Here is a 56,636-nt window from a genome sequence, read left to right as displayed (position 1 = left end):
TTCTTCCACGATCTGGGTAGCCTCGTGGAACAACGCGTACTGCAGCCGGTTGAGCACGAAACCGGTGGCGTCCTTGACCCTGGCGGTTTCCTTGCCCGTGGCGGCGACGATCCGTTCCACGAAGGGCAGCACCGCCTCGTCCGTGCCCGGATGCGGGATGAGTTCCACGCCCGGGATGAACGGGGCAGGGTTGGAAAAATGGACGCCGAGGAACCGCTCCGGGTGGTCAACGGCCTCGGCCAGGGATGCGATGAGGATGGTCGAGGTGTTCGATCCGATGACGGCGTCCGGCCGCGCCGCGGCGCTGATCCGGCGGAGCGTTGCGTGCTTGATCTCCAGCTTCTCCGGCACGGCCTCCTCGATGAAATCGGCGCCGGCCACGGCTTCCTCGATCGAAGCGGACGGCGAGAGGTGCCGCTCAAGGCGCTCCACGGCGTCGGCGGGGAAAAGTCCGTCGGCGACGAACTGGCGGGCTTCCTCGAGCAGGCGCTCATGGTTCGCCCGCGCCACCTCCTCCGAGATGTCGGCGATGCGTACGGTCGCCCCTGAGAGGGCAAGGACCTGGGCGATGCCGCCGCCCATATATCCGGACCCGACGACGGCGATGATTGGTTCGCTCATGGTGTCTCCTAAGCCTTGGGCAGCAGTGTGCGGATGTACTTCTGGTTGGTGGCGCAGACGCCGAGGCTGTCGCCGCCGTAGTGTTCGGCGAGGATGATGCCGTTGAAGCCGACGGCCACGGCGTCACGGAACACCTGGCGGTAGTTGATCAGGCCCGCTTCCATCGTGGACGGGACCGACGTGGCCCAGCTGCCGTCCGCGGATTCGTCCCTGGTGTAGTTCTTCACGTGCCAGTAGTTGGCGTACGGGAGGGTCTTGTCGTACAGCTCCTGCCAGTCCTCCACGGTGCGGTGCAGGCGGATGAGGTTGGCGACGTCCGGGTTGAGGCCCACGTTGTCGAGTCCGACGTCCTCGATGAACCGGACGGCGCTGTCCGCGGTGCCGAGGTAAGTGTCCTCGTACATTTCCAGGGACATGGTCAGGCCGAGATCGGCGGCGTGCTTGCCGAGTTCGCGGATGCGTCCGACGGCGGTGTCCCATGTCTCGCGGTTGTCCGGGTCCTTGGGCCCCTGGGCCGTCCAGAACCAGAGCGCCTTTCGCTGGGGCTGGCTGAACGGCTGGTGGAGCCCAGTGGAGAAGACCTCCATTCCCCACTCGGCCGCGGCGTCGATGGTGCGGTGCGCGTACGCGAGGTTGCGTTCCTCGTGCCCCGGCATGATGACGCTTTGGCGCTGCAGGTGGACCGAGGGGATACCGACTCCGTGTGCTGCGGCCACGGCGAGGAATTCGTCGCGGCGGGACGGTTCCAGGTCCGCGGGGCGGACGTGGCTGTCGGCGAGTTCCGCGAGGGTGAATCCGACGTCGGCCACCTGGGCGAACATGTCGTCCCACACCTCGGCGGAAGCGTCATGCAAGGCGACGCCGTCCCGGCCAACTGCCCGGAAACCGTGGAGGCAGGTGGCGATGGGCCAGGTCTCGGCTGTGTAGGGGTGCTGCTGCTCGATCGGCATAGTGCTCCGTTGCGCTGTAGATCCTTGGGCTCTGTGATGCTGCCCACAAAAGATCCTATAGGAAATAGAGAATGCGTCAACCGTGGCTTTTGCTGCGCTGCTCGGGGCGCCCGCTCCGTCGCTTAAAACGAAAATTCCCCGCCGCGTGTGGAACGCGACGGGGAATGGTCCGTTTGCCGGACGTCCTCCGGCCGAAAGCGGGGGCTTAGGCTCCGCTGCAGACCTGGCTGAACTTGGCGCCGGCCTGCTGGTATCCATCGGTGAGGTCCTGGAGCTTCTGCTCGTCCGGGCTCTCCTTGGCGTACTCGTCGGTGTACTCCAGGATGGCTTCCAGCGACGGCCGCAGTTCCTCGGAGGCCACGGCCTCGATGGGACGGATGGCGTTGGCGATGCGGTTCATGGACGCCTTGCCGGTCCCGGCCGCGCTGGACACAACAAGGTTGAGGCGCTCGCAGGTTTCCTTCGTGGACAGCTTCGGCGCGGTACAGGCGGAGGCCGAGGCGAGAAGCCCGGCCGCGAGCAGAACAGTGGTGAGTTTTTTCATGGTCCCTCAGTTGTCGGTTTCAAGTTCGATTGTACGCAAGCCGGGCACCGGGACCGGAAGCGGGCATCCACGGGCAACCCCCCTGGCCTAGGCTGGTGCCCATGGCCATCCTCCACATAGCGACCCTGGTTCCCTCGAAACTCGAACTCATCGCGCAGCACCTGCCGAAGCAGCCTTGGTTCATCGCAGGCGACCCAGCCGGGCCCACCATCCTGGGCGCCTACCGCTTTGACGATCCCGACGGCGAGGTGGGCCTCGAAACCCATCTCGTGCTCCACGCGGCCACCGTCTACCACGTCCCGCTGAGCTACCGAGGCGCAGAACTGCCCGGAGCCGGAGAGTGGCTCGTAGGGACCATGGAACACTCGGTCCTGGGCAAGCGCTGGGTCTACGATGCGTGCGCTGACCCGGTTTACGTCGCAGCCCTGGCTACGGCGATCCTTACCGGCCGGCAAGGAGCCCAGCAGTTCGTTGAGGTGGACGGAAAGCTGGAGCCAAGGCCCAGTACGGCAGAAGTCAACGGCAGCGGAACGCCCGACGCCGTGGTCCCGGCTTTGGAGCCGCAGCCTCCCGTTACAGCCGGCGGGGTGACGGTCATTGATGCCGGCGGGCTCCGCCTGCGGATTGCGCGCGTGGTGGACCGAGGCCAGACGATCGACCCAGGCCCGACGCCCGGAGAGCTCACGTTGAGCGGCACGTGGAAGGGCCAGGAAGTCCCGGTCAAGCTGGCCTCCGCTGAGCCGTTGCCCTGATCGTGACCGTCCTTGAGGCTGCCCGCCTCCGCCTGCGGCCCATGACGGACGATGATCTGGGGCAGATGTCCGCCCTGCTGGGCGACTCCCAAGTGATGCGCTACTACCCTGCTCCGAAGACAAGAGTCGAAGCGCAGCGCTGGATCGACTGGAACAAGCGCAACTACGCCGAGCACGGTTTCGGCCTCTGGATCATGGAAGACCACCACGGCAATTTCATCGGCGACTGCGGCCTGACCATCCAACACGTGGACGGCACGGCGGAGGTCGAAGTCGGCTACCACGTCGTCACCGCGCACCAAGGCAAGGGCTACGCCACCGAGGCCGCCCAGGAGTGCCTCCGGTTCGCCGCCGACTCAGGGATCGAACGGGTCATAGCCATCATCGATCCGGCGAACGCTCCCTCACAGCGGGTGGCGGAGAAGGCGGGCCTGCACCTGGAAAAGAAGGCGACCAGGAATGGCCGGGAACAACTGATCTTCGCAATCACACTGTGAGCGAACGCCCTCTGAGGAAGGTCAGTCCCGCGGACGCCAGACCACAACGGCCTGGGACCGCGGGCGGGGACGCTGGCCGCGGGCCAGGCTGACGACGTCGCCGGCTGCTCCCGCGGCGAAGATCCGCGCATCCAGCGGATCCCGGCGCCGTGACAGTTCTTCGGTCAGCTCGCTCACGCGCAGCTGCAGCGCGGCCACCTGGTTCTCCAGCTGCATGATGCGCTTGATCCCCTCAAGCGAAACACCCTCCTGGGAGAGGCGCTGCACCTCGCGCAGGCGGTCGACGTCGCGCTGCGAGTAGCGCCGGGACTTCCCGGGGGCACGGCTGGGCGAGACGATGCCCAGCCGGTCGTACTGCCGCAACGTCTGCGGGTGCATGTCAGCCAGCTCCGCCGCCACGGAAATGACGAAGATCGGCTGGTTGACGTCGATGCCCATGGCCGGTTCCTACAGCCTGGCCTTGGCGGCCAGGTCCTGGCGCGGGTTGGCGTCCGCCGTCGCTGCGGCAAAGGCCTTCACGGCCTCCTCGGCATCCTTCGGCAGGTTTTGGGGAACGACGACGTCGACCGTCACCAGGAGGTCGCCCTCACCCTTGGAGGTGTGGACGCCGCGGCCCTTGACCCGGAGCGTGCGGCCCGAATTGGTGCCGGCCGGGACACGGAGCTTCACGTGGTTGCCGTCGAGCGTCGGAACCTCGATTTCGCCGCCGAGCGCGGCCTCCGGGAAGGTGACCGGGACGTGGACGCGAATGTTGTCGCCGTCGCGGGTGAAGAAATCATGGGGCTTGACGCTCACCGTGATGATGAGGTCGCCGTTGCCCGCCGGGCCGGGGTTGCCTTTGCCGCGCTGGCGCACCTTCTGCCCGTCCTTGATTCCGGCGGGGATCTTGACGTCGATGACGTTGCCGTTGCTTTCGCGCAGGCTCACCGTGGTGCCCTGGATGGAGCCCTTGAACGAAATGCTGGTGGTGGCGGTCCGGTCCGAACCCTTCTGGGGGGCGCGCTGGAATCCGGTCTGGCCACCGAAGCCGCCGCCGAAAAGGTCCGCGAACTCGGGCGGGATGTTTCCGGCACCAGCAGGCTGGCGGGCACCGCCGAACAGGCCGCCGAAGAGGTCCTCGAAGCCGCCGTTCGCAGGGCCCCCGCGCCCGCCGGCGCCGGGAGCGAAGCGGGCGCCGCCCATGGCCCGGATGGCGTCGTACTGCTGGCGGTCCTCAGGGACGGACAGCACCGAGTAGGCCTCGGAGATGTCCTTGAACTTTTTCTCCGCGGCAGCATCACCGGCGTTGGTGTCCGGGTGGTACTGGCGCGCGAGCTTACGGTACGCCTTCTTGATATCGGCGTCGGACGCATCCTTGGCAACTCCAAGGATCGCGTAGAAATCCTTCTCAACCCAGTCCTGGCTTGCCAAGTGTGTGTCCTTTCAAAGTCTGTTGTTGCGTTAGCTGTGGTTGCGGCGCGCTACGCAGAGCATAGACCCCCGCCCCTACGCGTGGGCGGCTCGGTCCTTACGGACCCGAGCCGCCCACGCTCCGGCAGCGGAGATTGGCCTTCCCAATACTCGCAAGCTCGTATTGGGACCCTCGGCCAGCTCCTTAGGGCCACTCCCGGGGTCTATGCTCTGCTTCGCGCTTTGCGGTCGGCTCACCTTAAGCCGGCACAGCCACAATCACCTGGGCCGCGCGCAGGACCCGCTCCTTGGAGCGGTAGCCCGAGCGCAGCACCTGGCTGACCGTGTCCACCTCGATGTCCTGGCCCGGCTGCTGGATGAGGGCCTCGTGGATGGTGGGGTCGAACTCCACGCCGGTGGCGTCGATCCGTTCCAGCCCGTAGGTCTTCAGCGAGTTTTCCAGCTTGGCGGCGATGGCGGCGAAGGGGCCGTCTTCGAGGTCGCCGTGCTGGCGGGCGGCGTCGATGTCGTCCAGCACCGGAAGCAGGGAGTTCAGGACGCCGATGACGGCCATTTCCCCTGCGACGGCGCGGTCGCGCTCAACGCGCTTGCGGTAGTTGACGTACTCGGCCTGCAGGCGGAGGAGGTCGTTGCGCAGTTCCGCGGCTTCGGCCTGGGCCGAGGCGCCGGTGGCCACCGACTCCTCAGCCGGAACCTCGACGCCGTTGAGGATCTCCTCAGCCTGGGACAGCGCATCGCCCTCGGCAGCCGCGCCTTCGGCGCCCTCGGGGGTGCCGGCGTCGTGGGCTGCTTCCTGGTGCGGATGCCGGGCGGCCCCGGTCTCCGGGTCAACCTTGCGGTTGTCCCGGATGACCGGCTTGCCCTGCTCCGAATCCGAGTGCTCTGATTCGTTGCCGTGGTGAGGCATGGTTACTTCTTCTCGTCTTCGTCGATGATCTCGGCGTCGACGATGTCCTCGTCGTCGGCCTTCTTGTCACCGGCCGGAGCTGCACCCTCGGCGCCTTCGGCACCGGCGGCGGAGGCCTGCGAATAGATGGCCTCGCCAAGCTTCGTCTGGGACTGCTGCAGCTTCTCGAACGCCGTCTTGACAGCGGCGTCGTCGGTGCCTTCGAGAGCCTTCTTGAGTTCGTCGACGTCGGCCTTGACCTCGGTCTTGACCTCTTCCGGCAGCTTGTCGTCGTTTTCCGACAGCAGCTTCTCGATCGAGTAGGCGAGCTGCTCGGCGGAGTTGCGGGTGTCGGTGGCTTCGCGGCGGGCCTTGTCCTCGGCAGCGTGTGCCTCGGCGTCGGCGACCATGCGCTCGATGTCTTCCTTGGACAGTGCGGTGCCACCGGTGATGGTCATGGACTGTTCCTTGCCGGTGCCCTTGTCCTTGGCGGAGACGTGCACGATGCCGTTGGCGTCGATGTCGAAGGTGACCTCGATCTGCGGAACGCCACGGGGCGCCGGGGCGATGCCGGTCAGTTCGAAGGTGCCCAGCGGCTTGTTGTCGCGGGTGAACTCGCGCTCGCCCTGGAAGACCTGGATGGCCACGGACGGCTGGTTGTCGTCTGCGGTGGTGAAGGTTTCCGAACGCTTGGTGGGGATGGCCGTGTTGCGCTCGATCAGGTGCGTCATGACGCCGCCCTTGGTTTCGATGCCGAGGGAGAGCGGGGTGACGTCGATCAGGAGCACGTCCTTGCGCTCGCCCTTCAGGACACCGGCCTGCAGCGCTGCACCGACGGCAACAACTTCGTCCGGGTTGACGCCCTTGTTGGGCTCCTTGCCGCCGGCCAGTTCCTTGACTAGTTCGGAGACGGCAGGCATGCGGGTGGAGCCACCGACCAGCACGATGTGGTCGATGTCCGAGACCTTGATGCCGGCTTCGGCGATGACGTCGTGGAACGGCTTCTTGGTGCGGTCCAGCAGGTCCTTGGTGAGGTCCTGGAACTTGGCGCGGGTCAGCTGCTCGTCCAGGTGGACCGGGCCGTCGGGGGTGACGGAGAGGTACTGGAGCGAGATGTTGGTGCTGGTGGAGGAAGAGAGTTCCTTCTTGGCCTGCTCTGCGGCTTCGCGGAGGCGCTGGAGGGCGATCTTGTCCTTGGAGAGGTCGATGCCCTTGATCTTCAGCTGGCTGAGCAGCCACTCCACAACGCGGTTGTCCCAGTCGTCGCCGCCGAGGCGGTTGTCACCGGCGGTGGCGCGGACCTGGATGGTGGAGAAGTCGTCTTCGTCCTTGCCGACTTCCAGCAGGGAGACGTCGAAGGTGCCGCCGCCGAGGTCGAAGACCAGGATGAGTTCGTCTTCCTTGCCCTTGTCCAGGCCGTAGGCGAGGGCGGCCGCGGTGGGCTCGTTGACGATGCGGAGCACGTTCATGCCGGCGATCTCGCCGGCTTCCTTGGTGGCCTGGCGCTCGGCGTCGTTGAAGTAGGCGGGAACGGTAATCACGGCGTCGGTGACCTTTTCGCCGAGGTAGCTCTCGGCGTCGTTCTTCAGCTTCATGAGGATACGCGCGGAGATTTCCTGCGGCGTGTATTTCTTGTCGTCGATGTTGACCGACCAGTCGGTGCCCATGTGGCGCTTGACCGAGGCGATGGTGCGGTCGATGTTGTTGACGGCCTGGCGCTTGGCGATTTCGCCGACCAGGACTTCGCCGGACTTGGAGAAGGCAACGACGGACGGCGTGGTGCGGCCGCCTTCGGCGTTGGCGATAACGGTGGGCTCGCCACCTTCGAGAACCGAGACAACGGAGTTGGTGGTTCCGAGGTCAATACCTACTGCACGTGACATATGTGTTGCTTCCTTTCACTGCTTTCAATCGCCGATGTCCGAGACTGCACCCGGGCACGCTTCCTTAGCGGGGAGTGCCGGTGACCACCCAACATTCGGCTAGTTGAGCGTTCTGCACTCAACTGTACTCAGGCGCCGATTTAAGTCAACTCAAAGTTGAGTGATGTTCGCTCAACCCTGTGTTTGGGCTCGCTTCCGGCCCCGGAATGGCGCGGCTTCGAGGGCGTTTCGCCGTGGGAGAACGTGCCCGACGGCGGCATCCGGCTTGGGTGCCACTTACTGGCCGGGCGCGCGGGCGGATGCGCGGCCGCCGTCGAAATCGCGGGAATGCTGCGGGGTCGCCGGAACTTTCCGGCGACCCCGCAGTTCTCCGGCGACTTCGGCCCCCAACCGTGGTCAAACCGGCGGCAGATCGAAGTCACCACAACCACGCGTAACGCCAACGACATCTGCCGGAACTGGTTCATGGCGGCCAATGGTCCACCCCTTGACCATGGTCACCTGCAGCCTGCACGACATTCTTGATCGCCTGCCTCGATCGAGCATGTCCATCAGGATCGACGGCACGTGGGTGAACGTCACGCTTCGCGAAACCGAGGACGCCTGGCTGGCGGCGGGAAACCACAGCGGTTTCGGCATTGCACTCGTGGCGCAGGGACCAGGCAGCCGGCGCCGGAGGGCGCAGCTCTCGAATCCGTGGCCGACATCGAACCATTGCAGGCCGCCCGCCGGACTTGGCTTCGAAAAGCCCGCGGCGAAGACCAGGGCCGTCGGTGCCACTTGCAGGCCTGATGCGCGGCCGCCCCTGATGCGCGGCCGCCCCTGATGCGCGGCCGCCCCTGATGCGCGGCCGCCGCTGATGCGCGGCCGCCGTCGAAATCGCGGGAATGCTGCGGGGTCGCCGGAATTTTCCGGCGACTCCGCAGGGTTCCGGCGACCCCGCAACTCTCCGGCGAATTCGAAGCAAGGCCGGAGGCGAAGCCTAGGACCCCGCTTGCCGCGTCGCCCCCTCCGCCGCTGGCGCGGGAAGTCGAACACCGTCAGCCTCCGGCGGGACCGGCTTGTACACCCAGGCCACGAGCACCACGGAAATGATCATCAGCAGGAACCAGGACAGCAGCTTGTCCGGGGTCACCAGGTGCCAGCCGTTCACCTGGCTCGGGTAGAGCCAGGCGTGGGACCACGTGGCGATGTTCTCGGCGATCCAGATGAACAGCGCCACCAGCAGGAAGGAAACCAGCAGCGGCATCCGGAAGCCGCGCCGGAATACCCTGAAATGCATCACGCAGCGCCCGAAGACCACCACCACTGCCGCCAACAGCACCCAACGGAAATCGAACATGTAGTGGTGTGAGAAGAAGTTTGCGTAGATGCCGAGGGCCACGATCGCAGTGATCCAGCGCCGGGGATAGCGGGCAAAGCGCAGGTCGAACAGCCGGTAGACGCGCACCATGTAGGACCCCACGGAGGCATACATGAACCCGCTGAACAGCGGCACCGCCCCGACCCGCAGGAACCCTTCGGCCTCGTAGCTCCAAGACCCGACATCGGTCTTGAACAGTTCCATGACCGTGCCGACGAGGTGGAACAGCACGATCACCCGGAGCTCGCGCAGCGTCTCGAGCTTGGTGGCGACCATGACGATCTGGATGACGACGGCAGCGATGGTAAGGAAGTCGTTCCTGGCAAGCGGCGCATCGTCCGGGTACCAAAGCCGCGCCCCGAAGATCACGGCCAGCAGCAGGGCCCCGAAGATGCACGCCCATGCCTGCTTCAGTCCGAACACCAGGAATTCGGCAAGCTTCCAGCGCAGGCCGCCGGCGGGCGCGCGTTCCAGGAAGCGGTGGGCGCGTTCGTCCAGGAACTGCTCGACGGCGGTCAGGCTACGCATGGCTCGCACTCCGGCTCATGCTCCGCACGCTGGACACGTCGATCCGGCCCAGGTAGTAATCCTTCGGCCAGTGCCGGAGACGCCGGGGAAGCCTTGGGTACACTCCGGCAAGAAAGCGCATCACGCCCTCGAAGAGCCGTTGCCGGCGGGGGCTCCATGGCAGTCCGTACGCGGCGCGCAGCGGCTCCGGGAGCAGCCCGGCGGTAAGCAGCCGCGCCACCGGCATCACTGCGCGCAGCCAAACAGGCCCCGCAACTGGATGTAGCAGTGCCTGGGCCACCCGCACCGCGTGGGGACCGGGCGCCAGCCCCGCCAGTCGCTCGTCCCAGTACTCGTCGAAGGCTGCACGGCTGGCAGGCCACAGCTCCGCGGGAAGCTGCAGGGCCGTCCCGATCCGCGCGTACTCACGGTAGATGCGGTCCGCGGTGCCGGCGTCGAGCGTTCCATGCACCTGCTGGTAGACGGTCACGGCGGTGTCGTACAGGGTGGCCACCACCCACAGCTGGGAAGCCGGATCAAAGGCGTTGTACCCGGCGGACGCGGAGTCGGGCTGCCTGCGGACCGGCGCATGGGCACGGTTGACGGCGCGCCGCATCGCAGCCAGCTGGTCCTCGGAGCCGTAGACGACGGCGTAGACGTAGCCCATGGTGGCAGCGAGCCGCTCAAGCGGGCGCCCGGCGAAGGTGCTGTGGTCGGCCACGCCACGCCCTACGGCGGGGTCGGCGATTTGCAGCAGCACGGCGCGTCCGGCCCCGGCGAGCAGCACGGCTTCCGCCCCGATGTCTGCCAAGCCGCGAACCATGCAGCCACCCTACTCCTCAGGCCAGGCCGATGATTCCCGCGAGCAGCCCGAGCTGGTGCGCGAACAGTTCCTCCCGGGCCGCGAAGGTGTCCGCACCATACTGCCCAAACACCTCGAAGCTGACCGCCCCGAACACCGAGGTCCAGATCAGCACCCCGCGGGTGACCAGTTCTTCCGGCACCTCGAGGCCGAGCCCGGACCGGATGGCGGCGAGGTCGCGGGACAGCGTTCCGGGAACGACGACGGCGGGTCCGGCCGGGGCTGCCAGCGCACCGGCGCGGTAGGCGGCGTCGAAGTTGCGGACCATGCGGTACACCACCCGGGTGCCAGGCACGGTGGTTAGCTCCCCGGGCGCCCGGTACCCGGGGACGGGGCTGCCGAACAGGAGGGCGTAGCAGGCCGGTTCGCGCAGCGCCCAGTTCCTGACGGCGTGCCCCAAGGCGTGGAAGCGTCCGGTGAAGTCGCCTTCGGGGAGGACATCGACGGCGGCATCCACCGCATCGCCGAGCTCGTTGTATGCGTCCACCAACAGCAAGGTGAGGAGCTCGTCGCGGTTCTCCACGTAGCGGTACACCGCTGAGGACACGACGCCGAGATCCCGCGCCACGGCCCGCAGCGACAAGGCCGCCGCGCCGTGGAGGGCAAGGTGGCTGCGGCCGATCCTGACGATGTCGGCGATGGTCTGCGCGCGCGCACGCTCCCGGGGCGTGGGGACCTTGGACTCGGGTTTCGCGGCCTGGGGTTTCGCGGTGGACGGCATGCCCCCAGCATGCCACAAAAGAGAGCGGTGTCGACAAAAGAGAGCAGTGCTCTTGACTTTGCCGGTCGGCAAGGTTCATTCTGGGATGGAGAGAGCACTGCTCTCGATACGTCAGCGAAGCCCAAGCCAAGGAGTCCAGCCATGACCACCACGTACGCAGTCACCGGAGCCGGACCCGTCGGCTGGACCGTCGCCAGCCTCCTCGCGGAGCAGGGCCACCGGGTCCGCGTGCTCACCCGCTCCGGCTCCGGCCCCGAGCATCCGCTGATCGAGCACCGCAAGGCCGATGTCTCGGACCCGGCCCAGCTGGCGGACGCCTTCGACGGCGTTTCGGCCGTTTTTCACTGCATCCACGGTTCCGCGTACACCGCGAAGGCCTGGCAGGCCGAACTCCCCCGCGCCGAGCGGACAGTGCTCGACGCGGCGGCGGAAGCGGGCGCCGTCGTCGTCTTCCCGGAGAGCCTCTACTCGTACAGCGAGCCGGACATGCCGATGCGGGAGGACAGTCCGCGCGAAGCGGGCGGCGGCAAGCGGGGCGTGCGCACCGCACTGCTCAAGGCGCGGCGTACGCACCGGGCGGACACGGTGAGCGTGGCGGCCGGCGACTTCTTCGGCCCGCACGTCCGCACCTCCCACGCCGGCGAGCGCATGGTGCCGGCCCTGCTGAAAGGGAAGTCACTGCAGGTGGTCGGCAGCGCGCACCAGCCGCATTCCTTCACCTACGTGCCGGACCTTGCCGCCGCCATGGTCAAGGCCGCCCGGACGCCGGAGCTGTGGAACTCGGTGCTGCACGCCCCCACCGGACCGGCCCTGAGCCAGCAGGAACTCGCGACGGCGTTCACCACCGCGGCGGGACTGCCCGCCGTGAAACTGGGCGCGATTCCGGGCTGGCTGCTGAAGACCCTGGGACTGGCATCCACGGACATGCGGGAGCTCGCCGAGCTGCTCTACCAGTTCGAACGGCCGTTCGTCATGGACTCGGCCGCGAGCCAGGCGAAGCTGGGTATGGCGCCGACCCCGCTGGCCGAGGCCGCCGCGGCCACGGTGGCCTGGTGGCGGAGCCAGGCCTAATCCTCAAACGAATGGATATACCCTGAAAACCCCGTGACTGACGGGCCGTCCCGGGAGTAACCTAAGCACAACCGCTGTACTGGACCACCTTGTCGACTGGGGTGCCACCGTGGGTATTGTGCAAGCTTCGTTGACCGAACTGCTCGGGCTGCTTTCGGACGCCGTGAAACCTGCGCAGGTCCACCACGAGGACGAAGGCGAGCCCTCCCCTCCCGACGCGGCGGTGACCGTCCGCACCGTCGCGCTGAACCGGGTGGGCCGCTCTCGCAGGAAGGGCCCGCTGCTGGACCTGGAACTCAAGGTGGCCATCGAAGCCCGCGGCCCGGAATGCCTGACCCTGATGGAGCAACTGCTGCTGGTCGTGGAACGCCACAGCCAGTACTCCGTTGTTTCCGCCGGGGAATTCGAGCCCGGCGAATACCAGGCAAGCATCCGCGAAGGCCTGGGCTTCCTGGTCCGGGTCCCGGTGTCCCTTCCCTTCGAGGAGCCCTCCGGCCCACCCGTACTCGAACCCCTCATCGCCAGCACCACGGTGGCCCGCCGCATCCACGGCCGCCTGGTGGACATCCACAACAAAGGCATCCCCAACGCCTACATCCGCGCGCATTCGTCCGCCACCGCCGTCGTCAGCGACGCCACCGGCCACTTCGAGGTCCTGGCCTCGGCCGACGAACTCCAGCACTTTGCCGTGGCGGTCCGCGGCACTGAACGTGAAATGTCAGCCAGCACAAGCAGCCTGCCGGTGACCATCCGGTGGGAGTAAAGGGAGCGCACCATGGCGAACTACCAGGCGCCTGGAGTGTACGTACAGGAAGTACCCAGCGGCGCCCGCTCCATCGGGCAGGTGAGCACCAGCATCGCCGGATTCGTGGGGGTCGCCCCGGATCCGCTGGCGCATCTGGATGAGGCGCGGGTCCTGGACAACTGGACCCAGTTCGTGGACCAGTACGTCGGGAAGGCCACGCAGGGAACCCCGCTGTCCAACGCCGTGTTCGGTTTCTTCGCCAACGGCGGCGGACGCTGCTACGTGGTCAACGTGGGAACCGGCGGCAGCCTGACCGGGACGGCCAGGAAACCCACGGGCCTGACCCTCTTCGAAGCGATCGACGACATCTCCATGGTGGCCGCCCCCGGCTACGCCGACGCCGACGCCTACGCGGCCCTGCAGGCCCACGTGGAGCATCCGCTGCGGCAGGACCGGATGGCGATCCTGGACACCGTGGAGAAAGTGGACGACGTCGGGGCCCTCACCCGGGCGGCGACCTCCGGGGTGCCGGACGCCCCCGGGCCGGAGAAACCTGACGCGGCGAAGCCGGACAAACCCGAGAAACCCGAACCCGCCACGGGCGCCACCGGCGAAGACGCGATCGGTGCTCCCCAGTCCCCCGGCGGCTACACGGCCCTGTATTTCCCGTGGATCGTCATGACGGACCCGGTATCCGGCAAGAAGGTGACGCAACCGCCGTCGGGCCACCTGGCCGGGATCTGGGCGCGGGTGGACGGCAGCCGCGGGGTCCACAAGGCCCCGGCCAATGAGCCCATCCAGGGCGCCCTGGACCTGGTGCGGCGCGTCAGCCGCGGCGAGCAGGAGGTCCTCAACCCGGCCGGCGTGAACTGCATCCGCTACTTCCCGGGCGAAGGCATCCGGGTGTGGGGCGCGCGGACCAAGGCGCCCGAAGCCAGCGAGTACCGCTACATCAACGTGCGCCGGCTGACCAACATGATCAAGGAATCCGTGGCCGACGGCACCCGCTGGGTGGTCTTCGAACCCAACGACCACACTCTGTGGAAGTCGATCCGGCGCGACATCGGCGCGTTCCTGACCAACGTCTGGCGGGACGGCGCTCTGCTGGGTACCACCCCGCAACAGGCGTTCTTCGTCAAGTGCGATGAGGAAACCAACCCTCCGGAAGTCCGCGACGCCGGCCAAGTGGTCACCCTGATCGGGATCGCGCCCGTGAAGCCGGCGGAGTTTGTGATCTTCAAGCTCATGCAGTCGGCCGAAGCCACCAGCGAGACAGAAAGCGCAGGAGCCTGAGATGAGCATGCAGCCAAGCACACCCGCCCCGGCCGCGCAGCCGGGCAACGTGGTGGACCCGTACCGCGCCTACAACTTCAAGCTGGTCATCCAGGGCGTGGTGCAGGGGCACTTCACCAAGGTGGAGGGCCTGGGCATGAAGATCGACCGCATCCTGTACCGCTCCGGCGGGGAAAACAGTACGGTGCGGGTCATTCCGGGGCAGGTCGAGTACACACCCGTAACACTCAAGTACGGGCTCACCGATTCCACGGAAATGCTGCAGTGGCTCTTCAAGGCGGCCAACGGCCAGGTGGAGCGGCGGAACGTGTCGATCGCCATGCTCAACGATTCCGGCTCGGCCGAGGTCCGGCGCTGGAACTTGCTGGGCGCCTGGTTGTGCGAGTGGTTCGGCGCGCCGCTGGATGCCCTCGGCAAGGACCTGGCCATCGAGTCCGTGACCATCGCCTACGACCGCCTGGAACTCGATGATGCCCGCGCGCCCGTGGCCTGACGATTCGGCCGGGTCTCACGGTCCGGCGGGTTCTCACGGTCCGGCGGGTTCTCACGGTCCGGCGGGTTCTCACGGTTCGCCCGGTTGGCGGCGGGGGCTGGCCTCACGGCTGCGTGTGCTCGCGGAACGCCTGGACCCCGGGCGTCCCGCGGGGCGAGGCTCTTCGCTGCCTGGCGCGTTGCCAGGCACCTCGCCGGGCACCGGATTAGACGCCGGCGGCCCGACGCCGGCCCGCGGCTTCGACCTCTCCGGCGCACCCGAGCATTGGGTGCGCCTGCTGCACGACGCCGGGCTGGTGCCCGCGGATGCTTCTGCCGACGAAGCGCCAACAGTCGAAGCGCCAACCGTCCGGGGGCACTTTGGGCTGCCTGGGCTGCGGAGGCTCAGGCTGAGGCCAGCAATGGCGCGGATGCCGTCCGCTGTCCCTGAACCAAAGAGCCCCACGACGGCGGCGCCGCGGCAGGAAACGCAGGCACAGGACCCGGGAACCCCTCCCGCAGCCTTCGATGCCCCCGACACTGTGGCTCCCCCACTTGTTGGGACTGCTTTACGTTCTTTCGCACCCTCCAAGGACGTAGAGCGGGCCTCACAACACGGCGGCAAGGCGGTGCCCGTGTTGCGCCTCCGGCCGGACCGCGCGAAGTCAGCGGCTCCGCCGCCAAGCCAGGCCGCTTCCGGGCCCAGGGAAACCGCTCAACGTGCGAGGCCCGCTCTGCGTCCTTTGACCCGCGAAAACGACGTAGAGCAGGCCTCACAACGCAGTGTCAACGGGGTGCCGGCGCTGCGCCTTCGTCCGCAAAGCCTCCGGCAGCAAAGCCTCCGTCCGCAAACTGCAACACCGCCGCGTCCTACAGCCCCGACCCAAACGACCCAAACCGAACACCCCACAAGCGAACACCCCGCAGCAGTCGAAGCTTCCCCCTTTGCGAGGCCCGCTCTGCGTGCTTTGAGTTTTCCAAAGCACGCAGAGCAGGCCCCGCAACGCCCGGAACAGCCAAGAGAGCCGGCAAAACCAGCGCACGGCCCCACGCCAGAGTCCCCGAGCATGCCGGAATCCCAGGGCCACCCGAGCAGCACCGGAGCCCACGTCCCGAAACCCGCTCTCAACGGAGAATGGCCCGTGCTCGCCCCGAAGCCAGGCCCGCCACCACAGGGAAGCCACAGCAGCGAACCCCTCGAGCACGCCCTGGCCCGGGCCGCAAGGCTGAACCAGGAGAGGTCGGCGGTGTGAGATGGAGAGGGTCGCGTTCCTGATCGAAGACACCGGCGAACACCTGGGCTGCCTGCTCAACCCGGAGACCGTGGTGATGCAGCGCAGCGCGGGCGTGGAGCCTCGGAGGAGCGCGGGCGGGAAGCTCACCGGCAGCGGCCTGGCGGATGACCCCCTGCTCTTCACCGGCGGCGGGCACACCGAACTCCGCCTGGATTTGCTGTTCGACGTCGATCTCGCACCGGCGTCGCTCCATGTGCAGGACGTCCGGCAGATGACCCGGCCCATCTGGGCGCTCGCGGAAAACTCGGCGGAGGTGGAACGGCAGCGCCGGCCGCCGTCGGTCCGTTTCGTGTGGGGCCGGGCGTGGAACGTGCCGGGGATCGTCACGGAGGTGGCTGAGCGGTTCGACCGTTTCGCCCCGGACGGTTCGCCCCTGCGTTCCTGGATGCGCCTGGTGTTCGTGCGGGTGGGCCAGAGCGCCGACGAGGAGGGCGGCGAGAACTACGAACTCGCCCAGCGGCTTCCCCCGGTGGACCTGACCGCGCCGCCCGTGGACACCCTCACGGTGACCGGCGACGGCGGCACGGACCGGGACGCGTTGTCCCCCGACGGCGGGGAGCCCCTTCCTGAGGTCCCGCCGGGCGAGCTGGGGCGCCTGAGCCTGCAGGCCTTCGGGACGCCGCTGCTGTGGAAGCTGCTGCTGGAGTACAACAACGTTGACGACCCCGCGCATTTCACGGGCCCGCTGGCCGTGCCGCCGATGGGCGAGACGCCATGAAACGGACCACCCCGGAGAGACAGCCATGAGGCAGCTCCAGGGACTTCCCGAACTGATCGTCACCCTCGGGCGGCGCCGGCTTTCCGCGGCCGATACGGCCGCGATCGTGTCCGTGCAGGTCCTCAGCTCCCTGGCCCGCCCGGCCCAGTGCCTCATCACCTGGCGCCCCGGACCCGGCCAAGGCCAGGGCAGCAGGGGCCAAGGCAACAGGGGCATAGACCCGGCGCCCGGGGATGCGCTCCGGGTGGAGCTGGGCGGCCGGCGCACTCCCCTGTTCGTCGGCGAAGTGACCGTGGTGGAGCGCAGCTACGGCGCCGACCTCTCCCAGGAAATCCGGGTCCGCGCCTACGACGCCCTGCACCGTCTCCGCAAGCGCCAGTTCACCAGGCTACACGGAGGCGAACAGGGGGACGTGGACCTGGCCGGCCTGGCCCGCACGCTCTGCGAGGGCACCGGGCTGCAGGTCACCGGGGGCAGTGCAAAACTGGGGCAGGTGTACCAGTGCGCGCGCTCGGACCTGGCCCTGCTGGTGGAGCAAAGTGCCCGGGTGGGCATGTACCCGGTGGTCGACGGCGACGCCCTCCGCCTCACCACGCTGGCCGGCGAGGGCGATCCCGTGGAGCTGGAACTGGGCAGCAGCCTGCACTCGGCCGAGGTGGAACTCAGCCAGGAGCCCGCGTACCTGGGCGCCCGCACTGCCGGCTGGCACTCCGGCGACGCCGAAGCCCTGGAGGGATCGGCGTCGGGCAGTGACGCGAAGGCGGGCGTGTCCGCGGACCCGGCCCTGGCCAGCGTCGGCGCGGGCGGCGAGCTGCTGCGCGGCAACGAGGCCTTCGCCTCCGGCGCCGCGGCGGACGGACTGGCACAGGCGGAACTGGACGTGCGGATGGCCGGGCAGGTCAGTGCCGTGTTCGTGGCCGACGGCGACCCGCTGCTGCGTGCCGGCGGCCGGGTCCGGGTGCGGGGCCTGGCCTCGTCGCTGGAGGGCACGTACGCCATCGCCTCGGCCGTGCACCGGCTGGACGGCAGCGGCTACGAAACCACCGTCACCACCCGGCCGCCCGAAACCCCGCCGCCCCGGCAGCCGGACGTGTTCACCCTGGGTGTGGTGGCCGACGTCAACGATCCCGAGGAGCGCGGCCGCGTCCGGGTGCGCCTGCCCGCGTATCCGCCCCTGGAGAGCGGCTGGGCGCCCGTGCTAAGCGGGGCCGCCGGACCCGGTAAAGGGCTGGTGCTGCCGCCCGCGCCGGAGGACACCGTCCTGGTGCTGCTGCCGGCCACGGACCCGGCCCAGGCGATCGTGCTCGGCGGGCTGTACGGCCGCGAACGCACCCCCGACGCCGGCGGGAACACCGCCCGGGAAAGCCGCTACACCTTCCGTTCCGCGGACGGCCAACAGATAGTGCTCGACGGCGGCGCACGCACCGTCAGCTTCACGGACGGCCACGGCTCCACGGTGGAACTCGGGCCGGACAAGCTGCGCATCACGGCGGCCACGGACCTGCTGCTTGAGGCACCGGGCAAAGCCATGCGCATCCGCGCCAAGACGGTCGATTTCGAGGAGGCCTGATGCCGGGGTGCAGGCGATGAAAGTCCTGGTCAAGGAAGCCATCCTGCGCTGCGGGCACGACGGCAAGGTGGAGAACGTCCCGTCGCAGGAATGGGTGCGGGTGGCGGGATCGCCCGTGCTGGTCGAAGCCGATCCCGTGGGCCGGGACATCTCGATGTGCCCCAACATCGGCCTGAACATCAAGCCGTGCCAGAAGACCCTCCCCGTGGTGAAGGGGTACTCGGTATTCATCCGGATCGGCGGGAAGCGGATGTGCCTGGACACCGTGGAAGGCTTCACGGACGGCACCCCGCCCGGCGCCGTGAAATACACCGTCCGGCGGCCGGGCCAGGAATTCGTGGCGGCGGGATCATGAGGAGCGCAGTCATGAAAAGCGGCCGGCCATGAGCGCCCCCCGGTACAAGTCGGTGGCCTTCGTCCACCCGGACTTCGACGCCGCCGTCGGGCTCTCCGGCCTCACCCTCACCCCGGACGGCAGGCTGGCCACCGTCACGGACGCCGCCTCCGTGCGGCAGGCCCTGCTGCTGCTCCTGAGCACCCGGCCCGGCGAGCGCATCAACCGCCCCACCTATGGCTGCCACCTCTTCCGGCTCGCCTTCGCCCCTGCGGACGACACCACCGCGGGCCTGGCCATCCACTACGTGGCCCGGGCCGTGGAGCAGTGGGAGCCGCGGATCACGGTGTTGTCCCTGGACGCCTCGCGCTCGCAGGAGAGCCCGGAACTGCTGGAAGTGCGGCTCCGGTACCGGGTGCGGTCCACCCAGCACCAGGACGAACTGGCCATCACCCTGCCCGTTGACTCCGCTATATCCCATGAACGGGGAGGTGCAGCATGAGCATTCCCGTGCCGAACCTGGATGACCGCAGCTTTGCCGAGCTGGTGGCCGGCGCCCGGGAACGCATCCGGCAGGTCGCCCCGGACTGGACGGACCTGTCCGTGCACGACCCCGGCATCACCATCATGGAGGCCTTCGCCTACCTCACGGACACCCTGATGTACCGGCTCAACCGGGTCCCGGAGAAGCTGTACGCCGTGTACCTGAACCTGCTGGGCACCAGCCTGCACCCGCCCGGCAGCGCCGAAACCATGCTGGAGTTCACCAGGCTCGCAGCAGGCGGGGAGGCCCCGGAAATCCGGATCCCGCGCGGCACCCAGGTCAGCTGCCCGCCCGGCGTGCCCGGGGCACCGCAGCCGGTCTTCACGACGACGGCGGCCGCGGTGCTGCCCGCCGGCCAGGCCAGCGTGCTGGTCCCGGCAGCCGATGTCACCTTGTACGACGCCGTCCCGATCGGCACCGGGACGGGACGGCCGGGGCAGAGCTTCGTGGTCCCAAACGCCCCGATCGTCTCCGGGGCGGGGCTGTCCGTCGCCATCGAAGTGCCCGCCGGGACCCGGCTCAGCAGCGGCGAGGCCGTGCTCGTGGACGGGAAACCGTTCCGGTACTGCCGGGAAGTGGAGGCGTTCGCCGACGCCCGCCCCGGCGAGGTGCCGGTGCGAATCGACCGCAGTGCCGGCGTCGTGATGTTCGCCTGGTGGGACGAGGCATTCGTCCCGCAGGGAACCGGCGGGCAGGAGCACCCCGTGGTTCCCGGACCGGGTGCCGAGGTGCGTGCCTGGTACCGCGGAGGCGGCGGGCAGCGCGGGAACGTCGGGGCCGGTCAGCTCACGGTGCTGCGCTCGCCGGTGCCCGGAGTGCGGGTCAGCAACCCGGAACCGGCCACCGGCGGGCGCGACGGCGAAGCCCTGGAAAACGCGCTGCGCCGGGCCCCGCAGGACTTCCAGGCCCGGGACCGGGCCGTGACCGTGCGGGACTACGAGGTGCTGGCCATGCGCCACGGCGGGGTTGCCCGGGCACGGGCATTCACCCGGAAGGAACTGTGGGCGTTCGCGAAGCCCGGCGAGGTGGAGGTGGTGCTGGTGCCGTTCGTGCCGCGCCCCGGTGGCGCGCAAGGCACACCCGTCACGGCCGCCGAACTCGCCGGGCAGGCCCGCGGCGAGGTGCGGGACGACGTCGAACGGTACCTCCGCCGGCGCTCCACGGTGGGCGCCGAACCCGTGGTCCGCTGGGGCCTCTACAAGCAGGTGCTGGTGGACGCCCGGATCGTGGTGCGCCCGGACGAAGACGCGGACGCCGTCAAGGCCCGGATCACCGCCCGGCTCAACGACGGGATCAGTCCGCTCGGCCCGGGCTCCGCTCCCGCCGGGACGGGCACCTACGGTTCGGGTTTCGGCAAACCTTTGCGCGTCTCCAACCTCTACCGGGCCATGGAGGAAGCCGAGCCCGGGGTGCAGTATGTGGACCGGGTGCGGCTGGAGGTGGACAAGGTCCCGGACACGGACGCGATGGGCCTGGTGCAGGCCGAGGGGCAGGACAACACCTGGTTCGTGGCCCAGGACGGGCTGCTGTTCCGCACCACCAACGCCGGCGACGGATGGGAGGCCTGCGCCGAGTTCGGGAGTGTCGATTCAAACGGCGACGCCGCCACGGAAACGGTGCGGTCCATCGCACCGTTCCGCTCCCCCGCTCCGGGACGGTCCGCCGTCGGGCAGCACCCCGGGATGGTCGCGGTCAGCACGGTGGCCGGCACGTCCTCGCGCATCTACATCAGCGAGGACCTGGGCGAATCGTGGCGCCGCGCGGCGGAGCTGGGCTTCGTGGTGGCGGACCTGTGCTGGGTGGACCGGCAGGGGGCGCCGGTGCTGCTGCTCGCCGGCGAGCGCGGCCTCTACGAACTGCCGATGGGCGAGGGCTCCATCCCGGTCCAGAACGTGGTGGACGCCGGGCAGCCGGACCGCGGCTTCTACGCGGTGGACGCCCTGGTGGACGTGCGTGGCCGCACCGGGGTGGCCGTGGCGGCGGAAGCCTCGGCCGGGGTGTGGCTTTCCCCGGATGCCGGCATGGCGGGCAGCTTCAAGCGGGTGAAGGCGGCCGGGGAGGACATCCGCTGCATGACCGTGCAGTACGACGGCGGTGCCAGCTACCTGTGGCTCGGCCGTTCCGTTCCCGAGGGCAGCGGCACCGGATGCCTGCGGCTGAAGATCGACGAACTCGCCCGCACCGACCTCGACACCCTGCAGGCCGCGTGGGAACAGTTCGGCGCGGGCTGGACCGGCGGCAGTTGCTGGGCCGTGCACGTCATGGGCAACGCCGCCTACGCCGCCACCCAGAGCGGCGGGGTGCTGCGCCTGCAGCTCGGCCAGGCCTCCCCGCAATGGAGCACCCCGGATGTGAACTGCGGGCTGCCGCTGCGGGACCGCACCCGTTTCGACCCCGTCCGCGGGGTGTCCGGTACCGTGCGCGACGACGGCACGCAGCTCCTGCTCGCCGCCGGGCCCAAGGGGATCTACCGCAGCACGGACAACACCGCCTCTTGGGCGAACTGCACGCGGCGGGTGGTGGACGACGTCGTGACCTTGCCGGAAACCTGGCTGTTCTGCTCGGGCGGGCACCGCATCGAGGTGGTGCACGGACATGGCTGACTTCGATCTCGGTGACTCCCGGCTGCTGCGGGTCCTGCCCGAGGTGTACCAGGTGGCGGCGGAAAGCAGCCAGCCGCTGCAGGCCTTGCTGGCGGTGGCCGAGGACATGCACGCGCCCGTCCGGGACGTCCTGGACCGCATCCACACCGTCCCGGATCCCGGGCGCTCGCCGTCGTCGCTCATTCCGTTCCTGTCCCGCTGGGTGGACCTGGACTGGCTCACCCTGCCCGGACCGGAGGCCACCGGGACCGCGTCCGCCGGGATCCCGGTGGCCCGGCAGCGGGACCTGATCGCCAGCGCCGCCGGGCTGTCCGCGCGCCGCGGCACCGTGGACGGGCTCACCCGTTTCCTGCACCTGGCCACAGGGGTCCCCGGCTTCGAAGTGGTGTCCGAACCCGGCGCCTTCCACATCACGGTGCGGGTGCCGGCCGCGGCCGCGGGGCAGCTTGAGCTGGTGCGGCGGATCGTCAAGGGCATCAAGCCGGCGCACGTCACCGACCGCGTCGAGGTGATGAAGGAGTGAACAGCGGGAACCGCAAGCCCATCATCGTGGTGGTCGCCTGCGCGGTCGTGGCGGTGCTGGTGCTGGTGTTCGGGGTCAGCTGCGGGGGCGGCAACGACGCCGCAGCGCCGGGGTGGCAGTCCGGTTTCGCCGGGGCCGCGAAGGGCGGAAAGCTCACGACGGCGGACCTGGCCCCGGCTGGCGGCTCCTGTTCGGCGTCGGGCGGCCAACTCGCGGTCGCCGGGAGCTGCACCTTCACCGTCCGGGAGTTCGGCGGGCTGTTCTCCTTCGGTCCGCCCACCAAGCGGGCCCGGCTGCTGCCGCAGCAGGCCGTGGAAGTGACACTCTCCGTGGAAGGCACGCGTACCGAGCAATCCGCCGACCCCGGGGATACCGTGGAGCTGACATTCGGAACCTCGGGCGGGAGCCTCGGCATCCGCTGCCTGGTGCCGGGAGGCTGTGTGCTTCAACTAGTGGAGGCGGGCTGACATGACCGGAATAACCCTGACACTCAGTTCCCCCACCGTGGAGCTCAAGGACGGCAAGGGCTCGCTGACGGCCTCGGTGACCAACAGCTCCGCGGAGGCCGAACGGGTGGTGCTCGGGGCCTTCCCCGGCCAGCCCGGCGCACCGTCCTACACCACCGTGGCCGACCCTTTGCGCACCATCGGCCCGGGAGCCACCGAGCAGTACCTGGTGGCCTTCGACACCACCGGCGCGGCCCCCGGCAGCTACCCGGTGAAGTTGATCGCCTACTCCGCGGACGACGCGCCGGAGGACTACGCGGACCAGGCCCACGTCGTCACGCTGGCGGTGAGCCAGGCACCCGCGCCTGCCAAGCCGCCGTCGAAATTTCCCTGGCTCTGGGTGATCATCGGCGCGGTGGTGCTGCTCCTGGCGATCGGCGGGGTGCTGTGGTTCCTGCTGCGCGGCGGCGGCAACGTCCCGGACGTGCGCGGCAAGCAGCAGAGCGAAGCCGCGCAGATCCTCATCGGCGCCGGCTTCTCGATGGGCTCCACCGAGGTGGTGAGCACGGAACCGCCCGGCACCGTCATCAGCCAGAACCCGGCAGCCGGCAGCCGGGCCGACAAGGGGATCACCGTAAGCGTGGAAATCGCCCGGAAGGCCGACGTTCCGGTACCCAACGTGATCGGGCAGCCAAAGGAGACGGCGGTCCAGACGCTGACCCAGGCCGGGTTCACGGTGTCGGTCAAGGAGACCCCGAGCTTCGCCGCCCCAGGCACGGTGATCACGGTGACTCCGCCGGTTGGGACCCCGCTGCGGCCGGGATCGGCGGTGACCATCGAGGTCGCGACGCTGCTGATCGGACTCGGTCCCACGCTGCCGCCCCTGCCGCTGTCCCCCGGAGGGCTCTGATGGGCACCATCACCATGACGCTCAGTTCGCCGTCGGTGGTCCTGAAGGACGGGAAGGGCTCGCTAACCGCATCCGTCACCAACGGCACAGCAGCGTCCGCCCGGGTGGTGCTCGGTGCATTCCCCGGGGGCCCTGCTTCGAAAACGTACACGGACGTCCCGGACCCGCTGCGGACGATCGCCGCCGGCGCCACGGAACAGTACCTGGTCACCTTCGACACCACGGGCGCGGCGCCCGGCAGCTACCCGGTGAAGCTCATCGCCTATTCCGCGGACGACGCCCCGGAGGACTACGCGGACCAGGCCCGGGTGGTGGCGCTCGAGGTTCCGGCACTCCCGACGCCGGCCCCGGCTCCCGGGTTCCCGTGGCTCTGGGTGATCCTCGGCGCAGTGGCGCTGCTCGCCGTCGTCGGCGGTGTGCTGTGGTTCCTGTTCAAGGACGCCACCGTGCCGCCGGTGGTGGGCAAGCCACAAACCGAAGCGGTGCAGCTCCTCAAGGACGCGGGCTTCGGCACCTCGGTCACCGAGAAAGAGAGCACGGAGCCGGCCGGGACCGTGGTGCGCCAGGATCCCGAGGGTGGACGGACCGTGGGCCGCGGCTCCACGGTGGCCCTGGAGGTGGCGGTGCCGTTGCGGACCACCGTGCCCGCGGTGCTCGGTGCCACTGTCGAATCGGCCAAGTCGCAGTTCGCCGCCGCCAAGATCCAGCTGGATTTCACCGCCGGTTCCACGTGCAACAAATCCCCGGAGCTGAGCCTGCAGCGCTGCGTGGTGCTCGGCGTCAACCCGGATGTGGGTTCCCGGGTGAACCTCAATGCGCTGGTGCTGGTGAGGACGGAGCTGAGGTCGAAGATCTTCATCGACAACAACACGTTCCCGAACATCTGCAAGACCACCGAATGCGTGAAGCTGGGCGGGTGAGGTGCTCTTAGCAGAGGCTGCGGTGCTCCTCGATCAGCTCACGGACGATCCGTAAGTTGCTCGCCGTGCCGGACGCCCCGGGGCCTTCGGCGAGGCCAAGCAGGGCCTTCCAAAGTGCCCACCCACGGCCCCGCGCCCAGCTTGCCTCGTCCATCGCAATCTCGCGGCGGAAGGTGCTCCGGCTCTCGCCGCCGAACAGAGTCCAGGCGATGACCAGGTCGCAGGCCGGGTCTCCCACCCCGCTGGTGCCGAAGTCGATCACGGCCGCCAGCGACCCCTTCTCCTCCAACAGGTTCCCCGCCGCCACGTCACCGTGGAACCAGACCGGCGGCCCGCCCCACCGGGCGTCGAGCGCAGCATCCCACACAGCCTCGGCGCCCTCCGTATCGATCCGCCCGCTGAGCCTGGACAGGCAGCGGCGGGTCTCGTCGTCGTAATGGGCCGGGGATGTTCCGCGGAACCAGCTGTGTTCCCCGGCGTCGGGCGCTCCTGTGGTGCCGCAGGCCTGGAGGGCCAGCAGGAACGCGGCCAGCTCCGCGGCGAACCCTGGAAGGTCGTCCAGTTCCGCCCGGTCCGCCGTCCGGCCCTCGAGCCAGCCCCGCACCGACCAATGGAAGGGAAACCCCTCGCCCGGGACACCCAACCCCAGGATCGGCGGGACAGCCACGGGCAGTTGGGCGGCAAGGCGGGGCAGCCACTCATGCTCCTTCGCGATCGCGGGAGCATATCCTGCAGCGGTGGGAAGGCGCACCGTCATTGTTTCGCCCAAACGATAGGTGCGGTTGTCCCAGCCGTCGAACTCGACCGGAGTCACCGGCAACCCGGCCCACTCCGGGAACTGGGCGGCGAGGAGCCGCTTCACCAGGGCGGCGTCAATGCCCGCCCGTCCATCGATCCCGCGCCCGTCCGGGCCGCCAGCCTGCATGACGGCAAGCTACCGCGAACGCCCGGACGGTGTCACGCTCGGCAGAGCGGGCACCACCGTGAAAAGATCAACCATGCGTCCGATGCAGCACTCCAGCAAACTCCAGAACGTCCGTTACGAGCTCCGCGGCCCGCTCCTCCAGGCGGCCAAGGCCATGGAAGCCGAGGGGCACCGCATCCTGAAGATGAACCTCGGGGACACGGCACCGTTCGGGCTGGAGGCGCCGGAGTCGGTGGTGGTGGACATGATCCACCACCTGCGCGACGCCCAGGGCTACAGCGATTCGAAGGGCATCTTCTCGGCCCGCACCGCGATCTCGCAGTACTACCAGACGCAGAACCTGATGACGATCGGCGTCGAGGACATCTTCATCGGCAACGGCGTCAGCGAGCTCATCTCCATGACCCTGCAGGCCTTCATGGAGAACGGCGACGAGGTGCTGGTGCCCGCCCCGGACTACCCGCTCTGGACCGCCGCCGTCACGCTCACCGGCGGCATACCCGTGCACTACCTGTGCGACGAGGAACAGAACTGGTGGCCGGACATGGCCGACGTGGAAGCCAAGATCACCTCCCGCACCCGGGCGATCGTGATCATCAACCCGAACAACCCCACCGGCGCCGTCTACCCGCGCCACATCCTGGAGCAGTTCGCCGACCTGGCCCGCAAGCACGACCTCGTGCTGTTCTCCGACGAAATCTACGAGAAGATCCGCTACGAAAAAGCCCGGCACATCCACACCGCCTCGGTGGCGGAGGACGTCTGCGTGCTGACCTTCAGCGGTCTCTCCAAGGCGTACCGGATGCCCGGATACCGCGCCGGCTGGGTCGCGATTACGGGACCGCACGCCGCCACCGCCGAGTACCGCGAAGCGCTGGAACTGCTGGCGTCGCTGCGGCTGTGCGCCAACGTCCCGGCGCAGCACGCCATCCAGACCTGCCTGGGTGGTTACCAGAGCATCGAAGAACTCATCAGGCCCGGCGGCCGGCTGCGCGAACAGCGGGACCTGGCCTGGAAGCTGCTGACGGCGATCCCCGGCGTCTCCTGCGTTCCGGCGGCCGGTGCCATGTACCTTTTCCCGCGCCTGGACCCTGAGATCTACCCGATCAAGAATGACGAGAAGTTCGTGCTGGAGCTCCTGCAGGACCAGAAAATCCTGGTCTCGCACGGCACCGCCTTCAACTGGCCGACGCCGGACCACTTCCGTTTCGTGATCCTGCCGGCCGAGCGGGACATCGAGGAAGCCGTGCGCCGGATTTCGACGTTCCTCGCCGCGTACCGGGCAAGGGTTTAGCTTCGCGATTCCAGTGACGGCTTGGGCCTGCCGGTCACGGCAGCGGTCCACCGGTCATGAAGACCGGCGGACCGCGATCCGAGCCATTTCTACTGACGGACCTCCACGGTGGCCGGGGCCGGCGCTTCCTTTTCCAGCAGATCCTTTTGCCAGCCTTCTTGCTGTCCAAGCCGCTTTCGGACTACCGGCCAGAACAGCACCAACGCACCGGCCGCGATCAGGCTCGTCCACACCTGTGTGCGGCCGTCCTCGCTGAACAGCATGATCGTGACAATGCCGATCGCACCCAGGACCAGGATGATGTTCAGCCACGGGAACAGCCACACCTTCAGCTTGAGGTCCGCCCGTTCATCCGAAGTCATCTTGGTCCTCATGCGCCACTGGGTGACGGCTATGAACACGTAGACAAAGAGGGCAACCAGCCCGGTCGAATTCATGATGAAGTCATAGATGCCCGAGCTGGGGGCAATGAAGTTCACCAAGGTTGCGATGAGGCCGCCGACCGTCGATGCAACTACGGCGACAACCGGGACTCCCTTCCTGTTACGCCTGGCGACAACCGCCGGCGCAAGCCTCTGCTCGGCAAGGGCGGCGAACATCCGGGACGCGGAGTATGTTCCGGAGTTGAGGACGGAGATCACGGCCGTGAAGATGACCAGGCCCATGATGACGTCGGCGCCGGGCACGCCGAACAGCGAGAACACGTACGTGAACGGGGCAATGTCGGACGGCTTGGGGAGTTCGCTCCACGGAACGATCGTGGCGATGACGAGGATGGCGCCCACATAGAAAAGCATGACTCGCCAGATGACCGTGTTTGCTGCCTGGCGGATTCCCTTTGCGGGGTTCTCTGATTCCGCGGCGGCCATGACGGCAATCTCGGTGCCGAAGTACGAAAACAGCACCAGTGCGATGCTGGAGAGAACGACGCCGATGCCGTTGGGCATGAATCCGCCGTGGGCCCAGAGGTTGGATACAGAGAAGGAAGCATTCGGCCAGAGCCCGAGCACGTACAGCACGCCCGCACCAAGGAACACCACAATCGCGATCACTTTGATGCTTGCGAGCCAGAACTCCGTCTCCCCGAAGGTCCGCAGGGAAATGAGGTTCGTGCCCACAAAGACCGCCAGCAATGCGAGCGAACCGGCCCACGCGGGAAGCACGGGGAACCAGTTGTGCAGCATTCCGCCGCCCACGACGGCTTCGTAGGCGATCACGCCCACCCAGAAATACCAGTACAGCCAGCCGACGATATACGCCGCCCAGCTTCCAAGGCCCACCCTGGCATATTCCATGAAGGATCCGACGGCAGGCCTGGCCGCTGCCATTTCGCCGAGCATCCGCATTGCGAGGAATACCAAAAGCCCGCCCGCGGCGTAGGAGAGCACCGCTGCGGGACCGGTATTGCGGATGATGTTGGCCGAGCCGACGAACAGGCTCGCACCAATGATTCCGCCCAGCGTGATCATGGTGACGTGCCGGGCGCGGAGCTTCTTGCCCTGTGAATGACCGGCGGATTCCGGCCCGGATGCCAGGGAAGCGCCCTGCGCCGCTGTCAGGTGATGCTTCGAATCGACGTCGTATTCGTTGGTCATGATGAACCTCTTCGCTTGTTGGGAAAAGCGCTGGTTTCTGACAGGAACCCCGTCAGGTTTCTTGCATTCAGGCCGATGGAGGACGCTGCTGGAATTCGTTTGTCACCGGCGCTCGCGTTCGTTGATGGCGTGCCCGATTGCCTGCACGTAGGACACCAGCTCGTCATCGCTGATGATGAACGGAGGGCTGATCTGCAAAGTGTTTCCACGCAGCGGCCGGGAAATGAATCCGAGTTCGATAAGGTCGTCGGCGATCGCTTCGGCGCTGAGGTGGTCGGCCAGGGTGACGCCGCCAAGCAGGCCCGCAGACCGGACCTCGATGACTCCGGAATGCCCGGCATCCAGCCCGGCAAGTTCCCGATGCAGCACCCTTTCGAGGTCCCCGACCCTGGGTATCAGCTGATCGCGTTCGAGAATCTCCAGGTGCGCGAGGGCCACCGCAGAAGCCGTCGCGTGGCCCGCGTAGGTCGCGCCATGGCGGAAAATCGGCGTTGCGGGAGAGTCGACGTAGAAGGGTTCCCAAATCCGGGGGCTTACTAGCACGCCGCCCAGTGGCGCGTAGCCGGAAGTGATGCCTTTGGCGAACGTCAACAGGTCCGGCTGAATCCCGTACCGTTCGGCGGCAAACATCTTGCCGGTCCGGCCGAAGCCGGTAATGACTTCATCCAGGATCAAGAGGATGTCATTCTCCCGGCAGATCCGTTGGATCGCTTCAAGGTATCCCGGCACTGGAGGATTGACGCCTCCGGTACCCTGGATCGGTTCCGTGACGATCGCGGCAATATTTTCTGCCCCGATTTCGTCGACAACCCGGGCAACCTGCCCGGCGTCGTTGAACGAGACCCGGGCGGTTTCGGGGACCAGGGAATCGGTTCCGTAGCCTTCGCGGTTGAATTCGAGGCCGGCGATGCTCGTTCCGTAGGCGTGCAGGCCGTGGTAGGCGAATTCGCGGCTGAGGATGACCTTCTTGGATGAGCGGCCTTCCCGCTGCCAATGGCGGCGGGCGAGCTTGCAAGCCACATCGATGGCATCGGAGCCGCCTGAATTGAGAATCACCTTGGCCCGCTCAAACGGAGCCAGGCCAGCGAGCCGCTCCCCCAGCGCGTGTGCTTTGTCGTTCGTGAACCGGGCAAAGATGTGGTGCGTCTCGAGCCGCATCATCTGCTCGTAGGCGGCCCGGGCCAATTCCGGATGGGAATGGCCGATGTTGGCGTGCCACAGACCGGCGGTGCCATCGAAAAGGCGGCGGCCGTCGGAGGTGAAGACATAAGAGCCCTCGCCCCGTTCGATGATGAGTTGGCGCCCGATGACCGTGGGGACATGTGCCTGGGCGGGCCAAAGGGCGGGCCCGTCCAGCAGCCGCGCCTTGGTCGGCGCCTGAACGGGATCGGTCATTGTCATGGGTTCGCTCCTTCCGGTGAGCGTGAGTCCTGTCTGGGAATCCACCGGCGGAATTTGCGGTGGTGATGACAAAGTACGGACGCAGATACCTAAAGAAAAGCGAATCTTATTGACCAATATCTGTAAGAAAAACTTGCAGGGGCGCACCGGGCCGAGCGCCGTCGTCGTTCCTAGTCCCCCGCCGAGCCGCTGACCCGCAGTGCGTTGATGATCGCCGGGATCGACAGGATCAGCATGATCAGGGCCCAGACCAGCGCCACGATCACGGTGACGAGGGCCCAGAACTGGTCGCCGATGGAGACCAGCGGGCCGGGCAGGAAGCCGTGGATCAGGCCGAGCACCAATTGGAGCAGCACGGACACCACCAGCAGGACCACGAGTCCGGTGACCTTGAGGAACTTGGGCTGGCTCAGGATCAGCAGCACCGCGAACACGGCCTTCAGCAGGAGCAGCAGCCCCAGGATCGCGGCGGCCTGTCCCGTGGGAAAGCTCCCCCACAGCGCCAGGTAGGCGAGGGTCCCGAACGGAGTGGCAACAAACAGCCCGAACATCAGGAACAGCTTGGCCATGGCCAGCATCGCCGCGAAGAACGCCGCCACCACCCACAGGAGCGTGACAATCAGGGTCACGATCCCCTGGATCCGGCCGTAGAGCCGCAGCTCCATCATCAGGCTGAGTCCCAGCATCACCACCGTGAACAGCAGCAGACCGTCCAGGAACGCGAGGAAACCGATCCCGGCACCGGGCGGATCGGCGTCGGCCTTTTGCGTGTTGAGGAAGACGTCCAGCGGGACGCCCAGCTTGCTGGCCTCGCCCGGGGAGACGGGCTCGACGGCGGTCCCGCCCACCAGGAGCGACATGCCGATTTCCGCGAGGACGGCAATGGCGAACACCACGACGGCGGCGATGAAGAACGGTTTGCGGATCGCCTCAGGCGACGGCCCGTCACGGAGTGCGCCGGTACCAGTGATACCCGGCAGGTAGCCCGGACCCCGCCTCCCTGCGGCCATGGCTCAATTGTGGCAGAGGTGGGGTTTTTTGGAAGCGCTTGCGGCGGGGAAACCGGCACTTTCGGAAGCGAGGCAGGACGCCTGCATGACATTCTGCTGGATCACCCTCGCAGTTGTGGTCCCGGAGCCCGCTATCACGAGGATGTCCGAGGTGAACGCGGCGGGTGATCCAGCAGAATGTGAGGGGCGGGCCTGTGAAAACTACTGCTCGTCGGTGCGGAGCCAGGCCCGGCCGTGGCGGTAGCGGACTGCGGTTCCGCTCAAGCCGGCCGGCGCGAGATCGATGGTATCCAGGATGCCTTGCTCGGCGGGTGGGAGGAATTTGGGTTCACTCCAGGCAGGAGTGTCGTGGTCGCTTTGTTTCAGTTCTTCGGCCTTGCTCACGTGGGGATCCAGCGCGTCCATGCCATGTGCGTCGCGCTTCACCGGGATACCGCCGAACGCATACCCTGCAAATGCCAGCAGGCCGGTGGATGACGCGATCGCGTCGTCTTTCGTTTGCGGGACCCGCGAACTCTCGTCCCACAGCCAGGCTGAGCGTGCGGTGGCAAGGAAAGCATCGTGGTGCATGGCGTTGACGGTATCTATGCCATGGACAGCGCAGTAATCGTCAAGGAGTACGTATCCGACGGGGGACTCGTCATATTCCGGGTCACGGCGTTCGGTCTCCTCATCACAGGTGCAGCCAGGCGCATCGCTCTCCTTGGGTTCCAATTTGCCTCCGTACGACGGATCCAGGCCCTGTGCCCAGACGGGACCACTGGGACCGGGAACAATCCACACGAATTGCCTTGCATAGCGGTGCACCCACCACCTGTGAGCGGCCTTCCCGCAGAAAACTGCGAGCAGCAGGGTGGCAGCGAGGGCGAAAACCGACTCATACGGTGCAAACGGGCCTCCGTCGGACGGTGGGGTCTGGCCCCGGGCTATCGTCCAATCCGCAGCAAACCACGCCCACAGCGCGGCCGAAACGCACGCGAGACCAAACGCGACCCACCAGCCCACGGCGAGTTCCCTCCGTTCAGCCGAGAAGGCGTTCTCCCCCACAGCAGTTGTCCTGCCGTCCCTCAGCCTCGCCGAAAGCTTTCGGATTTCCCTGAGCTGACGAGGCGAGGACACGAGTTCCGCGGCGGCCAGGGTGGCCGAAAGAACCGCACCCGCCGCCCATGCCGTCGCTGATGCTGCGCCCGCACTGGCATGGGCAACGGCGCACGCACCCAGCAGAGCAGCTGAGGAGACGGGCAAGTACCTTCCCAGTGCCCAACCAGCCAGCACCATGAGCAAAGCAGTCTGCGTGACCGCGAAGCCGAACACGTTGATCGTCAGCAGGGATTCTTCCCATGACAACGGTGCTTCTTCCCAGCCGCGGTCGGCCACGAACGCTCCGCCCACGGTCAGCAAACCGAGCAGCCACGCCATCAACGCCACACGGGCCCCGGACCGCCGACGGGGCAGGGACGCCCACTCTTCTTTGCTCGGCCGGATCAGCTCGCGAACGTTGTGCATTGCACCATCCTGCGGGATCAACGCAATCCGGCCCAAAAAACCAAAACTGACTCGCAGTTGATGTCGTTATGCGGGCTCAAAACGACATTAACTGCGAGTCAGTTGGATGAGAGAACCGCTACCCGAACGTCAGTTTCGGCGGCGCCTGGCGGAAGCCCTTGGTGCGGAAGGCCAGGAAGACAACGCCGGCCGCCATCCAGCACAGGCCCACGATGAACGAGTTCGGGGCCAGCGAGGTCCACAGCCAGATGGTCAGCGCAAACCCGATAAAAGGCATCAGCAGATAGTTCAGCACGCCTGCGGCACCGCGGAGCTTGCCGTCCCAGAAGAAGTGCTTGATGACCGAAAGGTTCACCATCGAAAAGGCGAACAGGGCGCCGAAGCTGATCATGGTGGCGGCCATCTCGAGGCTGAGCACCAGGGCCAGGAGAGACACGGCCGAAACCGTGACGGCGGCCAGCACCGGGGTGCCGAAGCGCGGGTGGAGTTTGCCGAAGGGACGGGGCAGCAGGCCGTCGCGGCCCATGGCGTAGATGATGCGGCTGACGCTTACCTGGCTGGTCATGGCCGAGCCAATGCAGCCGGTAACGAACATCGCGATGAAGAAGGCGCTCAGCACGGGTCCGCCCACCTTCTCCACGAGTTCAATGCCGGCGGTGTCCAGGGCCGAGAACTCGTGCCAGTCCGGGATCACCAGGCCGCCGGCCCATGCGACCACAATGAAGATCAGGCCGCCCAGCAGGGTGGTGATGACGATGGCCCGCGGGATGTTGCGCTGGGCATCCTTGGCGTCCTCGGACAGGGTGGACACGGCGTCGAAGCCCAGGAAGGACAGGGCCAGCACGGCGGCACCGGCGAAGATCGGGCTCACGCCGCCGGAACCCATCTCGAACGGCGCCGTGACGGACGGGGCCGGGTTGCCGGAGAGGTAGGAAACGGACAGCGCCACGAACACCACGATGATGACCACGGACACGGCCACGATCACACCGCTGAACTTGCCCACGAATTTCACGCCGAGGGCGATGAAGGCCAGCACCAGCAGGATGCTCACCAACGCGAAGGCCCAGGCCGGGATCGCGGGGAACGCGGCGTTCATGTACAGGCCGATCAGCAGGAAGTTGATCATCGGCAGGAACAGGTAGTCCAGCATGAGGGTCCACCCGGTCACGAAGCCCAGGTGCCCGCCGAAGGTCTGCTGCGTGTAGGAATAGGCGCTGCCTGCAGCAGGGATGGCGCGCGACAGCTTGGCGTAGCTGAATGCTGTGAAGAGCATCGTCGCCAGGGCCACCACGTAGGCGGCGGCCAGGTGTCCGTCGGTGATCTGGGTGACCGTGCCGAAGGTGGTGAAAACGGTGGGCGGGGCCATGTAGCTCAGGCCGAACATGACCAGGGCGGCGAGGCCGAGGACGCGGCGCAAATGGGGCTGGTTGCTCGCCGGGGCGCCGGGGGAAGCGGCGACCGGGGCGGCGTGGCTTTCGGTGTTCACGGACATCGTTGTCTTTCAGGAGAGGAGGGCTCGCGCCCGGGTTGGGGAGGGTGCGCTACCGCACCGGGTCGGGCAGTTTCTGGAAGGTGGGGCGCCCGGCCAGCCAGGTGCCCAGGACCTCGACGCCGGCAATCCGCTCGGCGGGCAGGGCCGCCGGGTCCTCGGCGAGCAGCACCAGGTCCGCGCTCATGCCGGGCAGCAGGCGCCCCCATGCCTGTTCGGCGAAGGCCTGGTGGGCCACTCCTGCGGTGTACGCCGCAAGGGCGGTCTCGACGTCGACCCTTTCGTTGGGCAGCCAGCCGCCCTCGGGGAGGTGGTCGGGCGTCTGGCGGGTGACCGCCGTCGCGAGTCCCGGCACGGGGTGGTGTCCGGTGACGGGCCAGTCGCTGCCGAAGGAGATGGTGACGCCGGCGGCGGCGAGGGAGGCGATGGGGTACTGGAGCGCGGCGCGGGGTTCGCCGAGCCGGGGGATGGTGAGCAGCTGCATGACGTCGTCGGAGCAGGCCCACAGGGGTTCGAAGTTCGCCACGACGCCGAGCCCGGTGAAGCGCGGAATGTCGTCCGGGTCGATCACCTGCAGGTGGGCGATCACCGGGCGGCGGTCGCGCGGGCCGTTGCGGCGCTGGACTTCTTCGAGCCCGTCGAGGGCCATGCGCACGGCGCCGTCGCCGATTGCGTGCAGGTGCAGCTGGAAGCCGAGCGCGTCGAAGGCGGCCAGGGCGTTGTGCAGGTCCTCGCGTTCCCAGTTGGGCAGACCGCTCTCCCCCGGTGCGTCGGCGTAGGGCGCCAGCAGGCACGCGGTGTGGCTTTCGATGATGCCGTCGATGAAGAACTTGACCGTGTTGGCGCTCAGCAGCGGGTTGCCGAGGACCCGGACCCGCCCGCGGGCTGCGTCGAAGGCTGCCGGCTGGTGCTGCCAGCCGGCGGGGTCTGCGCGGAAGGCGAGGTTGAGCCGGGTGGCCAGGCGTCCGCCGGCGGCCGCGGCTTCATAGGCGGGCAGGTCATCCAGCTCCACCCACGCGTCCTGCACCCAGGTGACGCCGGCGGCGGCGTAGCGTTCGGTGGCCGAGGCCAGCGCATCCACCCTCTGCTGCAGGGAGAAGCCCGGGGCCACGCGCGCCACGAGGTCGATCGCGCCCGGTTCCAGAAGCGTGCCGAGCGGGGTGCCGTCCGGGCGGCGGGCGATCCGGCCGAGCGCCGGTTCGGGAGAGTCGCGGTCGATGCCGGCAGCCTTCAGGGCCGCACTGTTGACCCACACGGTGTGGTAGTCCCAGGCGCGCAGCAGCACCGGGCGGTCGGCGACGGCGGCATCCAGCCACGCGGCGTCGAACATTCCGCCGGGGGCGAGGGTGGCGTCGTAGCTGGCCCCGATGATCCATTCGGCCTCCGGGTGGGCGTCCGCCCAGTCCCGCACCGCGGCAGCAATTTCCTTGACGGAACCGCAGCCGCGGATCTGTGGGCCGAGGTCCTCCAGCCCGCCGTAGAGCGGGTGCGCATGACCGTCAGCGAACGACGGCGACAGGTAGCCGCCTGCCAGGTCCACCGTTTCGTCGGCCTCGCCGAGCAGCGCCAGTGCGTCCGCGCCCACGGCGGCGATGACGCCGTCGCGCACGGCGAGCGCGGTGTCGCGGCCGCCGCCGGCTGTTCCGGTCGACGAGGCGGCGGCGACCGTGCCGCCGTGGAAGATGGTCAAGCTCATTGACACTCCAACAAATTTAACGGAATTAAATTACTTGGATCGAGGATAGAGTGTGATTGAGGCAACAAGCAAGGGGCAGAAGGAAAAATGTCGGAAACGCTGGAGCGGCGGGCAGGCAGGCCTGCCAAGAACGTCCTGAACCGGGAGCTCATCCTGGCCACGGCCATCACGGTCCTCAACCGGACCGGGCCGGAGGACTTCACCATGGCGGCGCTCGCCAAGGAACTCGGCGTGAAGACCCCCGCGCTCTACCACCACGTGGGCGGCAAGAACGACATCCTGGCCGGCATGCGCCAGTTCGTCACGGCCGGCATCGACTATGAGGTATTCAAGAGCCTGCCCTGGGATGAGGCCACCATCGCCTGGGCCCGCTCCTACCGGGCCGCCTTCGCAGCACACCCCTACGCCATCTCGCTGCTGGCCACGGTGCCGGTCACGGGCGCGCACCCCACCCTGGTGATGTACGAGGAAGTGTCCCAGGGCTTCCGGGCCGCAGGCTGGCCGGAAGGGAAAATCGTCAGCGCCATCGTGGCCCTGGAGAACTTCATCCTCGGCTCGGCTCTGGATGCCGTGGCCCCGCCGGACATGATGGATCCCGGCGATTTCGCCGGCGAGGTTCCCGGCTACACGCAGGCGTTGCGGGCCGGGGAAAGCACGGAACCGCGCATGTCCCGTGCCGACCAGGCCTTCGAACTGGGGCTTGCCGCGCTCGTGGCGGGCCTGGCCGGCCTCAAGTAGCGTCGTTCACTAAACGTCAGCGGACCGGCTGCCCTTCGGGCACCTCGTCGTCACGGACCGCATGCCTGGCGCGCTTCTTCGAGAGCTTCCCGGGCCACCAGATGCGGGCGCCAAGGTCGTAGGCGAGCGCGGGAACCAGCAGTGAGCGCACCAGCACGGTGTCCAGCAGCACTCCGAATGCCACGATGAACGCCAGCTGCACCAGGAACATGATCGGAATGACCCCGAGTGCTGCGAAGGTCGCCGCGAGCACCACACCGGCCGAGGTGATCACGCCGCCGGTCACGCCGAGCCCGCGCAGGATCCCCGGGCGCGTCCCGTGCTTCAGCGATTCCTCCCGCACCCGGCTCATGAGGAAGATGTTGTAGTCCACCCCGAGCGCCACCAGGAACACGAAACCGAACAGCGGCACGGTGGCGTCCGCCCCGGGGAACCCGAAGATCCCGTTGAACACCCAGGCCGAGACCCCCATCGCCGCCCCGTAGGACAGCACCACGGACAGGATCAGCAGCACCGGCGCCACCACGGAGCGCAGCAGGAGCATGAGGATGAACAGGATCACCACCAGCACGATCGGGATGATCACCGCGAGGTCGCGCTGCGCCGTGGTGTTGGTGTCCAGCGCGATGGCCGTGACCCCGCCCACCAGCGCTCCGGCGTCGGCTTCTTTCACGGAGGTGCGCAGCGCCTTCACGGTGCCCTCGGCCTCGATCGAGTCGGCGGCCGAGTCCAGCGTCGCGTTGATCAGCACCTTGCCGTCGCGGACCGCGGGATCGGCGGGAGCGCCGGGGGCTCCGGTGACCGGAACACTGCCCTCCGCCAGGAGGTAGGCCTCGCCTACGCCGTCGGCGGCTTTGACCCTGTCCAACACCTCTTGCGCGGCACCTCGCGAGGCAACCACGACGGCGGGGCTGCCGCTGCCGGCGTCGAAATGCCGTGCGAGCGCGTCCTGGCCGTCCACGGCGTCGGAGGCGGAGAGGATCACCTCGGTCTGCGGAACGCCGTTGGCCTTCAGTTGGAGGACACCGGCGGAGGCGGCCGCGAGGAGCAGCACGGAGGCAATCCACACAACGCGCGGCCGCCGCGCCACCAAGCTGCCCACGCCGCGCCACAGACCCTTTTGCCCCTCAAGGCCGGTGACCAGCTCCGGTTCGCGTTCGCCGTCGGGCAGCAGCTTGGGACGGAAAGGCCAGAAGGCCGCACGGCCCAGCAGCGCCATGAAGGCCGGCAGGAGGGTGAGCGCCGCGAACAGGGAGCAGACGATACCCGCCGCCGCCACGGGCCCCAGTGCCTTGTTGGAGTTGAGGTCGGAGAAGAGCAGGCAGAGCAGGGCGATGATCACCGTGGCGCCGGAGGCGAGGATCGGCTCGAAGGACGCCTTCCATGCGGTCAGGACTGCCTGCGTGCGGTTCACCGTGTGGGTCAGTGCTTCGCGGAACCGCGCCACATACAGCAGCGCGTAGTCGGTGGCGGCGCCGATCACCAGGATCGACAGGATGCCCTGGCTTTGGCCGTTGAGCTGGATCCAGCCGAGCTTGGCCATGCCGAAGACCAGCAGGATGGCTGCGCAGAGGGCGAAGACCGCCGTCAGGAGAACCGCAACGGGCAGCACCACTGAGCGGTAGACCAGCAGCAGGATGAGGAAAACGGCGCCGAGCGCCACGAGCAGCAGGATGCCGTCGATGCCGCCGAAGGCGTTGACCAGGTCCGCCGTCAGCCCGGCCGGTCCCGTGACGAACGCGCGCATGCCGTCGGGGGCGCCGGACTGGACCACGCCGCGCAGTTCCTTCACCGTGTCCCGCAGCCCGTCGGAGGACGCGATCGGGACGATGAACTGGACGGCCTTGCCGTCCCCGGACGGAATGGGCCCGACGACGGCGGTCCCCAGCTTGAGTGCCTCGATGTCGGCTTTCAGCCGGGCTGCTTCGCCGAGTTGGGCGGGGGTGAAGGCGGCGCCGCTTTCCACGATGACCACGGCCGGGACTTCGTCCGAGTCGCGGAACTTCGCCTGCCATTCGCCGGCTTCCGTGGCCTCGGCGGAGCGGGGCAGGAACGAGGCCTGGTCATTGGAGGAGACCTCGTCCAGTCGCCCGAACGTCGGCCCGCCAACGCCTGCGATGCCGAGCCACGCAATGACCAGCACCACGGGAACCAGCCACCGCAGCCAACGCATGGTCCTGCTTGACTTCATGGGAATCCCCTCTTTCAGCCGCCGCGGCAATCTGTTTCCACGATAGACTATCTCCATCATGGAAACAATCACGTCTTGCAGTACGGCTTCGGTTCCTTTGCCTGCCCGGGTAATATCCGGAAGGCAGTAATCCGGGGCGATCAAGGAGGCGGAAGCATGCCGCACAACGGGGATGGCAGTGCCGGACCTCCGGCGCCTGATCCTGGCGCGCCCTCCCGTGTGCAGCCCTCCCCGGGAATGCAGTCCCCCGCCCAGGAGCTCGTCCGGCTTCTCCAGGAGTTCACGCTCGAGGCCAACCGATACGCGGACACCGCCGGCGGCCGGCATGGCATGCACCGGACCGACCTCAACGCACTCGCCGTGATCATGCGGCATTCCGCCGCAGAGCGCGAGGTCACGCCCGGCCTGCTGCGCAGCGAACTGCACCTCAGCTCGCCGGCCACCACCGCCCTGGTCGACCGGCTCTGCGCCTCCGGGCATGTGGTTCGCGAGCGGCTGGGCACGGACCGCCGGCAGGTCCAGCTCCGGATGACGCCGAAGGCCTACAAGGACGGCAGCGCCATGTTCATGCCGCTGGCCGCGGCGATGGGCCAGGCGATGGCGTCCTACAGCGCCGGGGAACTCGAGCTGGTGCACCGCTTCATGGCCGACATGCTCGCGGCCACCGTCGCCGCCCGCCAGGAACCTGCCAGCCCGGAACCCGGTGGCCCGGAACCTGCCAGCCCGGAACCCGACGGCGGGCGCCCGCCGTCCGGCCGGGCCGGCTGAACCTGCCGCCAAACCGGAGGTCCGGGGAGTAGCGTTTCCCTATGAGTGAGCAGAAGCCGGACGACGTCTACACCCATGGCCACCACGAGTCCGTTGTGCGGGCCCACGCCTCGCGCACCGCCCAGAACTCAGCCGCCTTCGTCATACCCCATCTCACCGCCGGCACCTCGGTGCTCGACGTAGGCTGCGGGCCGGGCAGCATCACCTGCGACTTCGCCGACCTGGTGGCCCCGGCGCACGTGGTCGGGCTGGACCGTTCGGCCGACGTGGTGGCCCATGCGGCGTCCCTCGCGGCGGAGCGAGGCGTGGAAAACGTCGAGTTCCGTACCGGCAACATCTACGACCTCGAGTTCAACGACGAAAGCTTCGACTTCGTGCACGCCCACCAGGTGCTGCAGCATCTGACCGATCCTGTGGCCGCCTTGCGCGAGATGCGCCGGGTGGCCAAGCCGGGCGCCATCGTGGCCGTGCGCGACGCCGATTTCCATGGCATGAGCTGGTACCCCGAGGTCCCCGAACTGGATGACTGGATGGAGCTGTACCAGAAGATCGCGCGCCGCAACGGAGCCGAGCCAGACGCCGGCCGGCGCCTGGTCTCGTGGGCCCAGCAGGCGGGATTCACCGAAGTGGCGCCCAGCAGCAGCAACTGGCTGTACGCCACGGCGCAGCAGCGCCGCTGGCAGGCACGGGTGTGGAGCGAGCGCGTGCTGCACTCGGCCTTCGCCGAGCAGGCCCTCGAATACGGCTTCGCGCAGGAGGCCGAGCTGGCCCGGATCGCCGCGGGCTGGCACCGCTGGGGCTCTACCGACGACGGCTGGTTCCTCATCCCGAACGGCGAGGTGATCGCCCGGGCGTAGGGACGCCGTCGGGCCGTCTGGCGTTTTCCACATAGCCGGGAGGCCCGGTTCCTCACACCGCAGTGCCTGAATAGCCTCGGTTCATGAGCTATTACTACGGCGACGAACCGCCACCTTATTTCTCACCGGAGCCTTACTCCGCCGAGGTTGACCAACTAGACTTGGTCAACATGGGACAGTACAACGTCCAAGACGCCAAAACGCGCTTTTCCGAGCTGCTGAACCTCGTGGAACACGGCGAAGAGGTCGTGATCGCCAAAGCCGGCAGGCCGGTGGCGCGGCTGGTGCGCATCGTTCCACCCACCAAGCGGCGCCTTGGCTTCGTCAAGGGGCAACTGCCGGATGATTTTCTCGAGCCGATGGGTGAGGAGGATCTGGAACGTTGGGAAGCACCGATTATCTCCTCGACACCCACGCCTTGATCTGGGCCCTCACCGAGCCCCGGAAGCTCTCGGCCAAGGCCCGCCGGATCGTCCAATCCCTCGACCATCGCCTCCTGGCGTCAGCGGCCACCGCCTATGAACTCGCCTACAAACACAGGCTGGGCAAACTGCCAGGGCTGGACGGCCTGCTCCTGGGGTATCCGCGGCACATTGCGGAGCTCTGTGACGAAGAACTGTCCATCCGCAGCAACCACGCCCTCGCCGCGGGCCAGTTGGAGTGGGATCACCGGGACCCCTTCGATCGCCTGATCGCGGCCCAGGCAATCGTCGAATCCTTGGTCATCATCACGGCGGACCAGGCGCTCCAGGACTTCGGGCTCGTGGAAACCCTCTGGTGACTGACTGCTGGGCGATCCCGCCGTCCGGCCCACGCACCACACGGGCATAAGCTGGATCAGTGCAGTTTTCCCTTTGGCTGGCCCTTGTCGGCGCCGGCACCCTGATCAGTTTCACCCCCGGCGCGGGCGCCATCTTCACCATGAGCAATTCGCTCAACTCGGGCTTCCGCCGCTCCATCTGGGGCATCCTCGGCCAGCAACTGGCCCTCGTCATCCACATCGTGATCGTGGCACTCGGCGTCGGGGTGCTGGTTTCGAACTCCCCGTTGATCTTCAACATCATCCGCTACGCCGGCGCCGCCTACCTGGTCTACCTGGGCATCCGGCAGTTCCTGCACAAACCGGACCTGGACAAGGAAAAGGTCGACGACCGCAGGGACGAGCCCGCCCTGTCCATGTTCCAGCGCGGCGTCTGGGTGAACCTGCTCAACCCCAAGGCGATCGTCTTCTTCCTGGCGTTCATGCCGCAGTTCATCCGCCCGGACCAGCCGCTCCTGCAGCAGTACGTCGTGCTCACGGCCACGGTCCTGGCCATCGACATCATGGTGATGTGGTTCTTCTTCGCCCTCGCCGCCCGCTCGTTCCAGCGCTTCACCCACAATGAGCACGGCCAGAAGGTCCTCAACCGGATCTTCGGCTGCCTGTTTGTCGCGGTGGGCATCCTGCTGGCCGTGATCCACTAAGACCGCTAAAGAGCCCGACGCCGGCAAGGAGCCTTGCGTGCCCCCCGAACCTTCCGTACACCCCGGTCCCTCCGTGGCCCCCGCCCCGGGCACCGTCCGCCGGCCGTCCGCGCCCCTGTACGCCGCCGGCTTTGTCACGGCATTCGGCGCCCACAGCATCGCCGCAGGCATGGGCGCCCAGAGCGGGAACATTGGCCTCACCCTGCTGGGGCTGGGGGTCCTGCTCGCGGCCTACGACATCTCCGAGGTCTTCCTCAAGCCCGTCTTCGGCGCACTGAGCGACAGGATCGGCACCAAGCCCGTCATTGTCGGTGGCCTGCTGGCCTTCGCGGTGCTCTCGCTGCCGGGCCTCTGGGGCAGCGACCCGCTCATGCTCGGCCTCGCGCGCCTCGGCCAGGGTGCCGCGGCCTCGGCGTTCTCCCCGGCGGCGTCGGCGATGGTGGCCCGGCTGGCTGCCGGAAAGAACGCCGGAAGCTATTTCGGGAAATACGGTTCCTGGAAGAGCCTGGGCTACGTGATCGGCCCGCTGCTGGGCGCCGGCCTGATCTTCGCCGGCGGCTTCGCCCTGCTCTTCGCGGTGCTCGCGGCCCTGGCCGCCGCGGCCGCGCTATGGGTGCTGATCCGTGTCCCGCACCTCGAGCCGCTGCCCCGCCAGCGCTACACCGTCCTGGACCTGTTCCGCCAGGTCACCGAACGGCGCTTCCTGGTGCCCACCCTGGTCCTGGCCTCGTCCATGGCGGCCATGGGATCTGCCATCGGCTTCCTCCCCGCCCTTGCCACCCGGCATGGCCTCGGACCCGTCGCGGGAACGGCCACGGTCAGCGTGCTGGCCATTGCCTCGCTGCTGACCCAGCCCCGGGTGGGCCGCCTGCGGGACCACGGCCGGATCAGCGACGGCCGGGGCATGGCCGCAGGGCTCCTCGCCACGGCCGCCGGGGTGGCGATTGTCGCCGTCGTCCCCGGTCCGGTGACCCTGTTCATCTCGGCCGCGGCCATCGGCGCCGGCGTCGGCATGGCTACCCCGCTGGGATTCGCCCACCTGGCGGACACCACCCCGCCGGAACGCATGGGCCGCACCATGGGTTCGGCGGAGCTCGGCAGGGAACTCGGCGACGCCGGCGGCCCGCTCCTGGTGGGAGGCATCGCCTCGGTCAGCGCCCTGCCGTTCGGGCTCGGTGCCCTTGCGGTCCTCGTCGCCGCGGCCAGCCTCCCACGCCTTGGAACGGGCGGAAACACGGGCAGCAGGGCGTCCGCCGGCGCCGACAACTGAGCCCCGCCCGCGCTGTTCCGGGCGCAGGTTTCCAGGAGTAGTCTCGGTCCATGGCGGCCGTTGTCAGCATCACCGGCCTAACGAAGAGCTTCGGGCGTTCCATGGCGCTGGACGGCCTGGACCTCGAAGTCAGCGAAGGCGAAGTCCATGGTTTCCTGGGCCCCAACGGCGCAGGAAAGTCCACGACGCTCCGCATCCTGCTGGGATTGCTTCGTGCGGATTCCGGCACCGTCCGGGTGCTCGACGGCGACCCGTGGCGGGACGTCGTGACCCTCCACCGGCGCATCGCCTACGTCCCCGGTGACGTCAGCCTCTGGCCGGGCCTCAGCGGCGGCGAGGCGATCGACCTGCTGGGCAGGCTGCGCGGCGGCCTGGACGAACGGCGCCGGGCGGAACTGCTGGACACCTTCGAACTGGATCCCACCGTCCGCGGCCACGCCTACTCCAAGGGCAACCGGCAGAAAGTAGCGATCGTCGCGGCCCTGTCCTCCAACGCGGAACTGCTCATCCTGGACGAACCCACCTCGGGCCTGGACCCGCTCATGGAAGCCACCTTCCGCCAGGAAATCCGCCGCGAACTGACCCTGGGCCGCAGCGTTCTCCTCTCCAGCCACATCCTCGCCGAGGTGGAATCCCTGGCCGACCGGATCAGCATCATCCGCAGGGGCAAAGTGGTGGAAACCGGCAGCCTGGAACAGATGCGCAGCCACGCCCGCACCAACGTGGCCGCCACCCTCAGCGACGGTGCCGCGGGGCTCACCGGCATCCCTGGCGTGGAAGGCCTGCGGATCGAGGGCAGCCGGGTGCACTTCAGCGTCGACGCCGGCGGGCTGGCGGCGGCGATGAACGTACTGTCCGGGCACGGCGTGAGTGCTCTGACCGTCACCCCGCCGAGCCTTGAGGACCTCTTCCTGCAGCACTACGGCGAGCGCGGCGGGCAGGAGCAGGGGCAGAGGCGGCCGCAGTGAACGGCGCCCACGCCGCCCGGGCCCCACTCAGCGGAATCTCCGTAACCGGCACGCCTCTGACGGGAACACTGGCCCTGCTGCGGCACGCTGTCCGACTGGACCGCTGGAAACTCCTGCCCTGGCTCCTGGTGATCGGCATCTTTCCCACCGTGAGCTACTCGGTATACGGCTCCTTGTTCTCCACGCCGCTGGAGGCGAAGGCGCTCCAGCTCAGCCTGGGCACCAACCCGGCCTTCTCGCTGCTCTTCGGCCCGGCCACGGACCTCGGAACCGCCGCGGGCTTCACCGCGTGGCGCGTGCAGATGTTCGGAATGTTCTTCGCGGCCCTGATGGCGGTCTTCACCGTCACCCGGCACACCCGGGCCGCGGAAGAGTCCGGCCGGGCCGAACTCCTGGATTCCGGGGTGGTGGGCCGGCACGCCCGGCTGGCGTCCGCCGTCGTGCTGGCCTGGCTGGCGTCCGCCGCGGTGACGGTACTGGTCGGGGTGGCCCTGATGGTGGCCGGTTCGGCCCCCGCGCCGGCGTTTGCGCTGGGAGGCGCCTTCGGCGGGATGGGCCTGGCGTTCGCCGGAGTCGCCGCCGTCACGGCCCAGCTTGGCTCCACGGGCCGCACCGCGAACACCCTCGCCGCCACCGTGCTGGGCGTCGGCTACCTGCTCCGCGGCCTGGGCGACACCCTCGACGATTCGCGCTGGCTGCTGTGGACCAACCCGATGGGCTGGGCGGAGGAGATCCGGCCGGCCTCGGAGAACGACCTTCGGCCGCTGCTGCTCCTGCTGGCCGCGGCCCTGGCGCTCACCCTGTTGGCGGCGTGGCTGGAATCGCGGCGGGACTTCGGGGCGGGCCTCATTGCGTCCCGCGGCGGGCCCGCACGGGGAACGCTGGGCACCTGGCGGCTCACGGCACGGCTGAACCGTGGAGCGTTCTGGACCTGGGGCGTGGTGTTCGTGGCACTGGGCTCCGTATACGGGCTCGTGGCCACCACCATGTCCGGGATCTTCAACGACAATCCCTTCGTGAAGCAGATGATCGCCTTCCGGCTGGCCACGGAGGAACAGCTGCTGTTCGCCTTCGTGGAAGTCCTCCTGCTGGTGTTGGCGTTCATCGGCGGGGTGTTCGGGATCCAGGTCATCCTGCGTTTCCACACCGAAGAAGACGAGGGCCGGGCCGAGTGGATGCTCTCCGCGCCGTTGGCCCGGCTGTCCTATGTGATGCCGACCGTGGTGCTGGCCGCCCTCGGCCCCGCCGTCGGGATGGCCGCGGGATCGGCGGCGCTGGCCACCTCCGCAAGGCTGGCGGGATCGGAGCTGGACACGGCGCAGGTGGTGTTCCAGGGCCTGGCGGAGGTTCCCGCGCTGTGGCTCGCCGCCGCCGTCGCACTGTTCCTGGTGGGCCTGGCACCGCGCGTTCGGGCGGGGGCGTGGCTGCTGCTGGTGTACTGGCTGTTGCTGACCATGTTCGGGCCGGTGCTGAAGGCCCCGGACTGGCTGCTCAGCACCAGCCCGTTCCACGTGGTGCCCAACGTGCTGGAGTCCAATCCCGATTGGCTTCCGGTCCTATGGACCACGCTGCTGGCCGCCGCTCTGCTCCTTGCCGGACTGGCGGGGTACAGGCGCCGGGACCTGATGAGCCGGTGAGGGAGCCTCGCCGGAAACAGCAAACGTGATGGGCCCCCGGACCCCCAACTAGCCAAAGACCCGCGCCACCGGCAATGCTTGACGATATGTATTCAGCGTCCCGCCCGTACCGCATCATCACCGTCTGTACCGGCAACATCTGCCGCTCGCCGATGGCGGAACTCATGCTGAGGGAAGCGTTCGACGCCGCGGGACTGGCCGACGTCGTGGTGGTGGACTCGGCAGGAACCACCTCCTATGAAGTGGGGCGGCCCATCGACCCCCGCGCCGCCCGCAAGCTGTCCGCCCACCGGATCATCTCGGAATCCCACGTGGCCCGGGTCTGGCGGACGGACTGGTTCCAGGACCGCGACCTGATCCTTGCCTTGGACGTGGACCACTACGGATGGTTGCAGCAGGCGGCCTCGCAGCCGGCAGACCTGGAGAAGATCCGGATGCTGCGCAGCTTCGACCCCGCCGCGGCCGGCCGCAACACCCTGGAGCTTGGCATCGACGACCCCTGGTACGGCGGGCACCGCGACTTCGACGCTACCTGGGACCTCATCCACGCCGCCATCCCGGGGATCGTCGAATTCGTGCGGGCCGCGGTCGCCGGAAAACAGGACGATTCCCAGCAGGTACGCTCTACTTCATGACTCCAGCACCCGTGATCATCGCCATCGATGGCCGCTCAGGCGCAGGAAAGACCACCCTTGCCGTGGAGCTGGCCGCGCGGCTGCGCGAACATCACAAGGTCTCGCTCTTCCATCTGGAGGACATCTACCCCGGCTGGAACGGCCTCGCCGCGGGCATCGAACGCTACGTCACCACGGTCTTGGCCCCGTTGCGCAACGGTGTTGCCGCCGAGTGGGTCAGCTGGGACTGGGACAAGCACTACGACGGCGCCACCCACACCACCCTTCCCGCGGAGATCGTGGTGGTCGAAGGGGTGGGCGCCGCTGCCGAAGCAGCCCGACCCCTGCTGGACGCCGTGGTCTGGGTGGAGTCATCCGCCGAGGACCGCCGCCGCCGCGCCCTGGACCGTGACGGCAGCAGCTACGAACCCCACTGGGACACCTGGGCCGGGCAGGAACAGGAATGGCTGGACACGGACGACGTCCCCGCCCATGCCGATATCCAGGTCCTCAACCGCGCCGACGGGGACGCCCCGGACAACCTCATGCAGGCCCTGAACTACCTCCCCGCGCTCTCCGCGGTCCTCGCCCCGGAGCTCTCGGCACGCCGCGGCCTGCGCCTGCTGTCCGAGCGGATCGACGCCGAGCCCCGGCCGGAGGCGCTGTTCCAGGACCTCTACGGCACCTCGGCGAACGCGGTGTGGCTGGATTCCTCCAATGCCGGCACGGCGAGCGGTGCCGCCGCCGCCCGCAGCCGCTTCAGCATCCTGGCCGACGACGGCGGCACCTACGGCCAGTCGGTACTGCACCGTTCCGGGACCACCCGGGTGAGCGCGGGCTGCGCCACCGCCGAAGTCACCACTCCTTTCTTCCGCTGGCTGGACACTGTGTGGGGCCGCCGCGCCGTGCGGGCCCCCGAAGGCTACGACTGCGAATTCGCGCTGGGCTGGCTCGGCTATCTGGGCTACGAGCTCAAACGCGAAACCGGCGGCAACGACATCCCCGCGGACACCCCGGACTCCGCCCTGCTGTTCGCCGGCCGCGCCGTGGTGATCGACCACCGGGAAGGTTCGGCCTGGCTCCTCGCCCTGGACGCCCCCGACGCCGGAGACTGGCTCGCGCGCGCCCGCTCGGCCGTGCGGGCAGCGGCCGGGCCGGAGAAACCCGGTCCGGAAACTACCGACCGGGCGGCCGCCGTCGGGCCTTCACCGGAAACGGCGGCGCCGCCGTCGTTCACCAGCCGCGACAGCCGCCCGGACTACCTCCGCAAGGTCAAGGAAGCCCAGCAGGAAATCACCGAAGGCAACAGCTACGAGATCTGCCTGACCACCACGGTGAGCGCCGCGGACCCCGGACTCGATCCGTGGACAAGCTACCTCGCCCTGCGCCGCCGCAACCCCGCGCCGTTCGCGAGCTACCTGCGCTTCGGCGGGCTGGCCGTGGCCAGCACCTCCCCCGAGCGTTTCCTGCGGATCGCCTCCGACGGCGCCATGCGGGCCGAACCGATCAAGGGCACCCGCGCGCGCGCGAACGACCCCGTGATCGACGAGCACCTGCGCAAGGACCTTGAGGGCTCGCTCAAGGACCGGGCCGAGAACATCATGATCGTGGACCTGCTCCGCAACGACCTGAGCCACTTCGCGGTGCCCGGGTCGGTGACGGTCAGCCGGCTCTGCGCGATCGAAAGCTACGCCACGGTGCACCAGATGGTCAGCACCATCGACGCGCAGCTGCGCGCCGGCGCGCCCCGGGCCGAGGCGGTGGCCGCCGCCTTCCCCGCCGGGTCCATGACCGGGGCTCCCAAGATCAGCACCATGAACATCCTGGACCGGCTCGAGGACGGCCCGCGCGGGGTGTACTCGGGCGCCATCGGCTACTTTTCGCTCAACGCCGCGAGCGACCTCGCCGTGGTGATCCGCACCCTGGTGATGCACGACGCCGGCGACGGCGGGCGCACCCTCTCGCTCGGCGTCGGCGGCGCCATCACCGCCGATTCCGATCCGGACGATGAGTACGAGGAAATCCGCACCAAGGCTTTCGGCGTGCTCTCGGCCCTGGGCACGGAATTCCCCGAGGACTGAGTTTCCCCGGTGACTGAGGCAGGGGAGAACTCCCCATGGGCGTCCGCTGCACCTGCCCTCCGATCGACGTAGGGTTGGGGAGCATGAAGAGACTCCTTGCAATGATCGCCCTCACCGGCGCCGCGTGCCTGACCGCCTGCACACCGGGTGGAAGCCCCGCACCCGGCCCCTCGGACAGCACCGGTGCTTCGGACAGCGCCGAGACGCCGGGCAGCACCGAGACGCCGGGCAGCACCGAAGGGACGCCGTCGTCCGCCGGGGCAAGCGGCGTCAAGGACTCCTGCGAGCTCTTCAACTCCCTCTACGCCGAGTACGCGGCCACCGCCAAGGAAGACGCGGACGCCTTCGACGACATCTACCTGCGCTCGGACGAGGCCCAGGCCACGGCCCCCGAGGAAGTGTCCGGGCTGTTCTCCGCCCTGGGCATGCTGGCCTTGGACCGCTCGCTGGGTGAAGCCCCCTCGCAGGAATCCAAGGACGCCATCCAGGACGCCTTCCTGGCCAGTTCCGGCCCCTGCACGGCCGAAGGCGTCACGCTCAAGATCTGAGCCGGGCCCGCTGAGCCTCAGCCGAGGCTGATCGCTCCGACGATGTCCTTCAGCCGGTCCGCCTGCGGTTCCTTCCCGGCGTCGACCACCGGCCACACCACCACGACCCCAATGAACCGGCCGTTCTCAAAGACGCCGACGGCGGAGGCCACTTTCGCGGTGCCGTCGGGTTCCTGGAAGCCCACCATGACGGCGTACGAATCCTTGCCGGGCAGGTCCAGGGATCCCTCGGCGAGCCTGGTTCCGCCGCGCTCGTCCAGGTAGTAGGCGGACATGAGGTGCGCCCACCCAGTGGCCTGCGGCGCATCCTGGACGGCGTTGTCGTCCTTGATCACGGTCACCAGCACGCCGCCGAGGAGCCCGTACTGCTCGGTGTTTGGCCCGGCCGCGGACTCGGGGAAGGCCTGGGTGAATTCGGGGAAGTCCGCGGTGAACCCCAGCGGGGACTCGATGTGCACGGTCATTCGATTTGCTCCTTCGGGTGGGGACTCGTCATGGCCTGCCTGGGCGGCGGCCTAGAGCTTTTCGAGCTTCGTATCGTTCGCGACCTTGTGGTATGTGGTCACGTTGGTAGTCACCTTGTTCTCGGTGCTGATCTTGACCTCGCCGGCCTTGAGGTCCACGCCGGCTTCGTTCTTGGCCGTCACCACGTTGTTCACCTGGACCGTGGCGGAACCGGCGTCGTACAGCTTCGCGGCGTCCGACGCCGCCGCCAGGATGTTGCCCGTTGCGACGTTGCTCAGGTAGCTGTCAATGGTCTGCTTGTTCTCCGGAGTGTAGTCAACATCGATCTTCACCGTGCCCTGGGTGCCGGCCGTGATGCTCGTTTCGGCGCTACCGACGCCCTTGGCCTCGACGCCGTCCACGCCGCCCGACGCCACGGTGCCTTCCAGGGACAGCGAGACCGACTCGATGTTGTTGTCCTGGTTCATGCTGACCTCAAGGCCGCCCTTGCCGGACGCTTCGAAACGCCGGCCGTCTAGGTCCAATTGGCCGGAGGCGGACACCTCTCCGCTTGCCTTGGACGTCCCGTCGCTCAGGTTCTTCTCATAGGACAGGTCCAGCTTCACGCCGCCTTCGGCCCCGGTGCCGGTCTTGCCGGACGCTTCCAGGGACAGGGTGCCCTTGGCCTTGTCCACGTGGCCGTCGGTCCCGTTGTCCTCGGCGGCGTCGTTGATCCGGTCGAGGAGATAGCCGGGCGGGTTCGAGGCCGCATCCTTGACGTCGCCGATGCTGTCCGGCGGGAGCTCCCTGAGCATCTGGACACGGGCCGCCATGGCCTCTTCGATGCTGTCGAACTTGTACTCCCGGGAGACCTCGCCGCTGAGCGTGGCCCCGGCGGTTCCGGACGGATCGTTCACTCCCAGGCCCAGGTTGCCATGGACCTTCATGGTGGCGGAGCCATCGGCGTTCTCCACGATTTCCGAGCCCACCTCGGCACCACCGTGCACCCACGCGACCCGGGCCTCGATTGCGGCCTTGCTTGCCTCCTTGTAGACCGGAATGTCGCCCTTGTCCTGGCCCTGGAGGTACTTGCGGGCCGCGTCCTGTGCTGAGTCCGGGACGCCGCCGTCCATCCTCATGATCTGTTTGGCGGTCTCTTCATTGCTGAGCAGGTACTTCTTGTCCTCATCGGAGAGACTGTTCCACCAGTTGGCCTGTTCCTCCGGGCTGGCCTTGGCCATCGCGTCAGCGCCCTCGACGAGTTCCTTGCGGTGTTCTTCCTGCTCCGCGGCTTCCTTGGCCCGTTCCCCCAGCCAGTCCCGGGCGGCGTCCGCCTTCTCCCGGGCTTTCTCCACGAAGTTCATGCTGCTGCTTCCGGTGCTGCGGTCCGACGCCTTTTCCTGCTCGTCGGCGTGCTGGAGCAGGATCCTGGAATTCTGCCGCAGGCTCTCCACGACCTTGTCCAGGCTGGGGCGGTGGCGGCCCGTCCAGTCATGCCTGAAGTTTTCGGCGTCGTTGCCCTTCCACGGGGCCGACATGATCTGCCCCTGCAAGGAAGCGGCCCTTGTGCTCAGCAGGGTGGCTGCCTTGTCGGCCGCCTTCGCCAGAGCCCGGAGCTGGTCTACATCGGCGCCGTAGAAGGTCATGTTTCCCCCGGGTAAGAGTGCGGTTGATCGTAGAAATCCTTGCACGGCGGCGGTGGCGCTGCCATGGGCAACACTCCCCATCCCGGCGGGGTGGAAGGCCTATTGCAGGGTGGCGGTGAGCCTTGCCACGTTGTCCACGTACTTGGCCAGCATGGGCCGGTGCAGCCAGTCCCCCAGCGTCAGCTCGAAACTGGCCTCCCGGTAGCTCTGCTCCACCGAGCGCATCAGGTCCACGGTTTCCGCGCCGAGCAGCATCACCGAGACTTCCATGTTGAGCGAGAAGGAGCGCATGTCCATGTTGCTGGACCCCAGCACTGAGACCTCATCGTCGATGGTGAAGTGCTTCGCGTGCAGCACCCGCGGCGCCCGGTACAGGTAGATGCGCACGCCAGCTTCGAGCAGCGCCTCGTAGTAGGAACGCTGGGCATGGTGCACGAGGAACTGGTCGCCCTTCTCCGAGACGAAGAGTTCCACGTCCACGCCCCGCTGGGCCGCGGTGGTAATGGCGTACAGCAGGGAATCGTCCGGTACGAAGTACGGGCTGCAGATGGAAATCCGGTGCTGGGCCGAATAGATCAGGGTATTGAACAGGCGCAGGTTGTTCTCGGTGACGAACCCTGGGCCGCTGGGCACCACCTGGGCCGTGACCCGTCCCCGGCGCGGGTTTTCCGGCAGTTGCAGCTGGGATTCGAGGGATTCGTCGGTTTCGCTGAGCCAGTCCGTGGCGAACACGACGTTGAGGGTCGCCACGATCGGCCCGTCCAGCCGCGCCATCAATTCAACCCACTTGCGGCCGGCCCGGCGGTGGCGCGGATTGTTGTAGGAGGGCTCGATCAGGTTCTGCGAACCGGTGAAGGCGGTCTCGCCGTCAATCACCAGGATCTTGCGGTGGTTGCGCAGGTCCGGGCGGCGCCACTGGCCGTGGATGGGCAGCAGGGGCAGCATCCGTTTCCACTGGATGCTGCTGGCCCGGAGCCGGCGGATCAGCCGGCGGTAACCGCGCACCCGCAGGGTTCCGATGTGGTCGAACAGGAGCCGCACCCTCACCCCGCGCTCGGCCGCTTTCTCAAGTTCGGTGAGCAGGCCGTCCGTGACGGCGTCGCTGCCCATGATGTAGAACTCGGCGTTGACGTAGCTGCGGGCGCCGCGGATGGCTTCTGCCATGGCGTCGATCGATTCCTGGTACCCGGGGATCAGCTGCACAGCGTTCCCGTCCACCATGGGCAGGGAGCCCAGCCGGCGGTTCAGTTCCGCCGCAGAGCTCACCCACTCCGGTCCCGAGTATTTGCTTACGACGTCGGCCATAGCCGAGACGCCCGAACGCACCCGTTCGTTGACTTCCGCCTGCTGTTCACGGCGGCGCCGGGACAGCCGGAAGTTGCCGAAGAGCAGGAACAGCACGAAACCGATGGAGGGGACGAGGAAGACCACCAGCAGCCAGGCCATGGCGGTGGTGGGGCGGCGGTTGCCGGGAATGGTGCCCAGGAGCACGATGCGCAGGATGATTTCGGCGAGTGCCCATAAGGCCAGGGGCCAGGTCCAATCGGTCCCCACCTCGAAAGGAAAAAGCACTCAAACCCCCACGATTCCCATAACAGATACAGGACAGCCTAGCCGCCGGAGGGTCAGTGCCCCGGCAAGGGCCCACCCCGGAACTTCGGCATCGGTGCATCGCTTGGCTGAAGGGGCCCGGGTTTTGCATTTCTTGCCCCGGAAAAATACGGCGCCCTGCAGCCAAACACTATGAAAACCGGGCCACTTCAGCCAAGGAGGACAGGCGCCGCCGGCACAACGTCCACCGGCACTAAGCTGGAACCATGACTCTCCCCGCCCCCACGGTTCTCGTGTTCCTTGACCCTGCGTTCGAGAACGGCCGCATTGCCGACGCCACCCAGCCGCAGCTGATGGCAACGGACCTGGGTGCCACGCGGGGCGACGGAGTCTTCGAGTCCCTGCTCGCCGTCGGCGGCCATGCCCGGAAGGTCCACGCCCACCTGAACCGGCTCCAGGCCTCGGCCCGCGCGCTGGACCTCGTGATCCCGGAACAGGATGCCTGGCGCCGCGCCATTGAGACCGCCATCGGCGAATACCGCGGGGCGTTCCCGGCGCCGGAACCGGAGTCCGACGAAGTGGTGGTGAAGCTGCTGGTGACCCGCGGCGTGGAAGGTGCCTCGGCCCCCACCTGCTGGATCCAGGCGTCGCCGTCCCCCGCGGGCAGCCGCCGGCAGCGGGAGACAGGGATCGACGTCGTCCTCCTTGACCGCGGTTTCGACGCCGAGGCGGGCGAGCGCGCGCCGTGGCTGCTGCTCGGGGCCAAGACGCTGTCCTACGCGGTGAACATGGCGGCGCTGCGCTACGCGCACAAGCAGGGCGCCGATGACGCGATCTTCATCTCCAGTGACGGCCGGGTCCTGGAGGGTCCGACGTCGACGGTGCTGCTGGCACACGTGGAAACCGCCGACGACGGCAGCGGCTCCGCGCGCACCGTCAAGCGGCTCATCACCCCGCAACTGGACAGCGGAATCCTGCCCGGAACCTCCCAGGGTGCCCTGTTCGCGAAGGCCAAGGCGGCCGGCTGGGAGCTCGGCTACGGTCCGCTGGTCACCCAGGACCTGTACGACGCCGACGCCGTTTGGCTGATTTCCAGCATCCGGCTGATCGCGCCGGTCAACCACGTGGACGGCCGGGAGATCGGCACCCCCGCGGTCCGCAAACAGCTCACGGACGAACTGAACGAGCTCTTCGCGGGAATCGAGTAGAGACCGGATATTTCCAGTCCGCCACGCCTTATCGACTTTATTTGACAGTCACTACTCGGATATAAACCGATACCTGACTTGCAATTAGGGTTCATCCCTGGCTGCCAAATTTCAGCGTTGGAATTCTATTGTGAACGTATTCCATCAGTGATTCACTAATGCCTGTGATCCGCGCTGGGGCGGATGATCTTCCATACTGCCCGGCGGGGACACCTGTCTTCACGGTGCCGTGAAAACAGCCAGACTGATGGGGGGTCATCATTGTGAGCGCAGTTTCATCGTCCCAGAATTTCAACCATGGATTTCCCACGCCCGGACCTCAGGACCCTTCACCGCAAAAGGTGATGGATCATGTCTTTTTCCTCAGTGAGGAGGAATGGAAAACCGTCCGCGAGGAAGAACAATTCGACCATATAGTGATTGGCAGCGGTTTTTGCGGCTACGCCTTTGCCGAACGGACGCTGACCGTCAATCCGCACGCCCGGATCCTGATCATTGAGCGCGGCCCGTTCTTCCTGCCCCAGCATTTCCAGAACCTGCCGCTGCCGTACCGGGAGACGCTCGGCGGGCTCTCCGAGACCTTTCCGTGGACCCTGGCGGCATCCACGGCCCGGCAGCCGGCCGGCAAGATCTCCTGGCAGCACGGGATGGTGCCGTTCTACGGCGGCCGGTCCATCATGTGGAGCGCTTGGTGTCCCCGCCCGGAGGAAGACGAGATGCGGGGCTGGCCGCGCGCCGTCATGGACGCGGCGAAAGCCCACTTCACCACGGCGGAGGACCTGCTCAACGTCATCCCGGCCGACCAGATCGACGCCGGGGCCCCGGCCGACGTCGTCGAGCTGATCAATGACACCCGCCCGGTGTACGGGATCATGCAAAAGGCCCTGCAGGAGCGGCTCGCGGCCGGCCTGCACCGGATTGAATCCGCCACGCGGTCCATGCCCGCTCCGCTGGCCGCGGCCTCCGGCGCCACCTCGGGCATCGACTTCGCGAAGTTCTCGACGCCGGCAGTCCTGCTTGAGCTTTCGGACAGGCAGCAGTTCCTTGCCGCACAGGGCAAGGGTTCGGCACTGCGCGTGGTTACCGACTGCACCGTGAAGTCCGTAATCCAGCAGGACGGCCGGGCCACGGCCCTGGATACGAGCCGCGGCGTGGTGAACATCGGCGACGCCAACCTGGTCCTTGCCATGGGCACGCTCCCGCCGGCCACTCTGGTGCTCAATTCCTTCCCGCAGGTCCCGCGGGCCGGCGAAAGCTTCAGCGCGCATTTCATCACCTCGGTGGTGGCCAGGGTGCCGCGCCAGGATTTCGAGTTCAGCGAAGCCCTCGGCGAACTGGAGCTGGCGGCCATCTACATGGCGGGCAAGAGCCCGGAAGGGATGCAATACCACGTTCAGCTCTCCGTCCTCTCGGACCGGAATCCGGCCCGGAACGCCCAGAAATCCGAGCGTTACGCGCCGGACGTCGTGGCCACCGCGTCCATGGCCCAGCTGCTGTCCTCGGAGGATTACCTGGTGTTCGTCTGCGCGGTGCTCGGCGAGCTGGACGAATCCAATCCGGAGAACCACCTGCGGCGCTCCGGCGGTGCGGACCCCACTACCAACGTGACCCTGCAGGTGCTGGCCAACGCCACCGACGACGTCACCTGGGACACCATGGACGAAGGCACCTTCCAGATGCTGGAGCGGGTGCTTTCCCCGGGCGGGGCCGGCCGTGTGGAGTACTGGCACGGCGACCCGAACACCGGAAGCTGGGCCGCCGACCGTCCGGGGATCCCCGAACGGCGAGTCCCGGGCCTGGTCCATGAGAGCTCGAGCCTGCCCATCGGCGAAGAGGAGGATGCCGCCGTCGGGATCGACTACCGGCTCAACGGCGTCGAGAACGTCTACGTCTCCGGCGGCTCGCTGTGGCCCACCGGCGGTTCCTGGAACCCGACCATGACCATGGTGGCGCTGGCCCAGGACCTTGCCGAAAGACTGGAGGCCGACGGCGGCAAGGGAGTTGCGCCGTGACCGCGGCCCCGGCGGTGGAACCGGCCGCCCTGCCGACGGTTCCGCCCATGACCATCGCCGACGTCCTGGACAAGCAGGACGGCGTCTACTGGGTGGTGAAGGACGCGAATTCGGTGTTCCTCTGGGTCAACCAGAATTTCGCCGATCTGGTGGGCATGAGCAAGGATGAGCTGATCGGCCACCAGGATTCGCGCGCCGAGCACGTGGCCCACGACAAGGAGGTCATGGCTAGCGGGAAGCCCCTGCTGAACTTCCACGAAACCATCGAAGTGCCACTCGAGGATGGCCAGATGGTCAACGTGGATATCGTGACGCAGAAAGGCCTCCTCCGGTCCCTGGACACCGGCGCGATTATCGGGATCACGGTGTGCTTCTCCCTGGCGGATCCGCCCCAATGAGTGGCATCGGCACGGGTGGGCCCGACGCAGCGGGTTGGATCAAGCGGCTGGGCATGACGCCGTCGGGGGTGGGCGGCTGGTTCGCGCCGGCAATGGTGAGCAACGAGTCCTTTCCCGGTGGAGCGTTGCCGCCGCGTTTCGGCGGCGCCGGCCATCCGCTCTACAGCTCCAACTGGTACCTGTTGGAAGCCGGCGAGGTCCTGCAGTTGCACACGCTCAAACAGGACGAACTGTGGTTCTTCCACCTGGGCACACCGGTCAGGCTGCACGTCTTCTCGGAGGAGGACGGATATTCGGAGACGGTGTTCGGCGCGGACCCGGAGGCCGGCCAGATCCTGCACGGAGCCGCACCGCATTCCACCTGGTTCGGCGCGGACCTGGCCGGACCCGGGTTCGCACTGGTCAGCTGCAGCCTGTCACCGGGCTACGAGGCAGCGGATTCGGCGAAGCCGACGGAGGAGCAGGTGGGGGCGCTTGTGGATGAATTTCCGGCGCAGGCGGAGCTGATCCGCCGGCTGGCGGGAGGGCAGCCGGCGGACGGGCAGTTCGCGGGCTGGCAGTTCGCCGTTCAGTAGATAGGGAGTTCCCTGGATACGGCACTAAGCCTGGTGGGACGCGGTGGCCATGGCCGGCGCGTCCCACCGGCGTTGTTGTGGGTTAGCCTCGGGGCGGGCTTCGGCTCCCGCTAGACCAGGGCCGTCATCCCGTTCCAGCCCCCACCGACCCGCATCCGCGCAAGCCACCCACCACGGCCATTCCCTGGATACAACCACAACGACCCCGACGAATCCCGGGCAAGAACATCCACCCGGCCATCACCATTGAAATCCCCCGGCCCCACCAACGCCGTCATCACATTCCAACCCCCACCAACCCGCACCCG

At 67.9% G+C, this 56,636-nt stretch carries 54 protein-coding genes (1 of these 54 cut by a window edge); 33 read left to right on the top strand and 21 right to left on the bottom strand.

Translation table 11 applies throughout. The features are described from left to right. The 3 genes from BLP88_RS05190 to BLP88_RS05180 all read right to left on the bottom strand — a co-directional run. On the bottom strand, positions 1–621 hold the 5' portion of the coding sequence (locus BLP88_RS05190; RefSeq protein ID WP_074587472.1) for a 3-hydroxyacyl-CoA dehydrogenase family protein. The gene continues 354 nt to the left of window position 1, outside the view; only the first 621 of its 975 coding nucleotides appear in the window; the start codon lies at positions 619–621; the stop codon falls past the left edge of the window. 8 nt (positions 622–629) lie between these two features. After that, positions 630–1,571 (bottom strand): sugar phosphate isomerase/epimerase family protein, encoded by a 942-nt coding sequence (locus BLP88_RS05185; RefSeq protein ID WP_074587470.1) that lies wholly within the window; start codon positions 1,569–1,571, stop codon positions 630–632. A 205-nt stretch (positions 1,572–1,776) separates the two neighbouring features. Beyond that, positions 1,777–2,115, bottom strand: a complete 339-nt coding sequence (locus tag BLP88_RS05180) for a hypothetical protein (protein ID WP_074587468.1) — start codon at positions 2,113–2,115, stop codon at positions 1,777–1,779. A 101-nt stretch (positions 2,116–2,216) separates the two neighbouring features. Between BLP88_RS05180 and BLP88_RS05175 the strand changes: the two genes are divergently transcribed. Beyond that, the gene (locus BLP88_RS05175) at positions 2,217–2,867 is read left to right on the top strand and encodes a CG0192-related protein (RefSeq protein ID WP_074587466.1); all 651 of its coding nucleotides are present in this window, start codon (positions 2,217–2,219) and stop codon (positions 2,865–2,867) included. Positions 2,868–2,869: 2 nt separating this feature from the next. Beyond that, positions 2,870–3,364, top strand: coding sequence for a GNAT family N-acetyltransferase (locus tag BLP88_RS05170; protein WP_281186786.1), 495 nt, complete (start codon positions 2,870–2,872; stop codon positions 3,362–3,364). 21 nt (positions 3,365–3,385) lie between these two features. On the opposite strand, the gene BLP88_RS05165 is transcribed toward BLP88_RS05170, so the two are convergent. The 4 genes from BLP88_RS05165 to dnaK form a co-directional block, all read right to left on the bottom strand. Then, the gene (locus BLP88_RS05165) at positions 3,386–3,802 is read right to left on the bottom strand and encodes a heat shock protein transcriptional repressor HspR (protein WP_074587463.1); all 417 of its coding nucleotides are present in this window, start codon (positions 3,800–3,802) and stop codon (positions 3,386–3,388) included. Positions 3,803–3,811: 9 nt separating this feature from the next. Then, the gene (locus BLP88_RS05160) at positions 3,812–4,774 is read right to left on the bottom strand and encodes a DnaJ C-terminal domain-containing protein (RefSeq protein WP_074587462.1); all 963 of its coding nucleotides are present in this window, start codon (positions 4,772–4,774) and stop codon (positions 3,812–3,814) included. A gap of 238 nt (positions 4,775–5,012) precedes the next feature. Continuing rightward, the gene (locus BLP88_RS05155; protein ID WP_074587460.1) at positions 5,013–5,681 is read right to left on the bottom strand and encodes a nucleotide exchange factor GrpE; all 669 of its coding nucleotides are present in this window, start codon (positions 5,679–5,681) and stop codon (positions 5,013–5,015) included. Between the two features lie 2 nt (positions 5,682–5,683). After that, entirely contained in the window at positions 5,684–7,543 is a 1,860-nt protein-coding gene (gene dnaK / locus BLP88_RS05150; protein WP_074587458.1) for a molecular chaperone DnaK, read from the bottom strand. A 475-nt stretch (positions 7,544–8,018) separates the two neighbouring features. On the opposite strand from dnaK, the gene BLP88_RS05145 reads away from it, so the two are divergent. Then, a complete protein-coding gene (locus BLP88_RS05145) occupies positions 8,019–8,369 on the top strand; it encodes a hypothetical protein (RefSeq protein ID WP_074587456.1) in 351 nt (116 codons plus the stop codon). 156 nt (positions 8,370–8,525) lie between these two features. Here the strand turns inward: BLP88_RS05145 and BLP88_RS05140 are convergent, their stop codons facing one another. The 3 genes from BLP88_RS05140 to BLP88_RS05130 are packed head-to-tail and all read right to left on the bottom strand — an operon-like array spanning position 8,526 to position 10,996. Beyond that, positions 8,526–9,434, bottom strand: a complete 909-nt coding sequence (locus BLP88_RS05140) for a DUF817 domain-containing protein (protein ID WP_074587453.1) — start codon at positions 9,432–9,434, stop codon at positions 8,526–8,528. After that, on the bottom strand, positions 9,427–10,236 hold the full coding sequence (locus tag BLP88_RS05135; protein ID WP_074587451.1) for an oxygenase MpaB family protein: 810 nt from the start codon (positions 10,234–10,236) through the stop codon (positions 9,427–9,429). The genes BLP88_RS05140 and BLP88_RS05135 overlap by 8 nt, the downstream gene beginning before the upstream one ends. A gap of 16 nt (positions 10,237–10,252) precedes the next feature. Further along, entirely contained in the window at positions 10,253–10,996 is a 744-nt protein-coding gene (locus BLP88_RS05130; protein WP_074587449.1) for a TetR/AcrR family transcriptional regulator, read from the bottom strand. A 141-nt stretch (positions 10,997–11,137) separates the two neighbouring features. Here BLP88_RS05130 and BLP88_RS05125 point away from each other — a divergent pair, with 141 nt between their 5' ends. The 13 genes from BLP88_RS05125 to BLP88_RS05065 all read left to right on the top strand — a co-directional run bounded on the left by BLP88_RS05125 (position 11,138) and on the right by BLP88_RS05065 (position 24,439). Beyond that, complete coding sequence (locus BLP88_RS05125) at positions 11,138–12,067, top strand: NAD-dependent epimerase/dehydratase family protein (protein ID WP_074587447.1); 930 nt, start codon at positions 11,138–11,140, stop codon at positions 12,065–12,067. Between the two features lie 109 nt (positions 12,068–12,176). Continuing rightward, entirely contained in the window at positions 12,177–12,830 is a 654-nt protein-coding gene (locus BLP88_RS05120; RefSeq protein ID WP_074587446.1) for a hypothetical protein, read from the top strand. A gap of 12 nt (positions 12,831–12,842) precedes the next feature. After that, positions 12,843–14,105, top strand: a complete 1,263-nt coding sequence (locus tag BLP88_RS05115; protein WP_074587445.1) for a phage tail sheath family protein — start codon at positions 12,843–12,845, stop codon at positions 14,103–14,105. Position 14,106: 1 nt separating this feature from the next. Continuing rightward, the gene (locus BLP88_RS05110) at positions 14,107–14,598 is read left to right on the top strand and encodes a phage tail protein (protein ID WP_245679773.1); all 492 of its coding nucleotides are present in this window, start codon (positions 14,107–14,109) and stop codon (positions 14,596–14,598) included. Between the two features lie 1,232 nt (positions 14,599–15,830). Then, positions 15,831–16,589: a CIS tube protein gene (locus tag BLP88_RS05105; protein ID WP_074587443.1), complete on the top strand. Its 759-nt coding sequence runs from the start codon at positions 15,831–15,833 to the stop codon at positions 16,587–16,589. Between the two features lie 25 nt (positions 16,590–16,614). Further along, on the top strand, positions 16,615–18,159 hold the full coding sequence (locus BLP88_RS05100; protein ID WP_074587442.1) for a phage baseplate assembly protein V: 1,545 nt from the start codon (positions 16,615–16,617) through the stop codon (positions 18,157–18,159). 16 nt (positions 18,160–18,175) lie between these two features. Continuing rightward, a complete protein-coding gene (locus tag BLP88_RS05095; RefSeq protein WP_074587441.1) occupies positions 18,176–18,514 on the top strand; it encodes a hypothetical protein in 339 nt (112 codons plus the stop codon). A gap of 28 nt (positions 18,515–18,542) precedes the next feature. After that, positions 18,543–18,995, top strand: coding sequence for a GPW/gp25 family protein (locus BLP88_RS05090; protein WP_074587439.1), 453 nt, complete (start codon positions 18,543–18,545; stop codon positions 18,993–18,995). Further along, positions 18,992–21,640, top strand: a complete 2,649-nt coding sequence (locus BLP88_RS05085; RefSeq protein ID WP_074587438.1) for a baseplate J/gp47 family protein — start codon at positions 18,992–18,994, stop codon at positions 21,638–21,640. Before BLP88_RS05090 ends, BLP88_RS05085 begins: the two co-directional genes overlap by 4 nt. After that, positions 21,633–22,163, top strand: a complete 531-nt coding sequence (locus BLP88_RS05080) for a phage tail protein (protein WP_074587437.1) — start codon at positions 21,633–21,635, stop codon at positions 22,161–22,163. Before BLP88_RS05085 ends, BLP88_RS05080 begins: the two co-directional genes overlap by 8 nt. Then, complete coding sequence (locus tag BLP88_RS05075; protein WP_074587436.1) at positions 22,160–22,630, top strand: hypothetical protein; 471 nt, start codon at positions 22,160–22,162, stop codon at positions 22,628–22,630. The genes BLP88_RS05080 and BLP88_RS05075 overlap by 4 nt, the downstream gene beginning before the upstream one ends. A 1-nt stretch (position 22,631) precedes the next feature. Continuing rightward, positions 22,632–23,519 (top strand): PASTA domain-containing protein, encoded by an 888-nt coding sequence (locus BLP88_RS05070; RefSeq protein WP_074587434.1) that lies wholly within the window; start codon positions 22,632–22,634, stop codon positions 23,517–23,519. Then, positions 23,519–24,439 carry a PASTA domain-containing protein gene (locus tag BLP88_RS05065; protein ID WP_074587433.1) on the top strand — a complete coding sequence of 307 codons (921 nt, stop codon included), beginning with the start codon at positions 23,519–23,521 and terminating at the stop codon, positions 24,437–24,439. Before BLP88_RS05070 ends, BLP88_RS05065 begins: the two co-directional genes overlap by 1 nt. Positions 24,440–24,446: 7 nt before the next feature. On the opposite strand, the gene BLP88_RS05060 is transcribed toward BLP88_RS05065, so the two are convergent. Next, complete coding sequence (locus tag BLP88_RS05060; protein WP_074587432.1) at positions 24,447–25,364, bottom strand: aminoglycoside phosphotransferase family protein; 918 nt, start codon at positions 25,362–25,364, stop codon at positions 24,447–24,449. A 73-nt stretch (positions 25,365–25,437) separates the two neighbouring features. On the opposite strand from BLP88_RS05060, the gene BLP88_RS05055 reads away from it, so the two are divergent. Next, entirely contained in the window at positions 25,438–26,658 is a 1,221-nt protein-coding gene (locus BLP88_RS05055; RefSeq protein ID WP_074587430.1) for a pyridoxal phosphate-dependent aminotransferase, read from the top strand. A gap of 89 nt (positions 26,659–26,747) precedes the next feature. Here the strand turns inward: BLP88_RS05055 and BLP88_RS05050 are convergent, their stop codons facing one another. The 6 genes from BLP88_RS05050 to BLP88_RS05025 all read right to left on the bottom strand — a co-directional run bounded on the left by BLP88_RS05050 (position 26,748) and on the right by BLP88_RS05025 (position 35,358). Then, positions 26,748–28,253 carry an amino acid permease gene (locus BLP88_RS05050; protein WP_245679772.1) on the bottom strand — a complete coding sequence of 502 codons (1,506 nt, stop codon included), beginning with the start codon at positions 28,251–28,253 and terminating at the stop codon, positions 26,748–26,750. Between the two features lie 102 nt (positions 28,254–28,355). Further along, entirely contained in the window at positions 28,356–29,654 is a 1,299-nt protein-coding gene (locus tag BLP88_RS05045; protein ID WP_217635137.1) for an aminotransferase family protein, read from the bottom strand. Positions 29,655–29,824: 170 nt separating this feature from the next. After that, entirely contained in the window at positions 29,825–30,664 is an 840-nt protein-coding gene (locus BLP88_RS05040) for a hypothetical protein (RefSeq protein ID WP_084110830.1), read from the bottom strand. Positions 30,665–30,865: 201 nt separating this feature from the next. Next, the gene (locus BLP88_RS05035) at positions 30,866–32,170 is read right to left on the bottom strand and encodes a hypothetical protein (RefSeq protein WP_074587429.1); all 1,305 of its coding nucleotides are present in this window, start codon (positions 32,168–32,170) and stop codon (positions 30,866–30,868) included. 118 nt (positions 32,171–32,288) lie between these two features. Continuing rightward, on the bottom strand, positions 32,289–33,659 hold the full coding sequence (locus BLP88_RS05030; RefSeq protein WP_245679771.1) for an APC family permease: 1,371 nt from the start codon (positions 33,657–33,659) through the stop codon (positions 32,289–32,291). Between the two features lie 55 nt (positions 33,660–33,714). Further along, positions 33,715–35,358: an amidohydrolase gene (locus BLP88_RS05025; RefSeq protein WP_074587428.1), complete on the bottom strand. Its 1,644-nt coding sequence runs from the start codon at positions 35,356–35,358 to the stop codon at positions 33,715–33,717. Between the two features lie 87 nt (positions 35,359–35,445). Between BLP88_RS05025 and BLP88_RS05020 the strand changes: the two genes are divergently transcribed. Beyond that, on the top strand, positions 35,446–36,096 hold the full coding sequence (locus BLP88_RS05020; protein ID WP_074587426.1) for a TetR/AcrR family transcriptional regulator: 651 nt from the start codon (positions 35,446–35,448) through the stop codon (positions 36,094–36,096). Between the two features lie 16 nt (positions 36,097–36,112). On the opposite strand, the gene BLP88_RS05015 is transcribed toward BLP88_RS05020, so the two are convergent. Continuing rightward, complete coding sequence (locus BLP88_RS05015) at positions 36,113–38,287, bottom strand: MMPL family transporter (RefSeq protein ID WP_074587425.1); 2,175 nt, start codon at positions 38,285–38,287, stop codon at positions 36,113–36,115. Between the two features lie 156 nt (positions 38,288–38,443). Here BLP88_RS05015 and BLP88_RS05010 point away from each other — a divergent pair, with 156 nt between their 5' ends. The 11 genes from BLP88_RS05010 to BLP88_RS04960 all read left to right on the top strand — a co-directional run bounded on the left by BLP88_RS05010 (position 38,444) and on the right by BLP88_RS04960 (position 48,494). After that, positions 38,444–39,055 (top strand): MarR family winged helix-turn-helix transcriptional regulator, encoded by a 612-nt coding sequence (locus BLP88_RS05010; RefSeq protein WP_074587424.1) that lies wholly within the window; start codon positions 38,444–38,446, stop codon positions 39,053–39,055. 41 nt (positions 39,056–39,096) lie between these two features. Next, on the top strand, positions 39,097–39,912 hold the full coding sequence (locus BLP88_RS05005; protein ID WP_074587422.1) for a methyltransferase domain-containing protein: 816 nt from the start codon (positions 39,097–39,099) through the stop codon (positions 39,910–39,912). 83 nt (positions 39,913–39,995) lie between these two features. Beyond that, positions 39,996–40,334 carry a type II toxin-antitoxin system Phd/YefM family antitoxin gene (locus tag BLP88_RS05000; protein WP_245679770.1) on the top strand — a complete coding sequence of 113 codons (339 nt, stop codon included), beginning with the start codon at positions 39,996–39,998 and terminating at the stop codon, positions 40,332–40,334. Next, complete coding sequence (locus tag BLP88_RS04995; RefSeq protein ID WP_074587421.1) at positions 40,295–40,693, top strand: type II toxin-antitoxin system VapC family toxin; 399 nt, start codon at positions 40,295–40,297, stop codon at positions 40,691–40,693. Before BLP88_RS05000 ends, BLP88_RS04995 begins: the two co-directional genes overlap by 40 nt. A 59-nt stretch (positions 40,694–40,752) precedes the next feature. Continuing rightward, entirely contained in the window at positions 40,753–41,376 is a 624-nt protein-coding gene (locus tag BLP88_RS04990; protein WP_074587420.1) for a LysE family transporter, read from the top strand. 73 nt (positions 41,377–41,449) lie between these two features. After that, positions 41,450–42,646 (top strand): MFS transporter, encoded by a 1,197-nt coding sequence (locus tag BLP88_RS04985; protein ID WP_074587678.1) that lies wholly within the window; start codon positions 41,450–41,452, stop codon positions 42,644–42,646. Positions 42,647–42,696: 50 nt separating this feature from the next. After that, complete coding sequence (locus BLP88_RS04980) at positions 42,697–43,614, top strand: ABC transporter ATP-binding protein (protein WP_074587418.1); 918 nt, start codon at positions 42,697–42,699, stop codon at positions 43,612–43,614. Beyond that, on the top strand, positions 43,611–45,251 hold the full coding sequence (locus tag BLP88_RS04975; RefSeq protein WP_084110826.1) for an ABC transporter permease: 1,641 nt from the start codon (positions 43,611–43,613) through the stop codon (positions 45,249–45,251). The genes BLP88_RS04980 and BLP88_RS04975 overlap by 4 nt, the downstream gene beginning before the upstream one ends. Positions 45,252–45,337: 86 nt before the next feature. Then, complete coding sequence (locus tag BLP88_RS04970) at positions 45,338–45,886, top strand: low molecular weight protein-tyrosine-phosphatase (RefSeq protein WP_074587417.1); 549 nt, start codon at positions 45,338–45,340, stop codon at positions 45,884–45,886. Then, the gene (gene pabB, locus BLP88_RS04965; RefSeq protein ID WP_074587416.1) at positions 45,883–47,946 is read left to right on the top strand and encodes an aminodeoxychorismate synthase component I; all 2,064 of its coding nucleotides are present in this window, start codon (positions 45,883–45,885) and stop codon (positions 47,944–47,946) included. Before BLP88_RS04970 ends, pabB begins: the two co-directional genes overlap by 4 nt. Before the next feature lie 83 nt (positions 47,947–48,029). After that, positions 48,030–48,494, top strand: a complete 465-nt coding sequence (locus tag BLP88_RS04960; protein WP_074587415.1) for a hypothetical protein — start codon at positions 48,030–48,032, stop codon at positions 48,492–48,494. Between the two features lie 17 nt (positions 48,495–48,511). Here BLP88_RS04960 and BLP88_RS04955 read toward each other — a convergent pair whose 3' ends face one another. From BLP88_RS04955 to cls, 3 genes are all read right to left on the bottom strand, one after another. Then, positions 48,512–48,958, bottom strand: a complete 447-nt coding sequence (locus BLP88_RS04955) for a hypothetical protein (protein ID WP_074587414.1) — start codon at positions 48,956–48,958, stop codon at positions 48,512–48,514. Between the two features lie 51 nt (positions 48,959–49,009). Beyond that, positions 49,010–50,584, bottom strand: coding sequence for a hypothetical protein (locus tag BLP88_RS04950; RefSeq protein ID WP_074587412.1), 1,575 nt, complete (start codon positions 50,582–50,584; stop codon positions 49,010–49,012). A gap of 99 nt (positions 50,585–50,683) precedes the next feature. Further along, a complete protein-coding gene (gene cls, locus BLP88_RS04945; RefSeq protein WP_074587411.1) occupies positions 50,684–52,156 on the bottom strand; it encodes a cardiolipin synthase in 1,473 nt (490 codons plus the stop codon). Positions 52,157–52,401: 245 nt separating this feature from the next. On the opposite strand from cls, the gene BLP88_RS04940 reads away from it, so the two are divergent. The 4 genes from BLP88_RS04940 (at position 52,402) to BLP88_RS04925 (ending at position 56,328) form a co-directional block, all read left to right on the top strand. Further along, the gene (locus BLP88_RS04940; RefSeq protein ID WP_074587410.1) at positions 52,402–53,343 is read left to right on the top strand and encodes an aminodeoxychorismate lyase; all 942 of its coding nucleotides are present in this window, start codon (positions 52,402–52,404) and stop codon (positions 53,341–53,343) included. Positions 53,344–53,687: 344 nt separating this feature from the next. Further along, positions 53,688–55,355: a GMC oxidoreductase gene (locus BLP88_RS04935; RefSeq protein ID WP_084110824.1), complete on the top strand. Its 1,668-nt coding sequence runs from the start codon at positions 53,688–53,690 to the stop codon at positions 55,353–55,355. Then, entirely contained in the window at positions 55,352–55,753 is a 402-nt protein-coding gene (locus tag BLP88_RS04930) for a PAS domain-containing protein (protein ID WP_074587407.1), read from the top strand. Before BLP88_RS04935 ends, BLP88_RS04930 begins: the two co-directional genes overlap by 4 nt. Then, a complete protein-coding gene (locus BLP88_RS04925) occupies positions 55,750–56,328 on the top strand; it encodes a cupin domain-containing protein (RefSeq protein WP_074587406.1) in 579 nt (192 codons plus the stop codon). Before BLP88_RS04930 ends, BLP88_RS04925 begins: the two co-directional genes overlap by 4 nt. Positions 56,329–56,636: the final 308 nt, after the last annotated feature.

Source organism: Arthrobacter cupressi (assembly GCF_900099975.1).
In the GTDB taxonomy this organism is placed as follows: domain Bacteria; phylum Actinomycetota; class Actinomycetes; order Actinomycetales; family Micrococcaceae; genus Arthrobacter; species Arthrobacter cupressi.
This window is presented reverse-complemented; position numbering and strand designations above follow the sequence as displayed.

Excerpts from the sequence above, each read along its gene's own strand:
- BLP88_RS04950 (WP_074587412.1), bottom strand. The coding sequence starts at position 50,584 with ATGACCTTCTACGGCGCCGATGTAGACCAGCTCCGGGCTCTGGCGAAG.
- BLP88_RS05155 (WP_074587460.1), bottom strand. The coding sequence starts at position 5,681 with ATGCCTCACCACGGCAACGAATCAGAGCACTCGGATTCGGAGCAGGGC.
- BLP88_RS05100 (WP_074587442.1), top strand. The coding sequence starts at position 16,615 with ATGAGGCAGCTCCAGGGACTTCCCGAACTGATCGTCACCCTCGGGCGG.
- BLP88_RS05085 (WP_074587438.1), top strand. The coding sequence starts at position 18,992 with ATGAGCATTCCCGTGCCGAACCTGGATGACCGCAGCTTTGCCGAGCTG.
- BLP88_RS05130 (WP_074587449.1), bottom strand. The coding sequence starts at position 10,996 with ATGCCGTCCACCGCGAAACCCCAGGCCGCGAAACCCGAGTCCAAGGTC.
- BLP88_RS05000 (WP_245679770.1), top strand. The coding sequence starts at position 39,996 with ATGAGCTATTACTACGGCGACGAACCGCCACCTTATTTCTCACCGGAG.
- BLP88_RS05020 (WP_074587426.1), top strand. The coding sequence starts at position 35,446 with ATGTCGGAAACGCTGGAGCGGCGGGCAGGCAGGCCTGCCAAGAACGTC.
- BLP88_RS05015 (WP_074587425.1), bottom strand. The coding sequence starts at position 38,287 with ATGAAGTCAAGCAGGACCATGCGTTGGCTGCGGTGGCTGGTTCCCGTG.
- BLP88_RS05175 (WP_074587466.1), top strand. The coding sequence starts at position 2,217 with ATGGCCATCCTCCACATAGCGACCCTGGTTCCCTCGAAACTCGAACTC.
- BLP88_RS04955 (WP_074587414.1), bottom strand. The coding sequence starts at position 48,958 with ATGACCGTGCACATCGAGTCCCCGCTGGGGTTCACCGCGGACTTCCCC.
- BLP88_RS05185 (WP_074587470.1), bottom strand. The coding sequence starts at position 1,571 with ATGCCGATCGAGCAGCAGCACCCCTACACAGCCGAGACCTGGCCCATC.
- BLP88_RS04935 (WP_084110824.1), top strand. The coding sequence starts at position 53,688 with ATGGATCATGTCTTTTTCCTCAGTGAGGAGGAATGGAAAACCGTCCGC.
- BLP88_RS05135 (WP_074587451.1), bottom strand. The coding sequence starts at position 10,236 with ATGGTTCGCGGCTTGGCAGACATCGGGGCGGAAGCCGTGCTGCTCGCC.
- BLP88_RS05040 (WP_084110830.1), bottom strand. The coding sequence starts at position 30,664 with ATGGCCGCAGGGAGGCGGGGTCCGGGCTACCTGCCGGGTATCACTGGT.
- BLP88_RS04940 (WP_074587410.1), top strand. The coding sequence starts at position 52,402 with ATGACTCTCCCCGCCCCCACGGTTCTCGTGTTCCTTGACCCTGCGTTC.
- dnaK (WP_074587458.1), bottom strand. The coding sequence starts at position 7,543 with ATGTCACGTGCAGTAGGTATTGACCTCGGAACCACCAACTCCGTTGTC.
- BLP88_RS05045 (WP_217635137.1), bottom strand. The coding sequence starts at position 29,654 with ATGACAATGACCGATCCCGTTCAGGCGCCGACCAAGGCGCGGCTGCTG.
- BLP88_RS05090 (WP_074587439.1), top strand. The coding sequence starts at position 18,543 with ATGAGCGCCCCCCGGTACAAGTCGGTGGCCTTCGTCCACCCGGACTTC.
- BLP88_RS05025 (WP_074587428.1), bottom strand. The coding sequence starts at position 35,358 with ATGAGCTTGACCATCTTCCACGGCGGCACGGTCGCCGCCGCCTCGTCG.
- BLP88_RS04960 (WP_074587415.1), top strand. The coding sequence starts at position 48,030 with ATGAAGAGACTCCTTGCAATGATCGCCCTCACCGGCGCCGCGTGCCTG.
- BLP88_RS04925 (WP_074587406.1), top strand. The coding sequence starts at position 55,750 with ATGAGTGGCATCGGCACGGGTGGGCCCGACGCAGCGGGTTGGATCAAG.
- BLP88_RS05050 (WP_245679772.1), bottom strand. The coding sequence starts at position 28,253 with ATGACCAACGAATACGACGTCGATTCGAAGCATCACCTGACAGCGGCG.
- BLP88_RS05145 (WP_074587456.1), top strand. The coding sequence starts at position 8,019 with ATGGTCCACCCCTTGACCATGGTCACCTGCAGCCTGCACGACATTCTT.
- BLP88_RS05125 (WP_074587447.1), top strand. The coding sequence starts at position 11,138 with ATGACCACCACGTACGCAGTCACCGGAGCCGGACCCGTCGGCTGGACC.
- pabB (WP_074587416.1), top strand. The coding sequence starts at position 45,883 with ATGACTCCAGCACCCGTGATCATCGCCATCGATGGCCGCTCAGGCGCA.
- BLP88_RS05060 (WP_074587432.1), bottom strand. The coding sequence starts at position 25,364 with ATGCAGGCTGGCGGCCCGGACGGGCGCGGGATCGATGGACGGGCGGGC.
- BLP88_RS05065 (WP_074587433.1), top strand. The coding sequence starts at position 23,519 with ATGGGCACCATCACCATGACGCTCAGTTCGCCGTCGGTGGTCCTGAAG.
- BLP88_RS05070 (WP_074587434.1), top strand. The coding sequence starts at position 22,632 with ATGACCGGAATAACCCTGACACTCAGTTCCCCCACCGTGGAGCTCAAG.
- BLP88_RS05180 (WP_074587468.1), bottom strand. The coding sequence starts at position 2,115 with ATGAAAAAACTCACCACTGTTCTGCTCGCGGCCGGGCTTCTCGCCTCG.
- BLP88_RS05080 (WP_074587437.1), top strand. The coding sequence starts at position 21,633 with ATGGCTGACTTCGATCTCGGTGACTCCCGGCTGCTGCGGGTCCTGCCC.
- BLP88_RS04980 (WP_074587418.1), top strand. The coding sequence starts at position 42,697 with ATGGCGGCCGTTGTCAGCATCACCGGCCTAACGAAGAGCTTCGGGCGT.
- BLP88_RS05055 (WP_074587430.1), top strand. The coding sequence starts at position 25,438 with ATGCGTCCGATGCAGCACTCCAGCAAACTCCAGAACGTCCGTTACGAG.
- BLP88_RS05105 (WP_074587443.1), top strand. The coding sequence starts at position 15,831 with ATGGAGAGGGTCGCGTTCCTGATCGAAGACACCGGCGAACACCTGGGC.
- BLP88_RS05095 (WP_074587441.1), top strand. The coding sequence starts at position 18,176 with ATGAAAGTCCTGGTCAAGGAAGCCATCCTGCGCTGCGGGCACGACGGC.
- BLP88_RS05005 (WP_074587422.1), top strand. The coding sequence starts at position 39,097 with ATGAGTGAGCAGAAGCCGGACGACGTCTACACCCATGGCCACCACGAG.
- BLP88_RS05165 (WP_074587463.1), bottom strand. The coding sequence starts at position 3,802 with ATGGGCATCGACGTCAACCAGCCGATCTTCGTCATTTCCGTGGCGGCG.
- BLP88_RS05140 (WP_074587453.1), bottom strand. The coding sequence starts at position 9,434 with ATGCGTAGCCTGACCGCCGTCGAGCAGTTCCTGGACGAACGCGCCCAC.
- BLP88_RS04970 (WP_074587417.1), top strand. The coding sequence starts at position 45,338 with ATGTATTCAGCGTCCCGCCCGTACCGCATCATCACCGTCTGTACCGGC.
- BLP88_RS05035 (WP_074587429.1), bottom strand. The coding sequence starts at position 32,170 with ATGCACAACGTTCGCGAGCTGATCCGGCCGAGCAAAGAAGAGTGGGCG.
- BLP88_RS05110 (WP_245679773.1), top strand. The coding sequence starts at position 14,107 with ATGAGCATGCAGCCAAGCACACCCGCCCCGGCCGCGCAGCCGGGCAAC.
- BLP88_RS05115 (WP_074587445.1), top strand. The coding sequence starts at position 12,843 with ATGGCGAACTACCAGGCGCCTGGAGTGTACGTACAGGAAGTACCCAGC.
- BLP88_RS05010 (WP_074587424.1), top strand. The coding sequence starts at position 38,444 with ATGCCGCACAACGGGGATGGCAGTGCCGGACCTCCGGCGCCTGATCCT.